The 42,306-nt window shown below is 70.9% G+C and carries 38 protein-coding genes; 13 read left to right on the forward strand and 25 right to left on the reverse strand.

All coding sequences use genetic code 11. The features are described 5' to 3' along the window. Positions 1–12 precede the first annotated feature (12 nt). On the reverse strand, positions 13–1,050 hold the full coding sequence (locus ACFXGJ_RS10495; RefSeq protein WP_378618654.1) for a Glu/Leu/Phe/Val dehydrogenase dimerization domain-containing protein: 1,038 nt from the start codon (positions 1,048–1,050) through the stop codon (positions 13–15). Between the two features lie 349 nt (positions 1,051–1,399). Here ACFXGJ_RS10495 and ACFXGJ_RS10500 point away from each other — a divergent pair, with 349 nt between their 5' ends. Then, on the forward strand, positions 1,400–2,932 hold the full coding sequence (locus tag ACFXGJ_RS10500; RefSeq protein ID WP_378618657.1) for an amino acid permease: 1,533 nt from the start codon (positions 1,400–1,402) through the stop codon (positions 2,930–2,932). Positions 2,933–2,959: 27 nt separating this feature from the next. Here the strand turns inward: ACFXGJ_RS10500 and ACFXGJ_RS10505 are convergent, their stop codons facing one another. Beyond that, positions 2,960–3,850: a DoxX family protein gene (locus ACFXGJ_RS10505; RefSeq protein WP_378618660.1), complete on the reverse strand. Its 891-nt coding sequence runs from the start codon at positions 3,848–3,850 to the stop codon at positions 2,960–2,962. Between the two features lie 89 nt (positions 3,851–3,939). On the opposite strand from ACFXGJ_RS10505, the gene ACFXGJ_RS10510 reads away from it, so the two are divergent. Together ACFXGJ_RS10510 and ACFXGJ_RS10515 are read left to right on the forward strand one after the other, a co-directional pair. Continuing rightward, entirely contained in the window at positions 3,940–5,094 is a 1,155-nt protein-coding gene (locus ACFXGJ_RS10510; protein WP_378618662.1) for a PQQ-dependent sugar dehydrogenase, read from the forward strand. Positions 5,095–5,305: 211 nt separating this feature from the next. Further along, entirely contained in the window at positions 5,306–6,232 is a 927-nt protein-coding gene (locus tag ACFXGJ_RS10515; RefSeq protein ID WP_378618665.1) for an SDR family NAD(P)-dependent oxidoreductase, read from the forward strand. Positions 6,233–6,261: 29 nt separating this feature from the next. On the opposite strand, the gene ACFXGJ_RS10520 is transcribed toward ACFXGJ_RS10515, so the two are convergent. The 3 genes from ACFXGJ_RS10520 to ACFXGJ_RS10530 all read right to left on the reverse strand — a co-directional run bounded on the left by ACFXGJ_RS10520 (position 6,262) and on the right by ACFXGJ_RS10530 (position 9,724). Beyond that, positions 6,262–7,461, reverse strand: a complete 1,200-nt coding sequence (locus tag ACFXGJ_RS10520) for a cation:proton antiporter (protein ID WP_378618667.1) — start codon at positions 7,459–7,461, stop codon at positions 6,262–6,264. Positions 7,462–7,557: 96 nt separating this feature from the next. Next, positions 7,558–9,078, reverse strand: a complete 1,521-nt coding sequence (gatB, locus tag ACFXGJ_RS10525) for an Asp-tRNA(Asn)/Glu-tRNA(Gln) amidotransferase subunit GatB (RefSeq protein WP_378618670.1) — start codon at positions 9,076–9,078, stop codon at positions 7,558–7,560. 10 nt (positions 9,079–9,088) lie between these two features. Continuing rightward, on the reverse strand, positions 9,089–9,724 hold the full coding sequence (locus ACFXGJ_RS10530; RefSeq protein ID WP_378618673.1) for a TetR/AcrR family transcriptional regulator: 636 nt from the start codon (positions 9,722–9,724) through the stop codon (positions 9,089–9,091). 151 nt (positions 9,725–9,875) lie between these two features. On the opposite strand from ACFXGJ_RS10530, the gene ACFXGJ_RS10535 reads away from it, so the two are divergent. Next, positions 9,876–11,462, forward strand: a complete 1,587-nt coding sequence (locus ACFXGJ_RS10535; RefSeq protein ID WP_378618676.1) for an MFS transporter — start codon at positions 9,876–9,878, stop codon at positions 11,460–11,462. A 54-nt stretch (positions 11,463–11,516) separates the two neighbouring features. Here ACFXGJ_RS10535 and ACFXGJ_RS10540 read toward each other — a convergent pair whose 3' ends face one another. The 4 genes from ACFXGJ_RS10540 to ACFXGJ_RS10555 form a co-directional block, all read right to left on the reverse strand. After that, entirely contained in the window at positions 11,517–12,356 is an 840-nt protein-coding gene (locus tag ACFXGJ_RS10540; RefSeq protein ID WP_378618679.1) for a CPBP family intramembrane glutamic endopeptidase, read from the reverse strand. Positions 12,357–12,399: 43 nt separating this feature from the next. Continuing rightward, a complete protein-coding gene (locus tag ACFXGJ_RS10545; protein ID WP_378618681.1) occupies positions 12,400–13,431 on the reverse strand; it encodes an ATP-dependent 6-phosphofructokinase in 1,032 nt (343 codons plus the stop codon). Positions 13,432–13,514: 83 nt separating this feature from the next. Beyond that, positions 13,515–14,177 carry a response regulator gene (locus tag ACFXGJ_RS10550; RefSeq protein ID WP_378618683.1) on the reverse strand — a complete coding sequence of 221 codons (663 nt, stop codon included), beginning with the start codon at positions 14,175–14,177 and terminating at the stop codon, positions 13,515–13,517. Between the two features lie 9 nt (positions 14,178–14,186). Next, positions 14,187–15,347 (reverse strand): sensor histidine kinase, encoded by a 1,161-nt coding sequence (locus tag ACFXGJ_RS10555; protein ID WP_378618744.1) that lies wholly within the window; start codon positions 15,345–15,347, stop codon positions 14,187–14,189. A 241-nt stretch (positions 15,348–15,588) separates the two neighbouring features. On the opposite strand from ACFXGJ_RS10555, the gene ACFXGJ_RS10560 reads away from it, so the two are divergent. Genes ACFXGJ_RS10560 through ACFXGJ_RS10570 form a run of 3 tightly spaced genes read left to right on the forward strand, consistent with a single transcriptional unit; the run spans position 15,589 to position 18,840 of the window. After that, a complete protein-coding gene (locus ACFXGJ_RS10560) occupies positions 15,589–16,257 on the forward strand; it encodes a hypothetical protein (protein WP_378618686.1) in 669 nt (222 codons plus the stop codon). Continuing rightward, positions 16,254–17,663 carry an alpha/beta-hydrolase family protein gene (locus ACFXGJ_RS10565; protein ID WP_378618688.1) on the forward strand — a complete coding sequence of 470 codons (1,410 nt, stop codon included), beginning with the start codon at positions 16,254–16,256 and terminating at the stop codon, positions 17,661–17,663. The genes ACFXGJ_RS10560 and ACFXGJ_RS10565 overlap by 4 nt, the downstream gene beginning before the upstream one ends. Before the next feature lie 40 nt (positions 17,664–17,703). Next, positions 17,704–18,840, forward strand: a complete 1,137-nt coding sequence (locus ACFXGJ_RS10570) for an NAD(P)/FAD-dependent oxidoreductase (RefSeq protein ID WP_378618691.1) — start codon at positions 17,704–17,706, stop codon at positions 18,838–18,840. Here ACFXGJ_RS10570 and ACFXGJ_RS10575 read toward each other — a convergent pair. Next, complete coding sequence (locus ACFXGJ_RS10575; protein WP_378618693.1) at positions 18,830–19,426, reverse strand: TetR/AcrR family transcriptional regulator; 597 nt, start codon at positions 19,424–19,426, stop codon at positions 18,830–18,832. The genes ACFXGJ_RS10570 and ACFXGJ_RS10575 overlap by 11 nt on opposite strands. Positions 19,427–19,545: 119 nt before the next feature. On the opposite strand from ACFXGJ_RS10575, the gene ACFXGJ_RS10580 reads away from it, so the two are divergent. Continuing rightward, entirely contained in the window at positions 19,546–20,415 is an 870-nt protein-coding gene (locus tag ACFXGJ_RS10580; protein ID WP_378618696.1) for an SDR family NAD(P)-dependent oxidoreductase, read from the forward strand. Between the two features lie 63 nt (positions 20,416–20,478). Here ACFXGJ_RS10580 and gatA read toward each other — a convergent pair whose 3' ends face one another. Together gatA and gatC are read right to left on the reverse strand one after the other, a co-directional pair. After that, positions 20,479–21,954 (reverse strand): Asp-tRNA(Asn)/Glu-tRNA(Gln) amidotransferase subunit GatA, encoded by a 1,476-nt coding sequence (gene gatA / locus ACFXGJ_RS10585; RefSeq protein WP_378618699.1) that lies wholly within the window; start codon positions 21,952–21,954, stop codon positions 20,479–20,481. Then, positions 21,951–22,250 (reverse strand): Asp-tRNA(Asn)/Glu-tRNA(Gln) amidotransferase subunit GatC, encoded by a 300-nt coding sequence (gene gatC, locus ACFXGJ_RS10590; RefSeq protein ID WP_378422893.1) that lies wholly within the window; start codon positions 22,248–22,250, stop codon positions 21,951–21,953. Before gatC ends, gatA begins: the two co-directional genes overlap by 4 nt. Positions 22,251–22,528: 278 nt before the next feature. Here gatC and ACFXGJ_RS10595 point away from each other — a divergent pair, with 278 nt between their 5' ends. After that, entirely contained in the window at positions 22,529–23,179 is a 651-nt protein-coding gene (locus ACFXGJ_RS10595; protein ID WP_378618747.1) for an amino acid-binding protein, read from the forward strand. Between the two features lie 22 nt (positions 23,180–23,201). On the opposite strand, the gene ACFXGJ_RS10600 is transcribed toward ACFXGJ_RS10595, so the two are convergent. Genes ACFXGJ_RS10600 through ACFXGJ_RS10610 form a run of 3 tightly spaced genes read right to left on the reverse strand, consistent with a single transcriptional unit; the run spans position 23,202 to position 25,484 of the window. Next, positions 23,202–23,690, reverse strand: a complete 489-nt coding sequence (locus ACFXGJ_RS10600) for a GNAT family N-acetyltransferase (protein WP_378618702.1) — start codon at positions 23,688–23,690, stop codon at positions 23,202–23,204. 7 nt (positions 23,691–23,697) lie between these two features. Continuing rightward, on the reverse strand, positions 23,698–24,768 hold the full coding sequence (locus ACFXGJ_RS10605; RefSeq protein ID WP_378618705.1) for an S-adenosylmethionine:tRNA ribosyltransferase-isomerase: 1,071 nt from the start codon (positions 24,766–24,768) through the stop codon (positions 23,698–23,700). After that, positions 24,765–25,484, reverse strand: a complete 720-nt coding sequence (locus ACFXGJ_RS10610) for an SDR family NAD(P)-dependent oxidoreductase (RefSeq protein ID WP_378618707.1) — start codon at positions 25,482–25,484, stop codon at positions 24,765–24,767. The genes ACFXGJ_RS10605 and ACFXGJ_RS10610 overlap by 4 nt, the downstream gene beginning before the upstream one ends. Before the next feature lie 57 nt (positions 25,485–25,541). Between ACFXGJ_RS10610 and soxR the strand changes: the two genes are divergently transcribed. Beyond that, complete coding sequence (gene soxR, locus ACFXGJ_RS10615; protein ID WP_378618710.1) at positions 25,542–26,039, forward strand: redox-sensitive transcriptional activator SoxR; 498 nt, start codon at positions 25,542–25,544, stop codon at positions 26,037–26,039. Positions 26,040–26,106: 67 nt separating this feature from the next. On the opposite strand, the gene ACFXGJ_RS10620 is transcribed toward soxR, so the two are convergent. From ACFXGJ_RS10620 to ACFXGJ_RS10665, 10 genes are all read right to left on the reverse strand, one after another. Next, positions 26,107–28,725 (reverse strand): LuxR C-terminal-related transcriptional regulator, encoded by a 2,619-nt coding sequence (locus ACFXGJ_RS10620; protein WP_378618713.1) that lies wholly within the window; start codon positions 28,723–28,725, stop codon positions 26,107–26,109. Between the two features lie 28 nt (positions 28,726–28,753). Then, positions 28,754–28,963, reverse strand: coding sequence for a hypothetical protein (locus tag ACFXGJ_RS10625; protein WP_378618715.1), 210 nt, complete (start codon positions 28,961–28,963; stop codon positions 28,754–28,756). Between the two features lie 118 nt (positions 28,964–29,081). Continuing rightward, positions 29,082–31,202, reverse strand: a complete 2,121-nt coding sequence (gene ligA, locus ACFXGJ_RS10630; protein WP_378618718.1) for an NAD-dependent DNA ligase LigA — start codon at positions 31,200–31,202, stop codon at positions 29,082–29,084. Between the two features lie 125 nt (positions 31,203–31,327). Next, complete coding sequence (locus tag ACFXGJ_RS10635) at positions 31,328–32,350, reverse strand: methionine synthase (RefSeq protein ID WP_378618721.1); 1,023 nt, start codon at positions 32,348–32,350, stop codon at positions 31,328–31,330. After that, positions 32,347–33,435, reverse strand: a complete 1,089-nt coding sequence (gene mnmA / locus ACFXGJ_RS10640) for a tRNA 2-thiouridine(34) synthase MnmA (protein ID WP_378618723.1) — start codon at positions 33,433–33,435, stop codon at positions 32,347–32,349. The genes ACFXGJ_RS10635 and mnmA overlap by 4 nt, the downstream gene beginning before the upstream one ends. Further along, positions 33,435–34,682: a cysteine desulfurase family protein gene (locus ACFXGJ_RS10645; RefSeq protein ID WP_378618726.1), complete on the reverse strand. Its 1,248-nt coding sequence runs from the start codon at positions 34,680–34,682 to the stop codon at positions 33,435–33,437. The genes mnmA and ACFXGJ_RS10645 overlap by 1 nt, the downstream gene beginning before the upstream one ends. Positions 34,683–34,744: 62 nt before the next feature. Beyond that, the gene (locus ACFXGJ_RS10650; RefSeq protein ID WP_378618728.1) at positions 34,745–35,608 is read right to left on the reverse strand and encodes a lysophospholipid acyltransferase family protein; all 864 of its coding nucleotides are present in this window, start codon (positions 35,606–35,608) and stop codon (positions 34,745–34,747) included. Then, complete coding sequence (locus tag ACFXGJ_RS10655) at positions 35,605–36,420, reverse strand: GNAT family N-acetyltransferase (RefSeq protein ID WP_378618730.1); 816 nt, start codon at positions 36,418–36,420, stop codon at positions 35,605–35,607. The genes ACFXGJ_RS10650 and ACFXGJ_RS10655 overlap by 4 nt, the downstream gene beginning before the upstream one ends. 207 nt (positions 36,421–36,627) lie before the next feature. Beyond that, positions 36,628–37,584 carry an electron transfer flavoprotein subunit alpha/FixB family protein gene (locus ACFXGJ_RS10660; RefSeq protein ID WP_378618732.1) on the reverse strand — a complete coding sequence of 319 codons (957 nt, stop codon included), beginning with the start codon at positions 37,582–37,584 and terminating at the stop codon, positions 36,628–36,630. A 46-nt stretch (positions 37,585–37,630) separates the two neighbouring features. Then, positions 37,631–38,431 carry an electron transfer flavoprotein subunit beta/FixA family protein gene (locus tag ACFXGJ_RS10665; RefSeq protein ID WP_378618734.1) on the reverse strand — a complete coding sequence of 267 codons (801 nt, stop codon included), beginning with the start codon at positions 38,429–38,431 and terminating at the stop codon, positions 37,631–37,633. A gap of 178 nt (positions 38,432–38,609) precedes the next feature. Here ACFXGJ_RS10665 and ACFXGJ_RS10670 point away from each other — a divergent pair, with 178 nt between their 5' ends. From ACFXGJ_RS10670 to ACFXGJ_RS10680, 3 genes are read left to right on the forward strand one after another with little or no spacing between them, the layout of a single operon-like run. Beyond that, a complete protein-coding gene (locus ACFXGJ_RS10670) occupies positions 38,610–39,440 on the forward strand; it encodes a class I SAM-dependent methyltransferase (RefSeq protein WP_378618737.1) in 831 nt (276 codons plus the stop codon). Further along, on the forward strand, positions 39,437–40,996 hold the full coding sequence (locus ACFXGJ_RS10675; RefSeq protein WP_378618739.1) for a 1,4-alpha-glucan branching protein domain-containing protein: 1,560 nt from the start codon (positions 39,437–39,439) through the stop codon (positions 40,994–40,996). The genes ACFXGJ_RS10670 and ACFXGJ_RS10675 overlap by 4 nt, the downstream gene beginning before the upstream one ends. 14 nt (positions 40,997–41,010) lie before the next feature. Then, positions 41,011–42,255: a glycosyltransferase family 4 protein gene (locus ACFXGJ_RS10680; RefSeq protein ID WP_378618742.1), complete on the forward strand. Its 1,245-nt coding sequence runs from the start codon at positions 41,011–41,013 to the stop codon at positions 42,253–42,255. Positions 42,256–42,306: the final 51 nt, after the last annotated feature.

The following is a 42,306-nucleotide window of genomic DNA, read 5'->3' on the forward strand; positions in this document are numbered from 1 at the left end:
GGGCGTAACCGGTCACGCAGCGGCGCGAACCTCGTCGATCCGCTTGCGGGCCAAGGCAATCGCCGCGGTGTCGGGGTCCGTCCCGGTCGCCGTCGCGTGCCGCAGGATCTCGTCGACGACGCCGCCGATCCGATCCACTCGATCCAGGAACTCCGTGTCGCCGCTGACCTCGGCGGCGCAGGAGATCAGCCCCCCGGCGTTCGACACGAAGTCGGGGACGTGGACGACGCCGCGGGCGGTCAGCGTCGCCCCGACCCCCGGATCGGCGAGCATGTTGTTCGCCGCCCCGACGACGGCGCCCGCCCGTAGGCTCCCCGCGATCGCCTCGGTCACGACCAGACCGGGTCCGGCGGGGCACACGACGTCGACGTCCGCGAGCAGGACCTCGTCGAGCGTGGTCGCGCTCGCCCCGTGGCGCTCGACCGCCAGTTCCACCCGGGCCGGATCCGGATCGGCGACCAGCACGCGTGCGCCGCGCGCGGTGAGCTGCTCGACGATCCCGAGGCCCACGTTCCCGATCCCCTGCACGGCGACCCGAAGCCCGTCGAGTCCGTCGTGCCCGATCCCGTTGCCGGACAGTCGGTTCGACACGGTCAGGATCGAGGCGACCACCCCCCGCGCCGTGTACGGCGACGGGTCGCGGCCGTCACTGGACACCTGCGGCGCGTATCGCCCGATCACCTCGAGGTCGGCCGGGCCGGTCCCCATGTCGGCGCCCGGGATGTAGCGACCGCCGAGCGCCGCGACGTGCCGCCCGTGCTCCTCCAGCAGGCCACGGGACTTGTCCTCGCGCGGGTCGGCGTTGATCACCGACTTGCCGCCGCCAAGAGGCAGTCCCGCGAGGGCAGCCTTGAACGTCATCGCCCTTGCCAGTCGCAACGCGTCGGCAGCGGCGAGGTCGTCGCTGGCGTACTTGCGAATGCGCACGCCCCCGAGCGCCGGGCCGAGCGTGGTGTCGTGCACGGCGATGATGCTGGCGAAACCGCCGGTCAGTCGCCGGATGGACAGTTGCTCGAAGTCCTGTTCGGCGAGGGTGTTGACAGCGCTCATTGCTGCTCCTTCACTGGCGGCACCCACCACGACGTCACCCTTCTGGGGCGACCGCGCTGTGGGGCAATGGGATACGGGGATTCCCGCGGTGTGAACTGTAAGCCGCGTCACACGATTGTCAACAGGTGTGGGCGAGGCGCGGCCCCGCCCGCGGATCGAGTGATCACCGTGCTCAGTTGCACACCGGCGACCACGGCCGGTGCTGAGCAAGGCGCACACCTGCGCGACTCGGTGTTGCACGGATCTGCGGCCGGTGCTTTTCTCGTCTCGCCACTGAGACCCACGTCACATCTGGCGGCCACGACCACCGGCCCACGAGGCCGTACGGAGCGAACCGAGGAGCCCACCCATGCCCGGAAGCGGTATCTGGCGTAAGAAATCAGTCGAACAGTCGATAGCGGACACCGACGAACCCGGCACGAGGCTGCGACGAGAACTGACGGCGCGCGATCTGACGGTGTTCGGCGTGGCAGTCGTCATCGGCGCCGGAATCTTCACGCTCACGGCGCGGACCGCGGGAAATGTTGCCGGACCGTCGATTTCGCTGGCGTTCGTGCTCGCCGCCTGTGCGTGCGGCCTGGCCGCACTCTGCTACGCCGAGTTCGCATCCACCGTTCCCGTCGCCGGCAGCGCCTACACCTACTCGTACGCGACGTTCGGCGAGTTCGTCGCCTGGATCATCGGATGGGACCTCGTCCTCGAGTTCGCCCTGGCCTCCGCCGTGGTCGCGAAAGGCTGGTCGCTCTACCTGGGCAACGTCTTCGGTTCCAGCGGATCGACGACGGCCCACCTCGGCCCCGTCGACTTCGACTGGGGCGCACTGCTGATCATCGGCGCGATCACCATCGTCCTCGCCGTCGGAACCAAGGTGTCCTCCCGAGTCGGTGCGGTCGTCACCGCGATCAAGATCGTCGTCGTCCTGCTCGTCATCGTGGTCGGCGCGTTCTACATCAACAAGGACAACTACTCACCGTTCATTCCGCCCGCCGAGGAGGCGACGAGCTCCGCAGCCGGCGTTCACCAGTCGCTGCTGTCGATGCTGACCGGCGCGGGCGGCAGCACCTACGGCTGGTACGGACTGCTCGCCGCGGCGGGCCTGGTGTTCTTCGCATTCATCGGATTCGACGTCGTCGCCACCACCGCCGAGGAGACGAAGAACCCCCAGAAGGCCCTCCCCCGAGGCATCCTCGCCTCCCTGGCCATCGTCACCGTGCTCTACGTGGCTGTCACCGTGGTGCTGACCGGCATGGTCAAGTACACCGACCTGCGCACCGGCAGTCCCCTGGTCGGCGACAGCAGCGCGACCCTGGCCACCGCGTTCGAGGCGCACGGCATCACCTGGGCGCAGATGGCCATCAACTTCGGCGGCCTCGCCGGTCTGACCACCGTCGTCATGGTGATGATGCTCGGCCAGACCCGGGTGCTGTTCGCGATGTCCCGCGACGGCCTGATGCCACGAGGTCTCGCCAAGACCGGAGCCAAGGGCACCCCCGTCCGGATCACCCTCCTCGTCGGTCTCGTCGTCGCGGTGCTCGCCGCACTCTTCCCCATGGGCACCCTCGAAGAAATGGTCAACATCGGCACCCTGTTCGCCTTCGTGCTGGTGTGCCTCGGTGTGCTGGTGCTCCGCCGGACCCGGCCCGACCTGCCGCGCGGCTTCCGGGTGCCGTTGGTCCCACTCGTCCCGGTGCTCGCCGTGGCCGCCTGCGGGTGGTTGATGCTGAACCTGTCGGTGGAGACCTGGATCCGGTTCGTCGTGTGGATGGTCGTCGGGGTCGCGGTGTACTTCGCCTACGGGTACCGCAAGTCAGTCCTCGGCAGGCGGATGGCGGCGCCCCGGGAGCCCTCACCCCAGCCCGCGCCGGAGACTCTCACCGTCTGACCCTCCGACCGGCTCGAATCCCCCGGCTCAGGTCAGGGGATTCGAGCCGTTGAGGAAGATCCACAGGCACACGCCGCCCGCCACCCCGAGGATCAGCGCGAGCGACGACCCGACGTGCGGGCGGGTCGCCCACTTGCGACGTCCGTCCACCGAGATCCGACCCGGTCCGGTGAGGATCAGCGCCACCAGCGCCGCGACGAGCACGGTCTCCAGTTCGGCGCCGCCCGGCGCGAAGAACTGGAAACCGGGTTCGGCGGCCTGGCGCACGCACCACGCGTTGATCATCAGCGCGAGCAAGCCGGCCGCGGCCAGCGGGGTCAGCAGCCCGACGATCAGGCAGACTCCGGCCGCGACCTCGCCGACCGCTCCCACCACCGCCAGCAGTCGGGCCTGCTGGAAGCCGGCGTCGAGCAGATAGGTCTGGAAGCCGTCCATGCCGGGCCCGCCCCAGACACCGAAGAGTTTCTGCAGCCCGTGCACCACCGCGACCGCCCCGAGCGCCACCCTCAGCACGAGCAGTCCGAGGTCCAGGGTGCCGCGCGGCGTCGCGGCGACCGGCGCGGGCGCAACCACCTCGGGCACCGCCTGTGCGGCCGCGAAGGTCGCGGCCAGTTCGCGGTCGTACGAGTCCGCGGTGCGGAGCTCCTCGGTGACGTTGTCGCGCCGCATCACCTCGGTGTCGTTGTCAGCACGGACGTCGTCGGCGCCGTTGTCGGCGAAGCGCACCTGCTCGACCACCGGCTCGGCCGCCCCGATCGGCGGCAGCGAAGCGCCGCGATAGGTCGGAATCTGCTCGGTCGGCAGCAGCCCCAGGTCCTCGTCGGTGGTCGGGATGCGCTCGGTCGCTTGGTCGAACGGGCTCGAAACCAGTCGCTCGGCTGTGTCACGGTCGGGGGTCTGTCGAGGCTTGTCGGTCACGGACCCAGGGTAGAGCGCGCGGACGGTCCGACGTGGGGGTCGAGGGTCGGCGCGCCGAACTCGCCCGCGGCTGCGTACCGTTCGAGGGCATGGGACTGCAGTCGATTCGCCGCGCCGCTGCCGCATCGCTGTCCGTGTGCCTGGCGGGCCTGGCCGTCGTCGGCTGCGCGAGGTTCGACGACGCCGCCTCGACACCGTTCAGCACCGTCCCGACCTTCTCCGCGGGCGGCGAGGTGCAGCCCCGTCAGCAGGCCCCGACGCCCGGCCCCACCACCGGCCCCGACGAGTCACCGCGGGTTCTCGTGCCCTGCGAGGACCCCGACCCGAACGTCGTGGCCACCTGCCTGGACACCACCGGCGGCCTGGCGATGCTGCCGGGCGGCCAGTCCGCCCTGGTCACCGAACGACGCACCGGACGGATCCTGCGGGTCGCACCCGGCACCGCGCCCGAGGAGATCGCCCGCCTCGACGTCGACGGCTCCGGCGACGGGGGCCTGCTCTCGATCGCCCTGTCACCGTCCTATGTCGAGGACAACCTGCTCTACGCCTACGTGAGCACCCCCGGTGACAACCGCGTGGTGCGGCTCGCGCCCGGTGACACCCCGAAGGCAGTGCTCACCGGCATCCCTCGCGGTGCGTCCGGCAACGCGGGCGCCCTCGCCTTCACCGCACCGAACGAACTGATGGTGCTCACCGGCAACGCCGGCAACCCCGCCGCCGCAACCGATCCCGCCTCACTGGCCGGAAAGCTGCTGAAGGTCACCGCACTGACCCCGGACCTACCCGGCGGCCAGCCGTTCCCGCAGATCGCCCTGTCGGGCATCGGGACCGCGGGTGGCGTCTGCGTCGACCCGCACGGCGGCACGGTGTGGGTGACCGATCGGACTCCGCTCGAGGACCGGCTGCAGCGCGTCGCCCGGGGCGGTGCCGCGGGCGCTCCGGTGTGGACCTGGCCCGACCGTCCCGGCGTCGCCGGTTGCGTGGCGGACTCCAGCGCGGTCGCGGTGGCGTTGACGGCGGGGAAGGCACTGGCCGTGGTCGCGCTCGACCTGAACACCGCCTCCGCCACCGCTGCGCCGTCCCTGTCGGCGCAGAACAAGTACGGGCAGCTCGGCGGCGCCGCCCTGGGCGACAAGAACGAGGTGTGGGTGGCCACCGTCAACAAGTCCGGGGGTGCGCCCGGCCCCACCGACGACCGGGTGGTGAAGATCCCGGCGCCCCAGGGCGGCGGCGGGTTCGACTGAGCTCGCCTCCCCGCCGACGCCGGGAAGCTGAGGACGGCAGGTCCGACGAGCCCGACGGCCTCTGCCGATCACGACAGGCAGCACCGGCCGGCGCCGCTACCGACGATCCGCAGAGGCAGCCGGATCGCTCGATGTACTGAAACTTCGCGCGGCGCCAGGCAAACTCGCTCTCACAACCGGATACTCCCGAGCCACCCGTCAAGGAGAGCCAGTGCCCCGCAGCATCGTCATGACTGGTGCCACGCAAGGGATCGGCAACGTTGCCGTACAGCACCTGCTTCAGGCTGAACCCGACGCCCACCTCGTGTTACTCGCGCGCAACCCCGGCGGACCGAGGCTGGCGGAACGACTCAGGGACAAGGGCCACACAGTCACGTCGATTCACACGGACCTGTCGTCACTCGACAGCGTTCGTAGCGCCGCCGATCTCGTCATCGCCGCGGTCGAGAACGCGGAGCTTCCGCCGCCGGACTTGATCGTCGCCAACGCCGGCCTGCAACACACCAACGACCTCACCGAAACGAAAGAGGGATTCGAGGCGACATTCGCCGTCAACGTGCTGGCAAACCACGTCCTCATCCGCGCCCTGCAACCGCACCTGCACACACCGTCCCGGACCGTGATCACCGTCAGCGACACCCACTTCGGCGATATCAGACACAACATGGGCATGGTTCCCGGACCCGTATGGCCGGACGATCCAGCCCGGCTGGCGAGAGTCCGTGCCTTCGCCCGTCCCGAGTCCGTCGCGGCCGGCCGTACCGCCTACTCGACCAGCAAACTCGCCGCCATCTACCTCATCCACGAGTACGCCCGCCGTCTGCCCGCCGGCGCAGACATCGTCGGCTTCAACCCCGGCTTCGTCCCGGGTACCCAACTCGCCCGCGACGCGGGGGCCTTCTCACGGTTCGCCATGCGTCGCATCCTGCCGCTGGCGACCCTCACGCCCATGGCCACGTCCATGGCCGCTGCCGGGCAGTACCTCGCCGACGCAGCGCTCGCCCGGGCACAAGCCCCGACCGGGAGCTACATCGACCGCAGCAAGACAGCCCCCTCGTCCGACGAGTCCTACGACCCGCGCCGCGAACACCAACTCTGGGAGACTGTCGAACGACTCACCGCATCATTCGTGACCTAGGCGTTGTGGGTGCCGACGGCACTCTCGGGTCAGCGCACGGGTGCCTCGACGGATTTCGGCGCGAGCAGCGAGGCGCTCAGCGGGAGCACGAGCACGGTGATGGCACCCGCCGCCACGAGGATCGAGGCGTTGGCGGTGGACATCTGGCCGGCGTCGACCGCGACCTGGGTCACCGCGACGATCAGTGGCAGACCGGTGGCCGCATAGAGCGCCACCTGCCCGCGTTGACGAGCCGTCGGCGGCGCGTCGGTCCCGTCCGGACCGCGGTCGAAGCGCTCCGCGAAGAACACCGGCAGTCCGCGCACCACGAGGATCAGGACGAGGAAAGCCAGCAGCACACCGGGTTTCGCGGCCACCGCGGACACGTCGATCGACATCCCGGAGGTGATGAAGAAGACCGGAATCAACAGCCCGAACGCGAGGCCGTCCAGCTTGGCCTCGAGCTTCTCGTCGCCCGCGGGCATCGCCCGACGCAGGATGAAGCCGGCCGCGAACGCACCGAGGATCACGTCCAGATGGAACACGGTGGCCAGCGAGCCGAGGGTGACCAGCAGCAGGAGCGTCAGGCGCACGGTGGTCTGCGCGGTGGTCTCGGAGCCGAGTCGGATGATCGAGAGCAGCTTCGAGCCCTCCCGCCGCACGCTGGCGGGGATGAACGCGACCGCCACGGCGAGCACCGCGAACACCGCCAGCACGATCAGTGAGGCGACGGCGCCGCGGGAACCGAGCAGGATGGCCATCGCGACCACCGGACCCAGCTCGCCGAACGCCCCGTGATTGAGAATCGTTCGGCCGAGCCTGGTCTCGATCAGCCCGCTGTCCTTCAGGATCGGCAGCAGAGTGCCGAGCGCGGTGGATGTCAGGGCAATGGCCACCGCAATCTCCGCGCTGATCGCCCCGGTCAGGCCGAGGACCCCGATGATCGCGAACGCGAGCGCCAGACAGCCGATCCAGGTGACGAGCGCCCGGCGGCCGCCTCGACCCGACAGTTCGGTGGTGTCGATCTCGTACCCGGCGAGCAGGAACAGCATGCCGAGCCCGAGTTCACGCAGCAGACCGATCTCGCTGCCCTGCACCGCGATGTCGAGCCCGTGCGGTCCGATGACGACGCCCGCGATCAGGAGCAGCACCACCTCGGGCACCAGCTTGCGCGGCACCAGTCCGGCGATCAGCGGCGCGATTACCGCACACACAGCTATCCAGAACAGGGACGCACCGACTGAAGGCATTTCCCGATTCTGCCTGGGCGCACCGCCCGATACGCGCGAAGGTCCGCGCCGTGTCGGGCGCGGACCTTCGGTTGTCGTGTGCGCGGGGCCTGCGACCTAGGAACAGGCCGCGATGACCATGTCCTTGACCTGGGCCGGGTCGGCCTGCCCACGGGTGGCCTTCATCACGTCGCCGACGATCTTGCCCGCCGCGGCGACCTTGCCGGACTTGATCTTCTCGGCGATGTCCGGATTCGCGGCGAGCGCCGCGTCGACCGCCGCCTGCAGCGCCGAATCGTCTCGCATCACAGCGAGTTCCCGCTTCGCGACGACCTCGTCCGGCTCGCCCTCCCCGGCGAGGACGCCGTCCACAGCCTGTCGGGCCTGCTTGTTCGCCAGCGTCCCGTCGGCGACGAGCGCGATGATGCGCGCCAGCTGCGCCGGGGTGATGGGCAATTCGGCCAGCGCGACGCCGCGGGTGTTCGCCTGCTGCGACAGGTATGCCACCCACCAGGACCGTGCGGCGTCGGCGGGCGCGCCGGCTTCGGTGGTGGCGATGACCAACTCCAGTGCCCCGGAGTTGACCAGGTCACGCATCTCCTCGTCCGAGACGCCCCAGTCGGCCTGGATGCGGGCCCGGCGGATCCACGGCAGCTCGGGCAGGGTGCCGCGCAGCTCCTCGACCCACTCGGCGCTCGGCGCGACCGGCTCGAGGTCCGGCTCCGGGAAGTAGCGGTAGTCCTCGGCGGTCTCCTTGCGGCGGCCTGCCGAGGTGGTGCCGTCGGCCTCCTGGAAGTGCCTGGTCTCCTGGATGACCTCGCCACCGGAGCTGAGAACCGCTGCCTGCCTGCGCATCTCGTAGCGCACGGCCACCTCGACGCTCTTGAGGGAGTTGACGTTCTTGGTCTCGGTGCGGGTGCCGAACTCCTTGGCGCCGATCGGCATCAGCGAGATGTTGGCGTCGCAGCGCATGGAGCCCTGGTCCATCCGGACGTCGGACACGTCGAGGGACTTGAGCAGGTCGCGCAGTGCGGTGACGTACGCGCGCGCGACCTCGGGGGCGCGTTCGCCAGCACCCTCGATCGTCTTGGTGACGATCTCGACGAGCGGGACGCCGGCGCGGTTGTAGTCGAGCAGCGAGTGGCTGGCACCGTGGATGCGTCCGGTCGCGCCGCCGACGTGCAGCGACTTTCCGGTGTCCTCCTCCATGTGCGCGCGCTCGATCTCGACGCGGAAGGTGGAGCCGTCGTCGAGGACCACGTCGAGGTAGCCCTCGGTCGCGATCGGCTCGTCGTACTGGGAGATCTGGTAGTTCTTCGGCTGGTCCGGGTAGAAGTAGTTCTTCCGCGCGAACCGCCCCCACGGGGTGATCGAGCAGTTGAGCGCCAGGCCGATGCGGATCGCCGACTCGACGGCCTTCTCGTTGACCACCGGCATCGACCCGGGCAGGCCGAGGCACACCGGGCACACCTGGGTGTTCGGCTCGGCGCCGAAGGTGGTCGGGCACGGGCAGAACATCTTGGTCGCGGTGTGCAGCTCGACGTGCACCTCCATGCCCATCACCGGCTCGAACTTCGCGAGCACCTCGTCGTAGTCGAGAAGTTCTGTCGTGGTCGCCACCCGGCCGGCTGCAGTCATGGACACGAGTTTATGCGTCGCGCACCGGGAGCAGCAGATCGGCCAGGTTGTCGATCTGCTCGTGCACCTCCGGCCAGGGGTCCTCGGTGCCGTCGACCTTCGCCAGCCGCAGCGCGACCATGCCGTGCACCGCGCTCCACAGGTGCATCGCGAGCATGACGGTCTTCGGGTCGCCGGCGGGCAGGCCCAGGTACTCGCCGATCTCCGCGGTGATCAGCGCGATCGCCCGGTGCGCGTGCGAGCCCGGCACCGAGCGCCCCGGCGCGGGCGTCAGGTTGGCGACGAAGAACACCCGGTAGTGGCCCGGGTTCTCGAGGCCGTACGCGACGTAGGCGTGCCCCATCGCGCGCAGCCGTGTGGCCGGATCGTCGCCGGCCTCCCCGGCCGCGGCCAGCACGGTCGCCGAGAACTCCTCGAATCGCAGTTCACGCACGGCTCGGTGCAGCTCGTCGCGGTCCGCGAAGTGCAGGTAGATCGAGGTGGGAGTGACGCCGACCCGACGTGCGACACCCCGCAGGGAGACGTCGTCCACGTTCCCGGTCTCGCCGAGCATCTCACTGGCCGCCGCCAGGATCTCGGCGCGCAGCGCGTCACCGTCCCCGCGACGCGAGGGAGTGCGACGGGGTTTCTTCCTCGTGGAGATCACGCCGACCACCTTAGATACGCCGCGGGACCGGGTCCTGCGGGCCACCGAACGCGACCCGGCTCACATTGACACCCTTAGGGCTACAGCTGTTACTTTACGCCCGTAGCCCGAACTTTCCGTACTCGATCCGTGTACCCGTGCAGGAGGCCCGATGGCCATCACCGGCCCGACCACCGACGCGCCCGCCGCGTCCGAGGCCACCACCCGGCACCCCACCGCCACGCTCGTGACCGTCTGCATCGGCATGTTCATGCTGATGCTGGACATGACGATCGTCGCCGCCGCCCTCGCGAACATCCAGACCTCGCTGGACGCCTCGCTGAGCGGGCTGCAGTGGGTGGTCGACGCCTACACGCTGCCGGTCGCCGCACTGCTGCTGACGGCGGCGACGCTCGGTGACCGGATCGGCAGGCGCAGGCTCTACATCGCGGGCATGACTGTGTTCACACTCGCCTCGCTCGGATGCGCGCTCGCGGGCAGCGTGGCGGTGCTCAACGCCGTGCGCGCGGTCCAGGGTGTCGGTGCCGCACTGCTCTTCGGCGTCTCACTCCCCCTCGTCGCCGCCGCGTTCCCGGAACCCACCAAGCGCGCCAAGGCAATCGGCGTCTACGGCGCGGTGATGGCCGCGGCGACCGCGGCGGGGCCCCTTGTCGGCGGGGCGCTGGTGACGGCGTTCGGCTGGGAGTGGATCTTCCTGATCAACGTGCCGATCGGCATCGGCGCGATCGCCCTCGCCTGCCGCTATGTCGCCGAATCACGCTCGGCGACTGCGCAACCCGCCGACTGGATCGGCACCGGACTGCTCACACTCGGCCTCTTCCCCGGCGTCCTCGCACTGATCCAGGGCAACGACTGGGGCTGGTCGTCGCCGCGGGTGCTCGCCCTCGGCGCGGTCTCCGTGCTGTCGTCGGTCGCATTCGTGATTCACGAACTGCGGGCCAGGTTCCCGATGCTCGACGTGCGCCTGGTGGTCCGGCCCGCATTCGCGGCCAACGCCCTCGCCGCGGCCGCCTCGGCGGGAACCCTGGTGGCGGCCACCAACTTCCTGGCCCTGTACTTCATCAACACCCTCGGCCACGACCCGTTCCAGGCCGGGCTGCGAGCACTTCCACTCACGCTGGCCGGGCTGCTGGTTGCGCCGCCGGTGGCGGTGCTGCAGCACCGGTGGCCGGCGCGGTGGTCGCTGCCGATCTCGCTGGCCGCGGTGGCGATCGGCCTGTGGCTGTGCACCGGGTCGGACGCCGGGACCACGTGGACCCACTTCGTCGCCGGCTCGATCGTCGGCGGCGGCGGCCTCGGCGCGTTGACGGTGATCGCCTCGCAGACCGCGCTGACCTTCGTGTCCGACGATCGGGCGGGGATGGCGACCGGCGCCGTCAGCACCGCGCGCCAGATCGGCACGGTGATCGGGGTCGCCGGGCTCGGCGCGGTGTTCTCGCACGCAGTGGCCACCGAGGCGCGCGCCGGACTCGCCCACCTCCCGGTGGGGTCGATGACCGTGAACGTCCCGGCGCCGCAGGCTCAGGCCGTCACCGACGGCCTGGCAGCCGGTGGCGGTCTCCGCATCCTCGAGTTCGTGCCGGAGCAGTTCGCCGCCGCGACGCCCGCGTTGTCGACGCTGGCGCGCGGCGCCAGCGCGCACGGCCTCGACGCCGTCATGGCCACCGGATCGACCGTCGCGGCGGTCGCGGCCGCGGCGGTGTTCGTGCTCTGCCGGATCGGCCGCCGCTCACGGTGACGAGTGCCGCTGCCCCACCGGGGGCTCGCGAGTCGCCGTCCCGGAGCGATCGGGTCATTCTCGCGGCGGCGCCGGATAGGAGTGCGATACGACCGTCGTCACGTTGGCGTCGCGGGTCGGTTCGATGTCGCGACGCTTGACCAGGAGGACGATCGCGAGGATCGGGTAGGCCAGTAGAGGCGCGAAAGTACCGACGTACGCCTGCTGGTCAACAAGGATGACGGCCCCGGTGAGCAGCGAGAAGTCGAAGAGTCCGTGCATGACGGAGTTGAGTGCGTTGCTGCCCGAGACTCGACGGGTGAGGTAGAAGAAGTATCCCGCGAGGCTGACGATGATCGCCTGCGGGATCGCGGAGGCGCCACCGCCCGTGAACGCGTTCGACAGGTGCACGACGCCGAAGACGAGGCTGGACCACAGAGCGACCTGGCCCTCACGAAGGCCGTGCCGGCGCAGCACCGTCACACCGATGCCGCGGAACATGCCTTCCTCTCCCCAGCCGACGAACTGCGTGGCGATGAGGAGGCAGACGACGAACAGCCAGCCCTTTTCCGACAGCGCGCTGTAGTTGATTCCCAGCAGGATTGCGCCGAGGAGGATCGCGGGCACGACCCAGACCCATCGGTTGACCGGGCGGTCGTCTTTCATCACCGGCCGCCACCACCCGAGCGCGGCGACCACACCGTAGGTGAAGGACAGGGCCAGCCCGAGTGGGATCAGCATCGTGAAGACCACCCCTCGGGTGGTCAGGGTGTCGTCCTCGTCGGCCCAGCCGCCAATCAGCAGCCCACTGATCTTGATGATCGCCAGGTACGCGACGACGATCACGGCGAAGGCCAGGTAGGAGACGCTGCGCCCGGTGATACCTGCCGGCGCCTCGTGCTTCGGAGTGTTCACAGCGCAAGACTAGAGCCGCAAAGGCCAAGGCGCAGAGGAAGACCTAGCCGAAGATGATCCGCATCTCCTGGTAGCGGTGTTCCGGAACCGACTTGTGATCGACGAGCGCCTCGTCGAAACCCACCTCGACGATCTCGGTGCCGCGCAGGGCCACCATGTGTCCCCACCGCCGCGCAGCGACCAGATCGGTCACGGCCATGCCCAGCCGGGTGGCGAGGACGCGGTCGAACGCGGTGGGCACACCTCCGCGCTGGATGTGGCCGAGCACCGTCGCCCGGGTCTCGATTCCGGTGCGCTCCTGGATCAGGGGGGCCAGGACCTCGGCGATGCCCCCGAGCCGCGGGCGGTCGAACCCGTCCGGGCCCTTCGTCGAGTGCGCGGCCGCCATGTCCGGCAGCGTGAAACCCTCCGCGACGACCACCATCGGGGCCCGGCCGCGGTCGCGGACGCTGGTGACCCAGGCGCAGATCTGTTCGACGCTCTCGGGATGCTCCGGGATGAGGATCGCGTGTGCGCCCGCCGCGGTCCCCGAATGCAGTGCGATCCAGCCGGCGTGCCGGCCCATCACCTCGAGCACCATGCACCGCTTGTGGGAGTTGCCCGTCGTGCGCAGGCGGTCGATCGCCTCCGTCGCGATCTCGACGGCCGTGTCGAACCCGAAGGTGTAGTCGGTCTGGTCGAGGTCGTTGTCGATGGTCTTGGGCACCCCGACGATGTGCAGGCCCTCCTCGAAGAGACGCTGCGCCGCGGCGGCGGTGCCCTCGCCGCCGATCGCGACCACCGCATCGACACCGAGCCGCTCCAGCGTGGCCGCGATGTTCGCCGCTCCCCCGTTCGGCCCCTGGAACGGTCCGATCCGGCTCGTGCCCAGGATCGTCCCGCCCTCGTGCGAGAGGCCTCGTACGCGACTGCGGTCGAGCGGGATCGCCTCGCCCTCGACCAATCCTCGCCACCCGTCCAGGAAGCCGACGAAGTCCTGCCCGTGCACCTCGGAACCCTTGAGCACGGCGCCGCGGATGACCGCGTTCAGGCCCGGGCAGTCGCCACCGCTGGTGAGTATGCCGATCGTCGTCATCGCGCCCCCGTTCGCTCGGGTGACCGTGCTGGTGCCTCAATACTGCACGCGCCTGGGCGCAAGGGCATCCGGTGACCGTGGGATCAACCGGGAGTGACCACCCCGGTCTCGTAGGCGAGCACCACAGCCTGGGCCCGATCGCGCAGGTTCAACTTCGCGAGCACCTTGCCGACGTGGGTCTTGACGGTCTGCTCCGCGACGAAGAGCGACTCGGCGATCTCGGCGTTCGACAGTCCGCGGGCGATCAGCTCGAGCACCTCCCGTTCCCGGGGGGTCAACGCCGACAGTCGCGCGGGTTCGGGCCGCCGTGCCGCGCGCCTGCTCGTGACGTCGGCGATGAGCCTGCGCGTCACGGTCGGCGCGAGCAGCGCCTCGCCGTCCGCGACCACCCGCACCGCGCGCACCAGTTCCTCGGCGGGCGCGTCCTTGAGCATGAAGCCGCTCGCCCCCACCCGTAGCGCCTCGTAGACGTAGTCGTCGATGTCGAAGGTGGTCAGCATCAGTACCCGCACGGGCGGTTCGAGGGACGCCGAGAGGATCCGGTCGGCCGCCTCGAGCCCGTTCATCTCCGGCATCCGCACGTCCATCAGGACGACGTCCGGCCGCAGCCGCATCACCTCGTCGACGGCGACCTTCCCGTCGGGGGCGTCGCCGACGACGCTGATGTCGGGTTGGGCCGCGAGCAGGGCCCCGAAGCCCTGCCGCACCATCGCCTGATCGTCCGCAATGAACACCGTGATCGCCACCCGGCCACCCTATGCCGGTGCGATGTGCGCCTCGGAACCCGCCGGTGCGGTGGGGATCCGGGCCCGGACCTCGAATCCGCCGTCCGGGGTGGTGATTGCGGTCAGCGTGCCGCCGACCGACAGCGCCCGGTCCTGCATGCCGATGATGCCGTGACCGCCGGAGCGCCCCGTCGCGGGTGCGGGCGCGCCCGGCGGAGCCGCGTTCGTCACGGTCAACACAGTCGACGCGTCCTCTCCCGTCAGGGTGACGCGCACCGCGGCGCCGGGTGCGTGCCGGGCCGCGTTCGACAGCGACTCCTGCAGGATCCGGTAGATCGCGAGCCCGGCAGTGTCGGGCATCGCGGTCGGCAGAGCGGAGCGCTCGATCGACACGGCCATCCCGGCTCGCCTGCTGCCCTCGATCAGTTCGTCGATACGGCCGATGCCCGGGACGGGCGCGTTCTCGGCGAGTTGCCCGTCACTGCGGAGCACGCCGAGCATGCCGCGGATCTCGTTGAGCGCCTCCCGGGCCGTGGCGCCGATCGACTCGAACTCGGCCTTCGCCTCCGGGGACACGCCGTCGATCCGGTAGGGCGCGCTCTGTGCCTGCACCACGACCAGGGACATGTGGTGGGCGACCACGTCGTGCAGGTCCCGCGCGATGCGTGCCTTCTCCTCGAGGATCGCGCGCCGGGCGCGCTCGACCTCGTTGACCTCCTCCTGCTGGGCGAGCTGACGACGGGACAGCACGAGCCAGCGGATCAGCAAACCGAACAGGACCAGCACGGTCAGGCCGAACGCCCAGCCACGCCCGTCCTGACCCGGGGCGTCGGCAAGGAACAGCAGCGACGTCGACATCCACGCGACCGCGACGACGGGGAGCGGCGCGCGCATGCTCACGGCGAGCAGCAGCGCCATGATCACCATTACGTGCACGACCTGCCACGGGAAGTCGAAGTCCCCCGTGCGCTCGTACACGATCGGGATCACCAGCGCGCCCGCCGCCGAGATCGCCCACCCGAGAGCGGGATTCGCCCGGATCAGCAACAGCGGCAAGGCGGCGAGGCCGGCGATCACCGGTTGCACCCCAGCGGGCACGTGGTGCGTGACCTGCAGTGTCGGCCACGCGATCGCGTACAGGACGAGGCTGACGAAGACCACGAGGAGGTCGAGTCGCTGGCCGGAGGTCATCCGCTTCAGTCTCGGCGTGACCGCGGCGGCGGCGTCGCGGGCGGCCTTGTCGATCACCTTGTTCTTCTTACTCACACCGAAAACACTAGGAATCTCGGACCGAAAAGTCCTCATACCTCAGAGTGAGATGCGCACTGGCACCCTGGTACGAGACCCGCCCGACGCCGACTCCCGGGTGGGACCCGGTGACCGCGCCACAGGGTGATGTGCCCGTGTGCCGGCGATTCATAGCGTCGACGGCATGCGCAAAACCACCTGGACAGTGCTCACCGTCGGCGGCGCCATCGCCCTGACCGCCGCGCTCGCGCCGCACCCCGCCGGCGCCACGGCACGCCCCGCGCTCGACACCGCCGCGCAGCAGGCCCGAGACGCTGCTGCGCACGCGATCGAGACGGTCACCTCCGCCGATCCGGCGAGCGCCGCCGCCGCGATCCCCGCCGACTTCGACGCCGTGATGGGCTACCGGCCGGCGCAACTCGACGGGATGCTCGTCAACCCGAACGGCGACTGCTCCTCGCCGGTCCCCCTGCCGGCCGAGTTCGACACCGCCTGCAAGGGACACGATCTCGGCTACGACCTGCTGCGATACGCGGACCTCTCCGGCGCGCCGTTGGGACCGTGGGCCCGCCAGAGCCTGGACCGTCAGCTCGACGAGCGCATGCACGCCGCATGCGCATCGCGACTGATCGACGAGTCCCGCACGTCGTGCTACCTGATGGCCAATGTCGCTGTCACCGCGGTGAATTCGAACTCGTGGCGACAGAGCTACGACGCTCCACGACCCGAGCCGATCGGCGCGTACGCGCTCGCCGGCGGGGCCGGCCTCGTGCTGATCGCCGGCGCCGCCTTCGCCTCTCGCCGCAGGCAGGTACCCGTCGACGGGACGGCCGGGACAGCGGTGCCGGCATGATCTTCGACTCGCACGCATCGGCAGTCGATCGACACCTGACCGGCTGGGCATCGAGCCTGGCGCTCGCCGCACCGCGGGTGTCCACCACGATCGCGCTCACGGCGGGCGCGGTGGTCTCGCTCGCCCCGTCGCTGCTGCCTCGCGGCGCGGCGACGCAGTCGCTGCTCACCGGCGCGCTGACGGCGCTCGGGTGGGGGCTGGCCGCCCTGTGGCAACGCGTGTCCCGGCGCCGGCCACACCCCGTCGCCGGCGGGTCGGTACGACCACTCGCCGCGCCGATCGGCGCGGCGGTGCTCGGCTGGGCGATCGTGCTCGCGGACCGCTGGCAGAACGAGCTGCGCGCGGCCATGGGCGCACCGGCGGTCGGGCCCTGGCACTGGCTCGCGATCCTCGTCGGTGGCGCGGTGGTGTGCGCCCTGCTGGTCGCCGCAGGCAGAGCGGTCCGCGCGGCCGGGCGCAGGCTCGGCCTGGCACGCTCGGTCGCGGGACTGCTCACGCTCGGGACGGCGATCGCGTTCTGGGCCGGGCCGGCGGCGTGGGATCAGTTCGCCCGATCCCAGGCGACCGCCAATTCGACCGTGGACCATGCCTTGCCGCAACCGACGTCGCCCTCGATGTCGGGCAGTGCCGCCTCGATGACGCCCTGGGACACCCTCGGCGCCGAGGGCCGCAAGTTCGTCTCGGCACCGGTCGCCGCCGGTGTGGTGCGGACCTACGTCGGAGTGGACGGGGCCTCCGACCTCGGCTCCCGAGTTCTCCTCGCGGTCCGGGAACTCGAGCGCGCGGGCGGGCTGACGCGATCGAACGTCGTGATCGCGGTACCGACGGGTTCCGGGTGGGTCGACGCCAACGCCGTCGCCGGGTTCGAGGAGCGCTTCGGCGGGGACGTCGCGGAGGTCGCGGTGCAGTACTCGGTGGCACCGAGTTGGGCCACCTTCGTCTTCGACCGTGACGGCGCGCAGGAATCCGCTCGCGCACTGTATTCGGCCGTGATGCAGCGGGTCTCGCTTCTGCCTCCCGATCGCCGCCCGCACGTGTACCTCTACGGGCAGAGCCTCGGCTCGGTGGGTGCCGGCGCCGCCTTCGCCGACGGCGATGCAGGGTCGGTGTGCGGCGCGCTCTTCGCTGGGCCACCGGCCGGAACCGTGAACACGGCAGGTGCCACCGTCCTGGCCAACACCTCGGACCCCGTCGTGCGCTGGTCGCCCCGACTGCTGGTGCTCCCGCCTCGCCTGGACGGGGCCAGGCAGGACGCCCCGAGCCCGGGGTGGCTGCCGGTGGTCAGTTTCGTCCAGACCACCGTCGACCTGCTCGGCGCGCTGGACGCCCCGGCCGGCCACGGGCACCGGTACGGCACCGATCAGGGCACCGCACTGCCGGACTGCGCACCGCCGTCCCGAGGCTGACCCCCTTCCGCGTGGCGTGGCAGACGAGGACACTGGACGCATGCACACCGTGGTGGTCCTCGGTGCTGGTTTCGGCGGTCTGGAACTGGCCGCATGCCTGTCCGAATCGGTCGCCGACACGGCCCGGGTGGTCCTGATCGACCAGAACGACTCGTTCACCTTCGGTTTCTCCAAGATCGACGTCCTGTTCCGGGACCGCACGCCGGAGTCCGTCCGGATCCCCTACGCGGAACTGAACCGGCCGGGCGTCGAGTTCCGCCAGGAACGGGTCACCTCGATCGACCCCGGAACCCGCCGGGTGGTCACCGACCGGTCGGAGTACCAGCCCGACACCCTCGTCGTCGCGCTCGGCGCCGAGTACGACTCCGCCGCGACCCCCGGGTTCGTCGCGGACGGCCACGAGTACTACTCGATCGAGGGCACCTGCCGGCTGCGGGACCGCCTCGCCGGCTTCACCGGCGGCACCGTCGTGATCGGGATCCTCAGCGTGCCGTTCAAGTGTCCACCCGCACCGTACGAGGGCGCCCTGCTGCTGCACGACTCGCTGACCCGGCGGGGCATGCGCGCGAGCACCCGGATTCACGTCGTCTCCCCGATGCCCGCCCCGATCCCGGTGTCCGCCGAGACCTCGGCGGCCCTGGTCGCGGCGCTGGCCGAACGCGACATCGGGTACACGCCGGGACAACGCGTCCACTCCCTCGACCCGGTCCGGCACGTGGCGAGCACCGGGGACGGCGAACTCGACTACGACCTGTTCATCGGGATCCCACGGCACCGAGTGCCGGGGGTGGTCGAAGCGTCAGGCCTGACCGAGGGCGGTGCGGACGGCTGGATCCACGTGGATCCGGCCACCCTCGCCACGCCGTACCCGGGCGTGTACGCCGTCGGCGACTGCGCCGACGCCCCCGTGCCCCGGGCCGGGGTGTTCGCCGAGAATGCCGCGCGGACGGTGGCCGCGGGCATCGTCGCGCGACTGCGCGGCACACCCCCGCCGGAGAAGTACCTCGGCCGGGGCTCGTGCTACATCGAGTTCGGCGGCGGGCTGGTCGGCAAGGTGGACGCCGACTTCCTCTCCGGGCCGGCACCGGTGGCCCCGCTGTACGGGCCGTCGACCGAACTCGCTAGGGAGAAGGCCGAATTCGCCGTCACCCGGCATCGCCGGTGGTTCACCGGGTGACCAGGGCCGCGAGCACCAGGTCGAGAAGAGCGTCCGCGTAGTCCTCGGTGAGTCCGCTCAGCCCGAGGGACCAGCGCATCTGCACCGGCCCCACCAACAGGTCCACCGCCAGCTCGAGATCGACGTCGTCGCGCAGCTGACCTGCCTCGACTCCCCGTTGCAGACGGTCGCGCACGACCCTCCGCTGCGGCTCGAGGAGTTGGGTGCGGTAGCCCTCCGCGAGGGCCGGGTCCTGCTGGATCTCGACGTAGAGCGCCCGCAGGAACCCGTCGAACCTCGGCTCCGCCATCTCGGCCACGGTGGACCGGAGGAACAGCCGCAGATCCGCGGCGATGTCGCCGGTGTCGGGCAGTCCGCTGCCCTCCGGACCACCCGAAAGCTCGAGTATCGCGTCGAACACCACCGAACCCCGGCTCGGCCACCATCGGTAGATGGTCTGCTTCCCCACCCCCGCGCGGGCCGCGATCGCCTCGATCGTCAGTCGCGGATACGGGACCTCGGACACCAACTCCGCGGTGGCGGCCAGGATCGCCGAGCGCGCACGTTCGCTCCGCCGGGCGCGGGCGGGTTCCTGTTCTGCCGACATGCCCACACCGTAGCAAATCGAGACGAGACGTTGCGTCTTGACAACCCGCGGGCGCACTGCCACAGTCGTCAACGAGACGCTCCGTCTCGTTGAGCTAGCCGACCACAAGGGGGATCCTCATGACCACCACCGAACCGAGAACCTGGTTCGTCACGGGAGCGGCCCGTGGGCTGGGCCGAGCCTTCGCGGTCGCCGCGCTCGAGGCCGGCGACCGGGTGGCCGCCACCGCACGGGACGTCTCGGATCTCGCGGACCTCGTCTCGGCACACCCCGAGTCCGTCGCGGCGATCACCCTCGACGTCACCGACCGCGCGGCCGCGGCGCGGGCGCTCGCCGACGCGCACACCCGATTCGGCCGCATCGACGTCGTGGTCAACAACGCGGGGTACGGGCTCGTCGGCGCCGTCGAGGAGTTCTCCGAGGAACAGGCCCGCGCGCAGATGGACACGAACTTCTTCGGGGCGCTGTGGGTTACGCAAGCCGCGATCCCGTACCTACGGGCCCAGCGGTCCGGACGCATCGTGCAGGTGTCGAGTGTCGGCGCCGTCGGCGCGCTGCCGCTCTTCGGGCTCTACAACGCGAGCAAATGGGCGTTGGAGGGGTTCAGCGCGGCGGCCGCCGAGGAACTGCGTCCGTTCGGGGTGTTCGTGACGATGGCCCAGCTCGGCGGCTTCGCCACCGACTGGGCGGGGTCGAGCATGCGCTTCGCCGCCGCGAACGGGGCCTACGACGAGATCCGCCGAACGGTGCTCGGCGTCTCGGACTATCCGGACCCGCGGGCTTCCGTGCCCGCAGTGGACGATTCGGCCGAGGCCGAGTGGGTGGACGCGCCGCCCGAGGAGGCCGCGGCCGCCCTCCTCGCGCTCGTCGACAACCCGACACCGCCGATCCGGCAGATCATCGGCTCGGGCGCGCACGAGATGGTGAACATGGCGCTGGCCGCCCGCCGCGCCGACTACGAGACGGACCCGGCGTTCGCCTGGCCGTGACGCGGCCGCGCCGACCGTGCGTGGATTTCACCCCGGTCGGGGTGAAATTCACGCACGGTCGCGTCAGCGCGTGATCGGGCCGCGGGCGGCCTCGTACGCCGCGCCGACGCGGTAGAGCCGCTCGTCGGCCATGGCCGGCGCCATGATCTGCAGGCCGACCGGCAGCCCGTCGTCCGCGGACAACCCGGACGGCACCGACATCGCGCAGTGCCCGGCGAGGTTCGTCGGCAGGGTGCACAGGTCGGAGAGGTACATCGCGAGCGGGTCGTCGACCTTCTCGCCCAGCTTCCACGGGGTGAACGGGCTGGTCGGCGAGACCAGCACGTCGGCCTGCTCGTACGCCCGGTCGAAGTCGCGGGCGATGAGGGTGCGGACCTTGAGCGCCGAACCGTAGTACGCGTCGTAGTAGCCCGACGAGAGCGCGTAGGTGCCGATCATGATGCGGCGCTTGACCTCTTTGCCGAATCCAGCGGCGCGCGTCGCGGCCATCACCTGGTCTGCGCTCATGTTGCCGTCGTCGACGCGCAGGCCGTACCGCATCGCGTCGAAGCGGGCCAGGTTGGAAGACACCTCGCTCGGCAGGATCAGGTAGTAGGCCGCGAGCGCGTACTCGAAGTTCGGGCAGGACACCTCGACCACCTCGGCGCCGAGCGCGGTGAGCTGCGCGACCGCCGCGTCGAACGAGGAGATCACGCCGGGCTGGTAGCTGTCCGAGTGCAGCTCCTTGACCACGCCGACGCGCACGCCCGTCAGGTCACCGGTTGCACCCTGACGGGCCGCCTCGACCACCGGACGGACCGGTGCGTTGATCGAGGTGGAATCGCGCGGGTCGTAGCCAGCGATCACCTCGTGCAGCAGCGCGGTGTCGAGCACGGTGCGCCCGCAGGGACCGCCCTGGTCCAGCGAGGAGGCACAGGCGACGAGACCGAACCGCGAGACCGTTCCGTAGGTCGGCTTGGTGCCGACGGTCGCGGTGACGGCCGCGGGCTGGCGGATCGACCCGCCGGTGTCGGTACCGATCGCAAGCGGTGCCTGATTGGACGCCAGCGCCGCCGCCGAGCCGCCGCCGGAGCCGCCGGGGATGCGGGTGGTGTCCCAGGGGTTTCGGGTCGGCCCGTAGGCGGAGTTCTCGGTGGACGAGCCCATCGCGAACTCGTCCATGTTGGTCTTGCCGAGCACCGGGATGCCGGCCTCGCGCAGCCGGGTGGTCAGGGTGGCGTCGTAGGGCGCGACCCAGCCCTCGAGGATCTTCGAGCCGCAGGTGGTCGGCATGTCGGTCGTGGTGAACACGTCCTTGAGCGCCAACGGCACCCCCGCCAGCGCGGACGCCGGGGCGTTGCCGGCCGCGAGCGAGTCGTCGACGTCCTTCGCGGCCGCGAGCGCCCGCTCCCCTGCCACGTGCAGGAAGGCGTTGAGCTCGCCGTCCACCGCGACGATCCGGTCCAGGTGCGCCTGGGTCACCTCGACCGAGGACACCTCCCTGGCGTGGATCCGGGTCGCGAGAACGGACGCGTCGAGCGCGGTGAGGTCGGCGGTCACTGCTCTTCTCCCAGAATCTGCGGCACGGCGAAACGGTCCTGCTCGACGGCGGGCGCACCGGAGAGCGCCTGCTCGGGCGTCAGCCCCGGCGCGATCACGTCGGGCCGGGTGACGTTGTTCAGGGCGCTGGGGTTCGCGGTGGGGGGCACGTCGTCCGCGGCGACCTCCGCGACGGTCTTGACGTGGCTGAGGATCGAGTCGAGCTGGCCGGCGAACTCGTCGAGTTCGGCGTCGGTCAGCGCGAGCCGGGACAGCCGGGCGAGGTGGGCGACCTCGTCACGGGAGATGGCAGGCACCGCGTGGGCCCCTTTCAGGTCAACGGACAGCGATCGCCCGTCAGCCTATCGGCTGCACCCGATCCCGCTGCGGGCAGCGCCGTCGATCGCAGCCCGCATTTCCGTTCCGCGGCGGCCACGTGTCGGTGAGATCACCATTTGGGGGCGAGCTGCGGGTTCTCTGCGGACCAACTGCGGTGGTGCCCCATTGGTGTCCGCCACCGGCGATCGATGGTGAAAGGATGAGTCCTGCGGGGGCAACGACGACCTCCGCCGACCTGCGCGACGAAGGAATCGGTGTGTCCTATCTACTGCGTGTCCAGCTTCCCGACCGACCCGGCAGCCTGGGTTCGTTGGCGGTCGCGTTGGGTTCGGTCGGCGCGGACATCCTCTCCCTCGACGTGGTCGAGCGCGGCGCCGGCATCGCGGTGGACGATCTCGTCGTCGACGTCGCGCAAGGGTCCTTGCCGGACACCCTCATCACCGCGGCCGAACAGTTGAACGGCGTGCACGTCGACTCGATCCGCCCCTACTCCGGATTCCTCGACGCGCACCGCGAACTCGAACTCATCGACCAGGTCGCCAGCGCGCGCGACGACCGGTTGCAGGTGCTCGTGGACGGCGCCGCCCGGGTGCTGCGGGTCGGGTGGACCACCGTGGTGGGTATAGGCCCGCACGGCGCCTTCCGCGTGGTCGGCAGCGCGGGCGCCCCCGAGACCCAGGCCGGCGACGTGCCGTGGATGCCACTGCAGAAGCCGACCGTCCTCGACGGCGAGGCCGACTGGGTCCCCCAGTTCTGGAAGGACATGAACACCACGCTCGCGGCCGCCCCGCTGGGACACTCCGGGCGTGCGCTGCTGCTCGGCCGGCCGGGTGGTCCGGACTTCCGGCCGTCCGAGATCGCCCGGCTCGGCTACCTCGCCGGCATCGTCGCGACGGTCCTGGGCTGACGCTGCCGAGAAGTGCTCGGGACTACGCGATCTCGCGGACCAGCACGGTGAGCGGCGTGCCCGGCATCGGCTCCCAGTCCCGCTCCGGCGAGGGCACGAACTCGTAGCGGTCGTAGATGCGTCGGGCGTCGACCATCTCCGGCTCGGTCGAGATGACGACCGCGTGCAGACCACGGTCGTAGGCCTCGTCGAGGACGTGGCGCACCAGGGCCGAACCCGCACCCTTGCCCCGCGCGGTGGGTGCGACGGCCAGCATCCGGAACTCGAGTTCGCCGGTCCCGGCGACGTCCGCGAACGGCGTGCCCGGCTCGGCGATGGTGACCGATCCGACGACCTCGCCGTTCAGTTCCGCGACCACGACCTCGGCCTGGTCCGCTCGTGCGGCGGTGTCCCGCAGTCGCGCGACGTAGTTGCTGGACTCGGAGACGAATCCGCCACCCACGTAGGTGTCCACCGTGAGGTGCGCGACGGCGTCGAAGTCAGCGGGGTCGACGGGGCGAATCGTGATCATGGGGTCACTATCGCAGCAACAACGCGCTGTCCCCAAACTCGTGCCAGAGGTAGCCGTGAGTTAGCGCTGCCTCGTAGGCCCGTCGCACGACCGCCGGTCCCACCACGGCTTCGAGCAGCATCAGGTGCGATGCGCCGGGCGCATGCCATCCCGTAACCAACCCGTCGACCACCCGGGCCGGGCGTCCCGAACCGAGCACCAGATCGGTCCATCCGGAACCCGCGACGACCCGCCCCTCCGCGGTGGCCGAGGACTCCAGCGCCCTCGTCACGGTCGTCCCCACGGCGATCACCCGACCGCCGGCAGCGCGGGTCTCGTTGACGACCCGGGCGGTGTGCTCGGGCACGGCGTACCGCTCCGGGATCGGCGGCTCGCCCGCCTCCGGGGAGGAGACCGCGGTGTGCAACAGGACGGGGGCCAGCGACACCGACTCAGCTACGAGTTCGGTGACCAATCGGTCCGTGAACGGTCTTCCCGCACTGGGCATTTCCGCACTGCCGGGGACGTGACCGAAGACCGTCTGGTAGTAGGGCAGCGGCCAGCGGCCCGAGACGTACGCGTAGGTGATGGGCCTGCCCACCGCGGCCAACAGGTCCGACGCCACGTCCGCCACCCCTTCCACCCGCGCCCGCCACAGCCGACGCGACCCGGGCGGCCACGGCTCCAGGAGCATCGCGAATGCGTTGCGCGGCAGCCGTATCCGAGAACCGACGCCAAGAGCGGGCAACGGCCCGGTTACCGGACCGGGCCCGCGGACCTCGACCGCCCAGTCCTCGCCACCCAACGGGCTCGATCCCAGCGGGGTGGAGAAGTGCACGACCACCGGACCCGCGCCGTCGATCTCGGCGTCCACCGCCGCGGGCAGGGTCGCGGAGGTGTTCACCACGAGCAGGTCGCCCGCCCGCAGGAACCGGGGTAGGTCACGAAAGACAGTGTGTTCGAGCCTTTCTCGATCGGAGACGAGCAGCCGGACGCCGTCGCGCGCCAGACCCCTGGCCTCCGGCGGACCGTCGGCCTCCTGCCGGCGCGACAACTCGAACCGGGTCCAGGATTCGGACGTCCGGTCGGCGGTGGTCATTGCCGTACCCCCACCGGGTCGGCCGGCCGACCCGCGGTCAGGTCAGCCGCCCGGTACCGTCCGCTCGGCGGCCGTTCGTCGAGCAGTCGCAGCACCGCGGGCACCACCGTCTCGGGTTCGGGCCGGTCGGAGATGTCCTCCCCCGGGAACGCCGCCTGGTGCATGGCGGTGCGCATGTCCCCGGGGTCGAAGGCATACACCGCGAGGTCGGGCTCCTCCACCGCGAGGACCGCGCTCGCCCTGTCCAGTGCGGCCTTCGCCGAGCCGTAGCCACCCCAGCCCGGGTAGGCCTCGATCGCGGCGTCCGAGGTGATGTTCACCACGACCCCACCGGCCGCGCGGACCCACGGCAGCAGTGCGGCGGTCAGTGCGAGCGGGGCCAGCACGTCGGTGTCGAACACCTCCGCGAGCGCCGGCTCCGGGTAGTCACGCAGCGCGGGCATCGGGCTGGGACCGAGCGCGCTCGCGTTGTTGACCAGCAGGTCGAGTCCGCCGCGGCGGGTCACCTCGGCCACCAGCGCGGCGCGGTGCCGCGAGTCGGTCACGTCTCCGACGACGGGCGTCACACCCGGCGAACCGGCCGCGACGGCACGCAGTCTCTCTTCCGTCCGCCCCGTGACGACCACCTCCCAGCCGTGGTCGGCGAGCCCGCGGGCGAGCGCGCGCCCCAGTCCGGCCGAACCCCCGGTCACCAGTGCGGTTCGCGTCGTACCCATGAGAACTCCTTGCCGTCAACAGCTTCTGAGTCCATCCTGGAAGTTGAAGTTCACTTGATGTCAAGGGAGGGCGGCGACGTGCGGACCACGGACCTGCTGACGGTCGGGGAGGTGACTCGGCGCAGCGGACTCGCTGCCTCGGCACTGCGCTTCTACGAGAGCGAGGGCCTGATCGAGTCGAGCCGCACGTCGGGAAATCAACGCCGGTACCAGCGCAGCGTCCTGCGACGGATCGCGTTCATCCGGGCCGCGCGCAGCATCGGGCTGCGCCTCGACGAGATCGCCGAGGCCCTCGCCGATCTCCCCGGCGGCCGCACTCCGACCCGGGCGGACTGGACGCGGGTGTCACAACACTGGCGCACCCGGCTCGACGAGCAGATCGACGCGCTGGTGGCGCTGCGCGACGGCCTCGACTCGTGCATCGGCTGCGGGTGTCTCTCGCTCGAGACCTGTGCGCTGTCGAATCCCGGCGATGCCGCCGCCAGCTACGGACCGGGCGCGGCGTTCCTGCCGAGGGCCCTGCATCCCGACGACTCCCCCACGGCGGACGGGTAGTCGGTACGACTACCCGTCCGCGTCTCGCCGTCCACGACGTCACCCGACACCTCCCCCGGGTGGAGACTCAGGTCCGGCCGTGCAGCACCGATTTCAACTCGTCCCTGGTGTCGACGCCGGTCAGCCGCAGGACTCGGTAGATGTGCCCCTCGACGGTTCGCACCGACAGGAACAATCTTTCGGCGATCTCCCGGTTCGACAGACCGTCGGCCGCCAGCGACGCGATCTCGAACTGCCGACCGGTCAGGGTGACCGGCCGCGTCGCCGCGCGCAGAGCAGGAGTGTCCGCGCCCTCACAGGCGCCGGCCAGTCGCCGCGCGGTGGCCGCGGCGGTCAATGCGGACCCCCTCCGTCCCGACCGGCGGAACGCGGTGCTCGCCTGGGCCGCGGCATCGGCGGCGGCGAGCCGATCTCCGAAGGCCTCGTAGCGGCGGGAAGCCGCCTCGAGCGCGGGACCGGCCGTTGCCGCCAGCGCCGCGGCGTGAGCGCTGGCGACCTGTACGCGAGGTCCCTGCACGGTGCGGGCGAGTTCCGCGAGGCGAGGAGCCGTCGAAGAGTCACCGAACTGCGTTGCCGCCTGCAGACACGTGACCTCGTAACCCGGGTGGCCGCGGGCTGCGGCGCGATCCCCCGCCGCCCGGGCTGCCTCGATCGCCGTGCTGGTCGCTCCCTCGGCCGCCGACGCCCACGCTCGGGCCAACGACGCCCCGGAATCCATGAACACGAAGCTCGAATGCCGGACGCTGTCCATCTCGGCCACGGTCGCGGCGGCAGCGGCCTTGTCCCCCGACATGCCCAACGCCTCGGTCAACCACATCAGGCAGGCCGGACGCAATCCCGTCGAAGTGTCGTACGTTTCGGCCCCGGCCAACGCCTCCCGAAGCCACCGGAGGGCGGAAGCGAGGCGGCCCAGTCCGAGCTCCGCATGGCCGACGAGGAGCGCCGTCATGGCCTGCGCGAGTCCCGGCGCCCCCGCCGAATCGCACCGCAACTGCCGCGCGAGGGCCATGGATGCCTCGAGCAGTCCGCCGACGCGGAAGGCCCGCGCCTCCAGCGCGCCGAGCCAGAATCGCCGCGGCGAAGCTTCGAACGATCCGTCCGCGGCCTCGTATCCGCGGGCCGCGACCGCACCCACCTCGTCCACGCGCCCCAACCCGCCGAGCGCCAGCACCTGCACACCGACGGCCGTGATCACGTGGAACCCGGACAGCCCGGACGATCTCAGGGCCGACGCGGCATCGGCCACGGCGACGTCGAACCGGCCTTGCACGGCGTGGACCGAAGCGCGAGCCGCGCGACACCCCGCATCAGCGCCACGGCCTTCCCGGCGGTCGCCCGAATTCAGCACTCGCACCGCGCGTTCCGGATCGCCGAGCATCCACACCAGGTTCGACGCGCGCAATGCCGTCACTCGAACGCCTTCGGCACCGAGGGTTTCGTCCGAGTCCAGCCGGGCGAGAACGGTTTCCGCATCGCCAGCGCGGCCGAGCAGGACCAGTGTCATCGCATGAGCCAGCCGTGCAGTCACCCCGCCGCCCGCAGCGGTCGCGGCGGTCGCCAGTGTGCCGGCGAGGGTGGGATCGAAGAACTGCATCGCAGCGCGGGAGCCGTCGACGAGCAGATCCGCGTCGGGCGGCTGGTCCGAATCCAACGCCAGGACCGCGCGGCGCAGGAGCGCACGCGAGCCCCGGTCACCCGTGGTCGCGAGCTGGTGCGCGACGCGTCCCCGAATCCGGCACAGCCGCATGTCACTGGTGCGGGACCTGCGCACCTCACCGAACAACGGGTGCGCCAACCGAACCCGTCGCTCGGTCCCGTCGTGCTCGACGGTGACCAACGACTGTTCCTCCGCCCGTTCGACGGCAGAAGGATCGGTCAAGCGGCTCAGCACGTCCGCCTCGAGGGGCTCACACACGGACAGGCAGTCGACGACGTCCCCGACCGACCCCGAGAGTCGCCCCATCCGCGCGTCGACGAGTTCGCTCAGGCTGGGCGAGACAACCGGATTTCCCTCCCAGATCCACACCTCGGCGCACTGCTTCATCCGATCGGCGGACAATTCGTCGGCGACCAGCTGGCTCAGGAAGAGGATGTTCCCCCGGGTCAGCTCCCACAGCCGGCGCGCACTGTCCGAATCGACCTGGCCGGACAGTGCGGCCTCGAGCAACCGGTGGGTCTCCTCGAACGAGAGTGCCTGCAGCTCGAGTCGTTCGAGGTGCCGGTCCTTCCACAGGGTGGTCACCGCATCCGGGGCCTGAACACCGCTGCGCACCGTCGCGACCACGGTGGCCTTGCGTCGCATCACCAACTGCTGCAGCACGAACGCCGACGTGTCGTCGAGCAGGTGCGCGTCGTCGACACCGAGGACACGCCGCTGCCCGCGACCGTCGTCGGCGAGCGACTCGATCACCCGCTGCACCCGCCCGGTGGGATCCGGCCCGAGGCCGCCGGGCAGGTCGGAGAACGGTCCGAGCGGCAGGGCCCGTGCCGATGCCGTCGCCACGACCCACCGAGTCCGAAATCCGTGTGCCCGCGCCCACGTGAGCGCCTCGGTCGCCAGTCTGGTCTTGCCGACTCCGGCCGCGCCCGCGAGAACGATCCCGGCGCCGCCTGCGGATCCACTGATCGCCTCGGTCGTCAACCGAAGTTCCTCGACCCGTCCCGTCAGCGGCCATCCGCCGATCATGTTCGAATACTACGGCGTACGGCGTGCGTCAATCCAGTGACGAATCGCCGGGCCGGCGCAGTGCCGTCGCGAGTTTCTCCGCCCCCACCCTCAGCAGGAGGCCGACCCCCTCCGGTTCGATTCCGACGGCATCCGCAATGAACTCGTCCGGCAGTCCCGCCGCGCGCAGCCGCAGGGCTGTCGAATAGGGCGTGGGCAGCCGATTCATCGCCGCCTCGCGTGCGTCGTCCACCCTCATGGATCCAGCATCGGCCGACGCGCCTCGCTCGCGACGAGTGGTCGGATACTCCAACGCCGGACTATCGCGAGTACGGCGTACGAATCACCGAACCGGCCACCCCGTCGACGGACCCGCGTCAGGCCTCGGTCTCGCCGTCGGCGGCGGCCACGGCCTCCGGACCATCCGCGAGCAGCGCCCGGAAACCGTCCTCGTCGAGGATCGGCACACCGAGTTGCTCGGCCTTGTCCGCCTTCGACCCCGGCGCCTCGCCGACCACCACGAATGCGGTCTTCTTGGACACCGAACTCGCAGCCTTGCCGCCGCGGATCAGGATCGCCTCCTTGGCCCCGTCCCGGGTGAACCCGACCAGCGACCCCGTCACCACGATGGACAGCCCCTCGAGGTTCCGCTCGACCGACTCGTCGCGGGCGTCTTCCATGGAAACACCTGCTGCGCGCCACTTCTCGACGATCTCGCGATGCCAGTCGACCGCGAACCACTCGACGACCGCGGCGGCGATGGTGCCGCCGACGCCGTCGACCGCCGCGAGTTCCTCGACCGACGCGTTCTCGATCCGCTCCAGGCTGCCGAACTCCGAGGCCAGCGCCCGGGCTGCGGTGGGCCCGACGTGGCGGATGGACAGCGCCACCAGTACGCGCCAGAGCGGCTTCTGCTTGGCGGAGTCCAGGTTGTCGAGCAGGCGCCGCCCGTTCGCCGAGAGCGCGCCCGCCTTGGTAGTGAACAAGGCCGTCTTCATCAGGTCGTCGGCGGTGAGCGAGAACAGGTCTCCCTCGTCGACGATCACGCCGGCCTTGAGCAGTTCGGTGGCAGCCTCGTAGCCGAGCACCTCGATGTCGAACGCACCGCGACCCGAGACGTGGAAGACCCGCTCGCGCAGCTGAGCCGGGCAGGACCGCTGGTTGGGGCACCGGATGTCGGCGTCGCCTTCCTTCGCGGGCGCCAGCGCCGTACCGCATTCCGGGCAGTGTGTCGGCATCACGAACTCGCGTTCGTCGCCGGTACGCACGTCCACCACCGGCCCGAGCACCTCGGGAATCACCTCGCCCGCCTTGCGGATGGTGACCATGTCGCCGATCAACACGCCCTTGCGTTTGACCTCGGACCCGTTGTGCAGCGTCGCGAGGGAGACGGTGGAGCCGGCCACCGTCACCGGCTCCATGTACGCGAACGGGGTGACCCGGCCGGTGCGACCGACGCTCACCCGGATGTCGAGCAGTCGGGTGGTCGCCTCCTCCGGCGGGTACTTGTACGCGATCGCCCAGCGCGGCGCCCGAGAGGTGGCGCCGAGGCGGCGGTGCAGTGCCATCTCGTCGACCTTGACCACCAGGCCGTCGATCTCGTGCTCCACGTCGTGCCGATGCTCACCCCAGTAGGCGACCTTCTCGACCACAGCGTCGGCCCCGCGCACCCGCGCGGTGTGCGTCGAGACCGGCAGCCCCCAGGCCGCGAGCGCGTTGTAGGCGTCGTGCTGGCTCGCCGGATCGAAGCCCTCGATCCGGCCGAGTCCGTGGCAGATCATCCCGAGCTTGCGCTTCGCGGTGACCGCCGGGTTCTTCTGCCGCAACGAACCGGCCGCCGAGTTTCGCGGGTTCGCGAACGGCGCCTTGCCCTCGGCGACCAGGGAGGCGTTGAGGGCCTCGAAGTCCTCGAGCCGGAAGAACACCTCGCCGCGCACCTCGAGCAGCGTCGGGATCGGGAACTCGTCGCTCGGGGTGAGGGTGTGCGGGATCTCCTCGATGGTGCGGGCGTTGAGGGTGACGTCCTCGCCGGTGCGGCCGTCCCCGCGGGTGGCCCCGCGCACCAGCCTGCCGTTCTCGTACACCAGGTTCAGCGCGACACCGTCGATCTTGACCTCGCACAGGTAGTGCAGATCGGGGCCACCGTCGGCGCCCGGGGCACGACCGTCGAACACCTCCGCCTCGACCTTGGCGATCCAGGCGCGCAATTCGTCCTCGTCGAAGACGTTGTCCAGACTCAACATTCGCTCGAGGTGATCGACCGCGGTGAACTCCGTCGCGAAGCCGCCACCGACCAGCTGGGTCGGCGAGTCCGGCGTGCGCAGATCGGGATGCGATTCCTCGAGCGCGATCAGCCTGCCCAGCAGTGCATCGAACTCGCCGTCGGAGACGATCGGCGAGTCCCGGACGTAGTAGCGGAACTGGTGCTCGCGCACCTCCTCCGCGAGTCGCTGCCACTCGTCGCGTTCGTCGGCCGTCGCTGCCACGTTCTCGGTCACGCGAAAAAGGCTATCCCAGCCCACCGACGGAACCGCCCGAGAGCATCGTCCACGGCGAGCAGCGGGCGGTCGGAGTACGGTCCGCTACCTGGCGGACCGTGCCGCGGGCGGTGCAGACACGCAGATCAACCGAACTCGGCGCCGTCCGCGAAGGCCCGCGCGACCTCCGCCGAACGTCGCAGGGCCTCGCGGGCCCACCCGTCACTCGTGCCTGCCAGGCCGCATCGGGGCGTGACCACGACGCGGTCGGCGAGCACGGTACGCGGAAAACCGAGGCGATCGACGAGCGTGACCGCCGGTTCGGCGAGCTCGCGCCAGCCGGGCACCCGGTCCGGTGCGGCGGTGGGTACCAGACCCAACGCCAACGACAGCCCGGCCTCGAGCGCCTCACCGACGCCGTCCAGGTCGGCGGCGCGCAGCAGGCTCGCATCCAGTGCGATCATCTGTGCGCCGCTGCGCCGCAACAGGTCCAATGGTGCGCCCGCGGCGCAGCAGTGCACGAGCACCGGTCCGTCGACCTGCCCGACCGCCGACTGCAGCACCGCCAGCGCCTCGGGCTCGGGCATCGCGCGCGGCGCCTGCAGGATCGACACCCCCGGCAGCGAGCCGTCCAGCACGGCGGGCAGGCTCGGCTCGTCGAACTGCACCACCACCGGCGACCCGAGCCGACGACCGAGCTCAGCGACATGTGCGCGTACGCCCTCGGACAGCGACTCCGCGAGGTCCCGGATCGCGCCGGGATCGGTCAACGCCCGGTGACCGCCGAACAGTTCCAGCTGCGCGGCCAGCGTCAGCGGACCCACCGACTGCGTCTTGACCGGCTGGTCGGTGCCGCGCAGACCGGCAACCTCCCACGCCTCCTCGAGCGCATCCAGGTCCCGGGCCAGCAGGTCCCGCGCCGTGCGGGTGACCCTGCCGGGCCGCTGCGCGACGCGATAGCCGGTGGTCGAGGTGTCGAGCGGCAGGTCGACCAGCAGTGCCGCGGCCCGGCCGACCAGGTCGGCGCCCAGCCCGCGGGCGGGCAACTCGACCAGGTGCGGCAGCGCGGACAGCTCGCCCACAGTGACGGCCGCGGCCTCCCGCGGATCGGTGCCGGGCCACGAACCGATCCCGGTCGCGACGCCGACCGGAATCGACGGAGAGGTCACCGGCGGTCCGAGCCGGTGCCGGCGATGGTGCCGCTGCCCAACACCACGTCGCCGGCCGGGTCCGGCCGGTACAGCACGACCGCCTGACCGCGCGCCACCCCGGTCAACGGCTCGCGCAACTGCACGTCCAGGCCACCGTCGACCGCCGTCACGACGGCTTCCGCGAGCCCGCCGTGCGCACGGACCTGGACCACGCACTCGACCGGACCCGTCGGCGCGACGCCGGAGGTCCAGATCGCACGGTCGGCGGCGATCGTCCAGACCTGCAACCGCTCGGCCGAACCGACCTTCACGGTGCCGGTCTCGGGCTCGATCTCGGTGACGTAGCGCGGCTTTCCGTCGGCCGCCGGTCCCTCCACGCCGAGCCCCTTGCGCTGCCCAATCGTGAAACCGTGCACGCCCTCGTGATCGGCGAGTTCCTCGCCGGAGTCGGCGTCGACGACCTTGCCGGGCCGGATCCCGATCTTCGCGCCGAGGAACGCCCGGGTGTCCCCGGACGGGATGAAGCAGATGTCGTGGCTGTCGGGCTTGTCCGCGACGGCGAGACCGCGCTCGGCGGCCTCGGCGCGGATCTGCGGCTTCGGGGTGTCGCCCACCGGGAACATCGCCCGCGACAACTGCTCGGCGGTCAGCACGCCCAGCACGTACGACTGGTCCTTGTCCGCGTCCACCGCCCGGCGCAGCACCCCGTCGGTGAGCTGCGCGTAGTGCCCCGTGGCCACGGCGTCGAAGCCGAGCGCGAGCGCGCGGTCGGCCAGCGCGGCGAACTTGATCTTCTCGTTGCAACGCAGGCACGGGTTCGGTGTCTCGCCTGCTGCATAGGACTCGATGAAGTCCTCGATCACGTCTTCCTTGAACCGATCCGCGAAATCCCAGACGTAGAACGGGATTCCGAGCACGTCCGCGGCGCGGCGGGCGTCCCCGGCGTCCTCCTTGGAGCAGCAGCCACGCGAACCGGTTCGCAAGGTTCCCGGAGTGGTGGACAGCGCCAGGTGCACCCCGACCACCTCGTGTCCGGCCTCGACCGCGCGCGCCGCGGCCACCGCGGAATCGACTCCGCCACTCATCGCCGCCAGAACTCGCATCAGCGCACTCCTCCCCTGGATCCGGCGCCGGCAAGTCCAGCGGCCCGCGCCCTTTCGACGACCTGCGGCAGTGCCGCGACCAGCGCGTCCACGTCGGCGTCCGTCGAGGTGTGTCCGAGCGAGAACCGCAGCGAGCCTCGGGCCAGTCTGGAATCGACACCCATCGCGATCAGCACGTGGCTGGCGCTCGCCACGCCGGCGGTACACGCGGACCCGGTGGAACACTCGATCCCCGCCGCGTCGAGCAGCATGAGCAACGAATCGCCCTCGCAGCCGGGAAAGGTGAAGTGGGCGTTGCCCGGCAGGCGGACGGTCCCGGACGACCCGTTGAGCACTGCGTCGGGAATCACCGATGTCACACCCTCGACCAGCCGGTCACGCAGCCGGGCCAGTTCCACCGTCCGCACGTCTAGGTCCGTCACGGTCTTCCGCAGCGCGGTCGCCATCGACACCACCGCCGCGGTGTCCAGGGTTCCGGCCCGTAGGTCCCGTTCGTGGCCACCGCCGTTCAGCAGCGGCACACACGGCACGGTCCGTCCGAGGAGCAACGCGCCGGTGCCCTGCGGTCCGCCGAACTTGTGCGCGGCCACGCTGAGCGCCGACAACCCGCTGGCGGCGAAGTCCACCGGCAGCTGCGCGGCCGCCTGCACCGCGTCACTGTGCATCGGAACACCGAATTCGGCTGCGACGGAAGCCAGCTCCGCGATCGGCATGATCGAGCCGACCTCGTTGTTGGCCCACATCACGGTGACCAGAGCGGTTTCGTCGCCGTGGCGTTCGAGCTCGGCACGAAGGGCTGCCGGATCGACGCGGCACTGAGCGTCCACCGGCAGCCAGGTCACCTCGGCGCCCTCGTGCAGGGCAAGCCATTCCACGGCATCGAGGACGGCGTGGTGCTCGACGGCGCTCGCGACGATCCGGCGGCGGCGCGGGTCGGCGTCGCGGCGGGCCCAGTAGATGCCCTTGACGGCGAGGTTGTCGGACTCGGTGCCACCGGAGGTGAACAGGACCTCCGACGGTCGGGCGCCGAGGTCGGCCGCGATCGACTCGCGCGACTCCTCGACCCGGCGGCGGGCCGCCCGGCCGGAGCCGTGCAGCGACGACGCGTTACCCACCGTCGACAGCACCTCCGTCATGGCGGTGACCGCCTCCGGCAGCATCGGCGTGGTCGCGGCGTGGTCGAGGTACACCGGGGCCGACCGCGTGGAGTCACTGCGGTCGGGAGTGCGGGGGCGAGGCGAAGTCATGACCCGACCAGGATAGCCCGTCGCCGCACTCGGCCCCGACGGCGACTGCGCTGGTAGGCGCGTCAGGACGCGAGGGCTGCGCGCCCCGCCATGGACCGTTCGAAAATCTCGTGCGCGGCCACGTCGTCACCGACCAGCGCCCGCACCTGCGCCTCGCAGCGCGCCGCCAGTTCGCGGCGGTCGTTGCCCGGTTCCTGCAGCGGGGCCAGCCGGACCTCGACGTGCACCCGGCGCAGCCGCACGATCCGTCGCAGCGAGGCGGCCATCGTCTGGTCCCCGACGAAGCAGACCGCGGTGTCGAGCTCGCCGTCGGCGCGGCAGTACCGGACGCCGACCGGAGCCACCAGCGCGCCCGCGTCGATCGCGGACTGGAACATCGCCGGCCGCAGCCGGCCGTAGGCCCGGCCGCACCAGGTGGTGCCCTCCGGGAAGGCCACCACCCGGGCCCCACCTCGCATCCGCTCGGCCGCCTCGTCCACCGCGCCGGGCAGTTCGCTCAGCCGACCGCGGTCGATCGGGATGACCTGCATGCGTCGCGCGAGCGTGCCGAGCAGCGGCCAGTCCAGCAGGTCCGCCCTGGCCACGAAGTCCGCGGGCCCGAGGGCGCTGAGGACGAGCACGTCGGTCCAGGACACGTGCCCGGCCACCACGAGCACCCCGCGGCCGAGCGGCCATCCGGCTCCGCTGTCGTTGCGCACACGCATCCGCATGCCCATCCCGCGCAGCGCGGCCCGCGCACAACCCCGCTGCACGGCGCGCCGACACCGTCCAGGCAGGAGCCTGCCCGCCAGCAGGACCGGCAGTGTCACCACCATGGCGGCGAGCATCGCGTACCGTCCCGCGACGCGGACCCACCCGGCCCGCTCGGAGTCGGCGAGCACGCAGCCGTCGCCGCACGGACTGGACGGCATCCACTGGTGGTTCATCGGGTGATCACCGGGACCTGCGCCGCGACCGCGCGCAGCCGGTTCAGGTACCGCTCGTTCGCCTCGTCCATGCCGAGCAGGGCGACGAAGTCCGCGACACCGAAGTCGGGGTCGTGGGCCGGCTGCCCGCAGATCTTCGCGCCGAGCCGCAGGTAGCCGCGCAGCAGCGGCGGCAGGGTCGCCCGCGCGTCGGGACACGTCGAATCCAGGTCCGGCACCGGGCGGATCGGGTGCACACGGCGGTCCGGTCCGGTCGCGTGCCCGTCGAGCACCGTGTCGCGGACGGCGCGAACGTTGGCACCGGGCATGTCGCCGGGTCGGGCGAGCATCGGCACGGACACGCAGCCCATCGCCCAGCGGTACCCGGTGAGTTCGAGGTAGTTCAGGATGCCGGCCCACATCAGTCCGAGCACCGACCCGGTGCGGTGGTCGGGATGCACGCACGCTCGCCCCATCTCGACCAGTCCCGGCCGCAGCGGGTCGAGGGCGCTGACATCGAATTCGGTGGCGGTGTACAGGCCGCCCGCCGCGGTCGCGGCGTCCGGGGTGAGCATCCGGTAGCAGCCGACCACCTCGTCCGCCAGCTCGTCGCGGACGAGCAGGTGGTCGCAATGCTCGTCGAAACGGTCGGCGTCGAGTCCGTCGGTGATCTCCCGGACCGCGGACTCGAAGCCCGGTTCGGCCGCGAAGACCTGGTAGCGGAGTCGTTGGGCCGCCGTCCGATGTTCTCGATCGGAGGACAGCAGCAGGGTGTAGCGCGGGGTCGTGAGCGCGTCGTAGCGATCCTGGGTGAGAACCTCTGTGGGGGTCACGCAAGGAAGCGTCGGACACCGGGGATGCCAGCCGGCGTCAGCGCAGTGACACGTCGGCGGCCGTTCGGTGAACGATCGCGGACCCCGCGCGCAGCGGACTCCGGCGCGCGATGCAGCGCGCGCAGGAGTACCGAACGCTCGCGGGGACGTGGGACGACAGCGGCCCCGCTCCCAGGAGGGAACGGGGCCGCCGAGGGTGACGCGAGATCAGCCCTTGTGAGCCTTCACGGCCTCGGTGAGCTGCGGTGCGACGTTGAACAGGTCGCCCACGACGCCGTAGTCCGCGATCTCGAAGATCGGGGCCTCTTCGTCCTTGTTGACCGCGACGATGGTCTTCGAGGTCTGCATGCCCGCCCGGTGCTGGATTGCGCCGGAGATGCCGAGCGCGATGTACAGCTGCGGGGAGACCGTCTTGCCGGTCTGGCCGACCTGGAACTGGCCCGGGTAGTAGCCCGAGTCGACGGCGGCACGCGAGGCGCCGACGGCGGCACCGAGCGAGTCGGCGAGCTCCTCGACGACCGAGAACTTGTCGGCCGAGCCGACGCCGCGACCACCGGAGACGACGACCGACGCCTCGGTGAGCTCGGGGCGGTCGCCGCCGACGATCGGCTGACGCGAGGTCACCTTGACGGCGCTCTCGTCCTGAGCCGGCACCTCGACGGTGACCTGCTCGGCGGCACCGGCCTGCGGCTGGGCCTCGACGGCACCCGGACGAACCGAGATGACCGGGACCTCGCCGTTGGCCTTGGCCTCGACGGTGAACGCGCCACCGAAGATGGAGTGCACGCCGGTGCCGTCCGCCTTGACCTCGATGACGTCGGAGAGCAGACCGGAACCGATCCGCGCCGCAAGGCGACCGGACACCTCCTTGCCCTCGGTGCTGGCGGCGGTGATGACGGCGGCCGGGCTCGCGGTCTCGACGAGCGAGGCGAGGACGTCGACCTTGGGGGTGATCAGGTAGCCGTCGATGTCGTCGGACTCGGCGACGTAGATCTTGGCGGCGCCTGCTGCGGCGAGCGCGTCGGCGAGCTTGGCCGCGGTGCCGGCCGGGCCGGCGACGACGGCGGCGGGCTCACCGAGAGCACGGGCTGCGGTGATGAGCTCGGTGCTGACCTTCTTGAGCGCACCCTCGTTGTGCTCGACGAGCACGAGTACTTCTGCCATGGCTTACTTCTCTCCTACGTGTGTGTCTGCTGGTTGAGGGGCGCGATCAGATGATCTTCTGGCCGACGAGGTAGGCGGCGATCTTGGTGCCGCCGTCGCCCTCGTCGGTGACGCGCTCGCCAGCGGTACGCGGGGGCTTGGGGGTGGACGCGGTGACGGTGGTGCCCGCGTTCGCGACGCCCACGGTCTCCGGATCGACGCCGAGGTCGGCGAGGGTGAGGACGAGAACTTCCTTCTTCTTCGCGGCCATGATGCCCTTGAAGGACGGGAAGCGGGGCTCGTTGATCTTCTCGGTGACCGAGACGATGGCCGGCAGCGAGGCCTCGAGGCCGAAGATGCCCTCGTCGGTCTCACGCTCACCGGTGGCCTTGCCGTCGGCGATGGTCAGCTTGCGCAGCTGGGTGAGCTGCGGAATGCCCAGGTACTCGGCGATGATGGCGGGCACGGCGCCGACACGACCGTCGGTGGCCTCGTTGCCGGCGATGACCAGGTCCGCGGCCTCACCGTTCTCGAAGCTGATCTGGCCGAGAGCGGCGGCCAGGGTCCAGCCGGTCTGGATGGCGTCGGACCCGTGCAGGGCCGGGTCGTTGACGTGGACGGCCTTGTCGGTGCCCATGGACAGCGCCTTGCGGATGGCGTCGGTGGCGCGGTCGGGACCGGCCGACAGCACGATCACCTCGCCGCCCTGCGCCTCCTTGATGAGCAGCGCCTCCTCGACCGCGCGCTCGTTGATCTCGTCGAGCACGGCGTCGGCGGCCTCGCGGTCCAGCGTGAAGTCACCATCGGTGAGCTTGCGCTCGGACCAGGTATCGGGGACCTGCTTGATCAAAACGACGATGTTCGTCATGGGTCTTCGTCGACCTCCTGTGTCTGTCTTCTCAGCGAGCGGCGCCGGATGGGCCGAGCTCGGCGTATTCATCTGTTCGCACGATGACCGTGCGTGACATTACCCCACACTAAGTTACCCGCAGGTAACTTAGGTCGAATCTCGTTCACCATAACGGCCGGGAGGGCCATCGAGCCCTGTGATGTGGACCACCCCGCCACGAAATAGAACACGTGGCACTAACCTCGAACCAGTGAGTAACCCATCAGTGCCGACTTCGGCTGACGCGACCCTGCCGCTGACCGGCGAGCGCACCGTCCCCGGCGTGCCCGAGGAGAACTACTGGTTCCGCCGCCACGAGGTGGTCTACCAGCAGCTCCTGCCGCGCTGCGCCGGCCGCGTCGTGCTCGAAGCCGGATCCGGAGAAGGCTACGGCGCCAACATGATTGCCGACGTCGCCGAGAAGGTCATCGGCCTCGACTACGACACCTCCGCGGTCGAGCACGTGCGCGCCCGCTACCCGCGCATCGACATGCGCCAGGGCAACCTCGCAGACCTCCCGATCGAGGACGCCGGCGTGGGGACCGTGGTCAACTTCCAGGTGATCGAGCACCTCTGGGACCAGGCCCAGTTCCTCGCCGAGTGCTTCCGCGTCCTCGCACCGGGCGGCGAGTTGCTGATCAGCACCCCCAACCGGATCACCTTCTCCCCCGGCCGCGACACCCCGCTCAACCCGTTCCACACCCGCGAACTCAACGCAGCCGAGCTGACCGAGCTGCTGGAGCAGGCGGGGTTCGTCGTCGACCTCATGACCGGTGTGCACCACGGTCCCCGGCTGCGCGACCTCGACGCCAAGCACGGCGGGTCGTTCATCGACGCCCAGATCGACCGGGCCCTCGCGGGCGAGCCGTGGCCCACCGACCTCGTGCGCGACGTCGAGTCGATCACCGTCGACGACTTCGCGTTGGTCGAACCGGACATCGACGCGAGCCTCGACCTCGTCGCGATCGCCAGGAAGCCTCTGCCATGAGCACCACATCCGCACCGCAGGAATCGGGCATGTTCTGCCTGGTCCTGCACTCGCACCTGCCGTGGCTGGCCAACCACGGCAGGTGGCCGGTCGGCGAGGAATGGCTCTACCAGTCCTGGGCGGCGTCGTACCTGCCGCTGACCCGGGTACTGCGCACCCTCGCCGACGAGGGGCGCTCGAACCTGCTCACGCTCGGCATCACACCGGTGCTCGCGGCGATGCTCGACGACCCGCACTCCCTCGCAGGGATGCACCACTGGCTCGGCAACTGGCAGCTGCGCGCCCACGAGGCCGCGCTGATGCCCGACCAGCCGCGCCGCGACCTCGGAGCCCGCGAACACCGCCTGTCCGCGCAGGCACTGACCGAGTTCGAGGAGCTGTGGGCACACGGCGGTTCGCCGGTGCTGCGCCGCCTCGTCGACGCCGACACCATCGAACTGCTCGGCGGTCCGCTGGCCCACCCGTTCCAGCCCCTCCTGCACCCGCGACTGCGGCGCTTCCAGCTGGCCGAGGGCCTCGCCGACGCCCGATCCCGTTGGGGTACAAAGCCTTCCGGAATCTGGGCGCCCGAGTGCGGCTACACCCCCGGAATGGAGCGCGAGTACCAGGCGGCGGGCATCACACACTTCATGGTGGACGGTCCGTCGCTGCGCGGCGACTCCTCCCTGGGACGGCCGGTGCGCGAGTCCGACGTCGTGGCCTTCGGCCGCGACCTGCAGGTCTCCTACCGGGTCTGGTCCCCGAAGTCGGGTTACCCGGGCCACGGCGCCTATCGCGACTTCCACACCTACGACCACGACACCGGCCTCAAGCCGTCCCGAGTCACGGGGCGCACGGTCGACTCCGAGGACAAGGCCCCGTACGACCCCGAACTCGCTGCGGCCGCGGTGGACCGGCACGTCGAGGACTTCGTCGACACCGTCAAGTCCCGGATCCGCGCCGAACGCGACCGCATCGGGCGGCCCGCCCTGGTCGTCGCGGCATTCGACACCGAACTGTTCGGGCACTGGTGGTTCGAGGGTCCGCAGTGGCTCGAGAAGGTGCTGCGCGCGCTGCCCGAGGCGGGCATCGAGGTCGGCACCCTGTCCCAGGCGCGCGCCAAGGGGTACGTCGGCGAGCCCGTCGAGCTGACCGACTCCTCCTGGGGCAGCGGCAAGGACTGGCGGGTGTGGGCGGGCGATCAGGTCTCCGACCTGGTGCAGCTCAACTCCGAGGTGGTCCAGACCGCGCTCGACACCGTCGACAAGGCCCGCGGCTCGCAGCGCGCCCCCGGCAGGCCCGAACTACGCGACCGGGTGAACGACCAGATCCTGCGCGAGGCGATCATGACCGTGCAGAGCGACTGGGCGTTCATGGTGAGCAAGGACTCCGCCGCCGGTTACGCGCGCGAACGCGCGCACAAACACGCCCACGCCACCCGCGAGATCGCCGAGGCAGTCTCGTCGGGGCAGAGCGAACGGGCTCAGCGCCTCGCCGACGGCTGGCACCTGGCCGACGGACTCTTCCCGGGTCTCGACGCACGCCGCCTGCCCGACGACAGCGAGAGTTCGACATGAACCGGGAGTGCCCAATGAAGGTCCTGATCGTCTCGTGGGAGTACCCGCCGGTGGTCGTCGGCGGTCTGGGCAGGCACGTCCACCACCTGGCCACCGAACTGGCCGCGGCCGGCCACGAGGTGGTGGTGCTCTCGCGCCGCCCCACCGGCACCGACGCGTCCACCCATCCGACGATCACACACGTCGCCGAGGGCGTACTCGTGGTCGCGGTCGCCGAGGACCCGGCGCACTTCGTCTTCGGCGAGGACATGCTGGCGTGGACGCTGGCGATGGGGCACGCGATGGTCCGGGCCGGCATCGGTCTCGCGAGGCCGGGCCTCGGCGAGGGCTGGCGGCCGGACGTCGTGCACGCGCACGACTGGCTGGTCGCACACCCGGCGATCGCGCTGGCCGAGTTCTACGACGTGCCGCTGGTCTCCACCCTGCACGCGACCGAGGCCGGCAGGCACAGCGGCTGGATCTCCGGGACCATCAACCGCCAGGTGCACTCGGTGGAGTGGTGGCTGGCCAACGAGTCCGACGCCATCATCACCTGCTCGGCGTCGATGGAGGACGAGGTCACCGAGCTGTACGGTCCGCAGTTGGCGCCGATCTCGGTGATCCGCAACGGTATCGACGTCGCAACCTGGAACTACCGGGAGCGGGCCCCTCGGTCCGGCCCGCCCCGACTGCTGTTCGTCGGCCGGCTCGAGTACGAGAAGGGCGTACAGGACATCATCGCGGCGCTGCCCCGGATCCGGCGCAGCCATCCGGGCACCACCCTCGCGATCGCCGGCGAGGGCACCCAGTACGAGTGGCTGCGCGAGCAGGCCCGCACGCACCGGGTGGTCCGATCGGTGAGTTTCCTCGGCTCCCTCGACCACACGGAACTGCTCGGATGGCTGCACGGAGCGGACGCCATCGTGCTGCCGAGCCGGTACGAGCCGTTCGGCATCATCGCGCTCGAGGCGGCGGCCTCCGGGACGCCACTGGTCACCTCGACGGCGGGCGGCCTCGGCGAGGCCGTGGTCGACGGCGTCACCGGCATGTCGTTCCAGCCGGGCGACGTCGACGGTCTGACATCGGCGGTACGCGAGGTGCTCGACGACCCGGCCGCTGCGCAGCGGCGCGCGGCCGCGGCGCGGGAGCGGCTGACGTCCGACTTCGACTGGCATCAGGTCGCGCAGGACACCGCGCAGGTGTACCTGAGCGCCAAGCGTCGCGTACGGCACCCGCTCGCCCGCCCCGACATCCCGCTGCGCCCGCTCCCGGGCCGGTAGTCCGGCTCCGCCGCAGTGTGGGGCGCTTTCGGAGTCCACGGACTCCGAAAG

Origin of the sequence: Rhodococcus sp. NPDC059234 (assembly GCF_042754225.1) — a bacterium.
GTDB lineage: Bacteria > Actinomycetota > Actinomycetes > Mycobacteriales > Mycobacteriaceae > Rhodococcus_G.

Coding starts and splice junctions, on each gene's coding strand:
- ACFXGJ_RS10495 (WP_378618654.1), bottom strand. CDS start 1,050: ATGAGCGCTGTCAACACCCTCGCCGAACAGGACTTCGAGCAACTGTCC.
- ACFXGJ_RS10500 (WP_378618657.1), top strand. CDS start 1,400: ATGCCCGGAAGCGGTATCTGGCGTAAGAAATCAGTCGAACAGTCGATA.
- ACFXGJ_RS10510 (WP_378618662.1), top strand. CDS start 3,940: ATGGGACTGCAGTCGATTCGCCGCGCCGCTGCCGCATCGCTGTCCGTG.
- ACFXGJ_RS10520 (WP_378618667.1), bottom strand. CDS start 7,461: ATGCCTTCAGTCGGTGCGTCCCTGTTCTGGATAGCTGTGTGTGCGGTA.
- gatB (WP_378618670.1), bottom strand. CDS start 9,078: ATGACTGCAGCCGGCCGGGTGGCGACCACGACAGAACTTCTCGACTAC.
- ACFXGJ_RS10535 (WP_378618676.1), top strand. CDS start 9,876: ATGGCCATCACCGGCCCGACCACCGACGCGCCCGCCGCGTCCGAGGCC.
- ACFXGJ_RS10545 (WP_378618681.1), bottom strand. CDS start 13,431: ATGACGACGATCGGCATACTCACCAGCGGTGGCGACTGCCCGGGCCTG.
- ACFXGJ_RS10555 (WP_378618744.1), bottom strand. CDS start 15,347: ATGACCTCCGGCCAGCGACTCGACCTCCTCGTGGTCTTCGTCAGCCTC.
- ACFXGJ_RS10560 (WP_378618686.1), top strand. CDS start 15,589: ATGCGCAAAACCACCTGGACAGTGCTCACCGTCGGCGGCGCCATCGCC.
- ACFXGJ_RS10565 (WP_378618688.1), top strand. CDS start 16,254: ATGATCTTCGACTCGCACGCATCGGCAGTCGATCGACACCTGACCGGC.
- ACFXGJ_RS10570 (WP_378618691.1), top strand. CDS start 17,704: ATGCACACCGTGGTGGTCCTCGGTGCTGGTTTCGGCGGTCTGGAACTG.
- ACFXGJ_RS10575 (WP_378618693.1), bottom strand. CDS start 19,426: ATGTCGGCAGAACAGGAACCCGCCCGCGCCCGGCGGAGCGAACGTGCG.
- ACFXGJ_RS10580 (WP_378618696.1), top strand. CDS start 19,546: ATGACCACCACCGAACCGAGAACCTGGTTCGTCACGGGAGCGGCCCGT.
- ACFXGJ_RS10600 (WP_378618702.1), bottom strand. CDS start 23,690: ATGATCACGATTCGCCCCGTCGACCCCGCTGACTTCGACGCCGTCGCG.
- ACFXGJ_RS10605 (WP_378618705.1), bottom strand. CDS start 24,768: ATGACCACCGCCGACCGGACGTCCGAATCCTGGACCCGGTTCGAGTTG.
- ACFXGJ_RS10610 (WP_378618707.1), bottom strand. CDS start 25,484: ATGGGTACGACGCGAACCGCACTGGTGACCGGGGGTTCGGCCGGACTG.
- soxR (WP_378618710.1), top strand. CDS start 25,542: ATGTCAAGGGAGGGCGGCGACGTGCGGACCACGGACCTGCTGACGGTC.
- ACFXGJ_RS10620 (WP_378618713.1), bottom strand. CDS start 28,725: ATGATCGGCGGATGGCCGCTGACGGGACGGGTCGAGGAACTTCGGTTG.
- ACFXGJ_RS10625 (WP_378618715.1), bottom strand. CDS start 28,963: ATGAGGGTGGACGACGCACGCGAGGCGGCGATGAATCGGCTGCCCACG.
- mnmA (WP_378618723.1), bottom strand. CDS start 33,435: ATGCGAGTTCTGGCGGCGATGAGTGGCGGAGTCGATTCCGCGGTGGCC.
- ACFXGJ_RS10645 (WP_378618726.1), bottom strand. CDS start 34,682: ATGACTTCGCCTCGCCCCCGCACTCCCGACCGCAGTGACTCCACGCGG.
- ACFXGJ_RS10650 (WP_378618728.1), bottom strand. CDS start 35,608: ATGAACCACCAGTGGATGCCGTCCAGTCCGTGCGGCGACGGCTGCGTG.
- ACFXGJ_RS10660 (WP_378618732.1), bottom strand. CDS start 37,584: ATGGCAGAAGTACTCGTGCTCGTCGAGCACAACGAGGGTGCGCTCAAG.
- ACFXGJ_RS10665 (WP_378618734.1), bottom strand. CDS start 38,431: ATGACGAACATCGTCGTTTTGATCAAGCAGGTCCCCGATACCTGGTCC.
- ACFXGJ_RS10675 (WP_378618739.1), top strand. CDS start 39,437: ATGAGCACCACATCCGCACCGCAGGAATCGGGCATGTTCTGCCTGGTC.
- ACFXGJ_RS10680 (WP_378618742.1), top strand. CDS start 41,011: ATGAAGGTCCTGATCGTCTCGTGGGAGTACCCGCCGGTGGTCGTCGGC.